Origin of the sequence: Pseudosulfitobacter pseudonitzschiae (assembly GCF_900129395.1) — a bacterium.
Lineage (GTDB): Bacteria > Pseudomonadota > Alphaproteobacteria > Rhodobacterales > Rhodobacteraceae > Pseudosulfitobacter > Pseudosulfitobacter pseudonitzschiae.
In genome coordinates, this window is the sequence record NZ_FQVP01000005.1 from 506,983 (window position 1) to 563,242 (window position 56,260).

A 56,260-nucleotide genomic window follows, 5' to 3' on the forward strand; every position below is an offset into this window, starting at 1 on the left:
TGAATGGCTGGGCGCGCTGCTGGCCACGACAGGTCTGGCGGTGGCATTGGGCGGCATTCCGGGGATGCGGCGCGCGGGCGCCTGATCTTCATCTTGCAAAAAATTTATAGGCAAAGGCGCCAGCGTCCCCCCAGATGTCAGGGCCGTGCGCGCGTCGCCGTGGCCCAATCGGGCCACCAGCCCAGTTTTTCGATCCCCCAGATCATCAGCAGCACCGCGATGATCCCGAACACCAGCTTCACCCGCGCCGACGACGGCGGGTTGCGTGCCCAGCGGGCCATGCGCACGAACCAGATCGGGTTCATGTAAAGCGCACCTTGCCGATGTAGCCCAGGTTGCGATTGCGTTGGGCAAAGTCGATGCCATAGCCCACGACAAATTCATCCGGGATTTCAAAGCCGGTCCAATCCGCTTTCATGTCGATCTCGCGGCGATCGGGCTTGTCCAGCAGGGCAATGGATTTCAGCCGTGCAGGTGCGCGCGACCGCAGCAGGTTGACCACGTGGTGCAGCGTGTGGCCTGTGTCCACGATATCTTCGACCACCAGCACGTCGCGGCCTTCGATGGCACCGCGCAGGTCCTTGAGGATGCGCACCTCGCGGCTGGATTCCATCGCGTCGCCGTAAGAGGAGGCTTCCAGGAAATCGACCTCGATGGGCAGGTCCAGTTCGCGCACAAGGTCCGCAATGAACACGAACGACCCGCGCAGCAGGCCCACGACGACCAGCTTGTCGGTGCCGTCGAATTCCGCCTGAATCTCGGCGCACAGCTCTTCGATCCGCGCGGCAATCATCTTGGCGGAAATCATCTGGTCGATCACATAAGGCCGGTCCGGCATGGCGTTCCCCTTGAACTCAGGTCTGTTTCGTAACACATGGGCCGGAACCCTTGCCATAACTCATAGCGTGATGCCGACACATTCCGAAACCCGTTTCCTGCCTTATACCGCCCAACAGATGTATGATCTGGTGGCCGATGTCGGCTCTTACCCGCAGTTCCTGCCGTGGTGCGCCGCCGCGCGCGTCAAATCGACCACCGATCAGGGCGATCATTCGGTGATGGAGGCCGATCTGGTCATCAGCTTCAAGGTGTTCCGCGAACGGTTCACCAGCCGCGTGGTGCTGTGGCCCGACGCGCACAAGATCGACACCGAATATCTGGATGGTCCGTTTCGCTACATGAAATCGAACTGGGCGTTCTCGGATGTCGAGGGCGGTTGTGACGTGTCGTTCTTTGTCGATTTCGAGTTTCGCAACCGCGTGTTGCAGGGCATCATCGGGGTCGTGTTCAACGAAGCAATGCAGCGGATCGTGCGCGCATTTGAACGGCGGGCGGCTGAACTCTACAGCTAGGCGGCCCTCCACAAGAGGAGATCGCCCGATGGCAACGACAGATATCACGGAACAACTGGTGACCTTTGCGGGCGTTGCACCTGATACGGCTGCGCGTGAGGTCATGGCGCTGTCGGTGCTGGACTGGGCCGCTTGCGGCATCGCAGGCGCCGCCGAGGGCAGTTTTGACGGCTTTGTCGCGGCTGCGCATGTTGCGGGCGACTGTACGCAGTTCGCAGGCGGGCAGGGCGCACCTGCGGCGGCGGCGCTGATCAACGGCACGCTCAGCCATGCGCTGGACTATGACGACACCCATTTCGCGCACATCGGCCATCCGTCGGTCGCGGTAGTGTCGGCAGCACTGGCCGCAGGACAGGCGGCAGGCGCGACGCTGGACAGCATCATCGACGCGGCACTGATCGGGGCCGAGGCGTCGGTGGCTGTCGGCATCTGGTTGGGGCGCGGGCACTATCAGGTGGGCTATCACCAGACGGCCACAGCCGGAGCGTTCGGGGCCACCGTTGCAGCCGGCCTTTTGCGGGGCCTGAGCGACGTGCAGATGCGTCACGCACTGGGTCTGTGCAGCACCATGGCCTCGGGGCTGAAATCGCAGTTCGGCACCATGGGCAAACCGCTGAACGCAGGGCTTGCCGCGCGCTGCGGCGTCGAGGCTGCGGACTGGGCAGCGGCGGGGATGACCTCCGCTGACGACGGTCTGGCGGGGCCGCTGGGCTTTGGCCCCACCCATCACGGGGCGGGCGATCCGGTGACGCTGGGCGCTGACTGGCGCATGACGCGGGTCAGTCACAAGTTTCACGCCTGTTGCCACGGCCTGCACGCCACGCTCGAGGCGCTGGCCGACACCGATCTGACACCCGACAGCACGGTCGAGATCACCACCCATCCGCGCTGGATGACCGTGTGCAACATCGAAACCCCGCGCACGGGGCTGGAATGCAAGTTCAGCTATGCCCAGGTGGCCGCCATGGCAGCACATGGTCTGGACACCGGCGAAATCGCGCAGTTCAGCGATGCCACCGCCGCACGCGCCGATCTGGCGCAATTCCGCACCCGCGTGCGCGTCGACACCGACGAAAGCCTGACGGAAATGCAGGCGCGGGTCTTTGTCGACGGGCAGGCGGCGTTTCACGATCTGGATGCGCCGATGGCGCTGACCGACCGGCAGGCCAGGATCATGAAAAAGGCGCACGCCCTTGTGGGGACGCGCGCCGATGATCTGTGGCAGGCCGTGCAGGGCAACGACCTTGCCGGTTTTGTGGGCGTGATTGCCGCCTAGCTGGTGATGTCGTAGGCGCGTTCGCCGTGGACCGCGAGGTCAAGACCGTTGGTCTCGGTTTCGGCATCCACCCGCAGGGGCGTGATCGCGCGCACCACAACGATCAGCACGATGGTCACGACGGTTGTGAACACGCCCACAATCGCCAGTGACCCCAGTTGCGCAGCCCACGTGCCTGCGCCGAACACCGCAATCATGATCGTGCCGAAGATACCGCCGACACCGTGCACGGCAAAGACATCCAGCGTGTCGTCGATGACGACCTTGTTGCGGATCAGGTTCACGGCCTCCTGGCACAGGATGCCCGCAACCGCGCCGATCACCAGCGCCTCGACCGGACCGACAAAGCCCGATGCAGGGGTGATCGACGCCAGCCCCGCAATGGTGCCGGTGACGATGCCCACCAGCGATGATTTGCCGAACTTCAACCGTTCCCACAGCGCCCATGTCAGCGATGCGGTGGCCGCCGAGATATGCGTGACCGTCAGCGCCATCGCGGCCCCGCCGTCTGCCGCCAGTTGCGACCCGCCATTGAAGCCGAACCAGCCGACCCACAGCATCGCCGCACCGATCATCACCAGGCCGGGGTTGTGCGGCGGGGTGGTGTGATTGCGCCGCTTGCCCAGAAACACCGCCAGAATCAGCGCCGCGATCCCCGCGGTTTCATGCACCACGATGCCGCCTGCAAAGTCGCGCACGCCGGTCTCGCCAAAGATGCCGCCGTCCGACAGGAACCCGCCGCCCCAGATCCAGTGCACGACCGGCGCATAGCACAGCAGCATCCACAGTGCCGAGAACAGCAGCACAAAGCCGAAGCCGATGCGCTCCACATACGACCCCACGATCAGCGCGGGGGTGATGATGGCAAATGTCATCTGGAAGGCGAAAAACAGCACTTCGGGCAGGGTGCCGGTCAGGCTGTCGGCGGTGACGTCCAGCAACAACAGCTTGTCCAGCCCGCCCCAGATGCCGCTGTCACCGCCGCCAAAGGCGATGGAATAGCCGACGACGAACCACAGCACGCTCATCAGGCAGGCGATGGCATAGACATGCATGAACACGCTCAGGACGTTGCGGGCGCGCACAAGGCCGCCGTAAAACAGGGCAAGCCCCGGCAAAGTCATGAACAGCACTAGGGCTGTTGCGGTGATGATCCAGGCTGTGTCAGCGGCGTTCATATGGGTCCCCTCCCGATTGGTTTCGGGCGAGGTGCCAAGACGCCGCGCAATGGGAAAGCAAGTTTTTGCGTCAGCGCGCTTAAAATCAGGGCGATTTTTGGATTGCGCGGTTTTAGGGCGGAAATCGGGGTGCGATGCCTTAAAAATATGCGGTGTGTGAATCCAGGGTTTCAGACCTTGGTCAGCGCACCCAACAGCAGGCCCAAGGCGTGATCGCGTGCCGCCGCACGGACCTGCGCGCGGCCCTGCGCCCCGAATTCCACCGTTTGCGTGGTCACACCATTGGCGTCGGCCAGCCCGAAACACACGCGTCCCTCGGGCTTGTGGTCCGACCCGCCGGGGCCTGCGATTCCGGTGATTGCCACGGCCATCTGTGCGTGGCTGTGGCGCAGCGCGCCTGCGGCCATTTCGGCGGCGGTTTCTTCGGATACCGCGCCGAACGCGTCCAGCGTCTCGGGCGACACGCCCAGCATCTCGACCTTGGCGGCGTTGGTATAGGTGACCATGCCACGGTCCACCACGGCAGAGGATCCGGGAATGTCGGTCAGCGCAGCCGCCACCATGCCGCCCGTGCAGCTTTCGGCAGTGGCGATCATCACGCCGCGCGCCTTGGCGGCTTCCAATACGCTGACGGGCAGGCTCATCGCATCAGCACCCCGTGCGCCAGACCGGCCAGCAGCACCACGCCGATGGCGGCAAACACACCGGCAATCACATCGTCAAGCATCACGCCCAACGGGTCGCCGCGCCGGTCGGCCCGGCCCACCAGCCACGGCTTCCAGATGTCGAACAGACGGAACAGGACGAACGCCGCGACCCAGCCCGGCCACAGGTCCAGCATCGACACACCGTTGTTGGTGGCACCAATCGACAGCGGCAGCAGGGCGATCCACTGGCCCACGACCTCGTCCGCGACAATCTCTGACGGGTCATGGTCGGCCTTGCCCTTTGTCATTACGCCGGTGGCCCACCATCCGGCGGCAAAGATCACCACGATGCCTGCCATCAACAGCGGCCAGCCGCCGATCACATGCAGCAGCCACGCCCACGGCAGCGCCACCAGCGACCCCCAGGTGCCCGAGGCGGGACGGATATAGCCGACACCCAGAACGGTGCCGATGGCGGTTGCGAGTTTTTGTGTCATGATTTCACCAATGTGCAGGTTGCCAGCGACGCGATACCTTCGCCACGCCCGGTAAAGCCCAGCCGTTCCGAGGTGGTCGCCTTGACCGAGATACGCGTGTGCTCAACCCCCGTGATCCGTGCCATTTCGCGGCGCATGGCGTCGCTGTGTGGGCCGATCTTGGGGAATTCGCAGATGATCGTGCAGTCAATATTGCCGATGGCAAAACCGTGCTCTTGCGCCAGTTTCACGGCATGGGTCAGGAAAATGTGGCTGGCGGCCCCCTTCCACTGCGGGTCCGAGGGCGGGAAATGCTGGCCGATGTCGCCCATTGCCAGCGCGCCATAGATCGCATCGGTGACGGCGTGCATCGCAACATCCGCATCCGAATGGCCCTTCAGCCCCTGATCGTGGTCGATACGCACGCCGCACAGCGTCACATGATCGCTGTCGTCAAAGGCATGTACGTCAAAGCCGTTACCCAGTCTGATGTCCATTGCGTCCTCTTAATATCCGTGCGGCGCGGTCAAAGTCGGCCGGATGGGTGATTTTCAGGTTGTCCTCGTCCCCCGCGACGATCGCCACGTCAAGCCCTGCGGCGCGGGCGACCTCGACGTCATCAGCGGCGTTGCTTGCATGGGCGGCGTGGGCTGCGGTGATCGCGGCGCGGTCGAACCCTTGTGGCGTTTGCGCACGGTACAGGCCGGTGCGGTCCTGCGTGCCGGTCACGCGGCCATCGGCACCTGTCCACAGCGCGTCGGTCACGGGCAGGGCGGGGGCGGCGCCGGGGCTGTGGTCCAGCGCGTCGATCACATCGCTGATGGTGCGCGCGGTGACGCAGGGGCGGGCGACGTCGTGGATCAGCACGTGGGTGACGGCAGGATCGGTCAGCGCAGCCAGACCCGCGCGGACTGACGCCGCGCGGTCCGCACCGCCGGTGGTCAGGGTCACGCCGTCAAAATCCGCGTCGCCCAGGTCATCCGCGTGCAGGACCAACACCACTCGGTCGATCCGGGGATGGCTCAGGAACGCCGTTACTGTATGGTCGATCACACGCTTGCCGCACAGCGGCTGCCATTGCTTTGCCACAGGTCCGCCCGCACGCAGGCCACGGCCCGCAGCGACAATGATCGCGGCACATGTCATGGGGGCGGGCGGGGATGTTCCTGTCATGCCTGATGTGTAGGGCCAATGGGGCAGGCTGGCAATTCGGCAGTTGATGTGCCCAAATATTAGGCACATGCTGCGGGATCAGGCGCAAAAACGCCATGCAGCATTGAGGCCAGCCTTCGGGCCGGCTACGTCGAAGTCACGCACAAGGATTAGGCACTTGCCCGAACACAACGACCCATTGACCATGATTGCACCGGTGATGCTGGCCCCGATGGCCGGAATCACCGACCTGCCGTATCGCAGCCTGGTGGCGCGATTTGGCGCGGGCATGGTGGTGTCTGAAATGGTTGCCAGCGTCGATATGCTGAACGCCCGTCCCGGCACCCGCGAAAAGGCCGAACTGGGGCTGGACCAGCAGGGCACCGCCGTCCAGCTTGCGGGCCGCGAGGCCGCGCCCATGGCTGAAGCCGCGCGGATGGTCGAGGGGCAGGGCGCTGCGGTGATCGACATCAACATGGGCTGCCCCGCCAAAAAGGTCACCCAAGGCTATTCCGGCTCGGCGCTGATGAAAACGCCGGACCACGCGCTGACCCTGATCGAGGCGGTGGTGAATGCGGTCAGCATTCCGGTGACGCTGAAAACGCGGCTGGGCTGGGATGATGATATGCTGAACGCCCCGCAGATCGCCGCACGGGCCGAGGCGGCGGGCATTCGCCAGATCGTCATTCACGGGCGCACCCGCTGTCAGTTCTACAAGGGCCGCGCCGATTGGGCGGCGATCCGGGGCGTCAAGGATGCCGTCAGCATTCCGGTGATCGCCAACGGCGACATCGTCGACGTGACCAGCGCGCGGCAGGCCCTGGAGCAATCCGGCGCTGACGGCGTGATGATCGGGCGCGGCGCGCAAGGGCGGCCCTGGCTGCTGGCCGAAGTGGCCCACGCGCTGTACGGCACGCCCGCGCCGCAAGTGCCCACGGGGGCGGACTTTGCCGACATGGTGATGGCGCATTACACCGAAATGCTGGCTTTTTACGGCGCGGTTCTGGGCCTGCGCGTCGCACGCAAACATCTGGGCTGGTACATGGACACGGCGGGCACCTCGCCCGACCTGCGCCGCGCTGTGCTGACCGCCAAGACCCCCGATGAGGCAATGCGCCTGTTGCCCGACGCGCTGTCGCCCTGGACCGGACAGGAGGCTGCATGAGCCCGGCCGCAGACATCTGGGCCTCGTTGCCCGTACCGGCGCTGTTGATCGACGCAGACGACCGTATTCTGGAAATAAACGCCGCCGCCGAGGGGTTCCTGAACGTATCGGCCAAGTCGGTGGTGGGCGTGCCGATCTGGGATCAGGTCAACGTGGATTCACCGCTGGAAGAGGCCTTTGCCCGCGCCCGCGCCCACGAGACGCCGCTGTTCGTCAACGATGTGGACGTGGGAGGCGGCCAGCGCGCGCCGCTGCAATGCGCACTACAGATTGCCCCGCTGCAAGGCGCGCCGGGGCAGATGATCATGCTGATCAGCCCGCGCGAGCTGGCCGGACGCATCACCCAGCACGACAGTGTGAAATCCGCCGCCAAATCCGCCATCGGCATGGCCGAGATGCTGGCCCACGAGATCAAGAACCCGCTGGCGGGCATCACCGGTGCCGCGCAACTGCTGAGCATGAGCCTGAGCAAGGACGACCTTGAACTGACCGACCTGATCGTCGAGGAAAGCCGCCGCATCGTGAAACTGCTGGAACAGGTCGAGCAATTCGGCAACCTGTCCCCACCCGATTTCCGCGAAGTGAACATTCACGACGTGCTGGACCGCGCCCGCCGCTCGGCCCTGCTGGGGTTCGGCGCGAACATGAAGATTATCGAGGATTACGACCCCTCGCTGCCAATGGCGCAGGGCGATCCCGACCAGTTGCTTCAAGTGGTGCTGAACCTGCTGAAAAACGCATCCGAAGCAGCGGGCAAGGACGGCGGCACGATCCGGCTGCACAGTTATTTTGAGCATTCGTTCCGCCTGCGCCGCGCCGATGGCACGGGCCGGTCGCTGCCCTTGCAGGTCGAGATCATCGACGATGGCCCCGGCCTGCCCGAGGCGATCAAGGCGGATGTGTTCGATCCCTTTGTGTCGGGACGCGAGAATGGCACCGGACTGGGGCTGGCGCTGGTCAGCAAGATCATTTCCGACCACGGCGGCTCGATCTCGGTGACGTCGGTGCCCGGGCGGACGGTGTTCCGCCTGTCGCTGGCGCGCGCACCCAAGCAAACAAACCCGAAAAAGGAAGTATAGAGCATGGACGGCACGGTTCTGGTTGCAGACGATGATCGCACAATTCGCACGGTGCTGACGCAGGCGCTGACGCGGGCAGGGTGCAAGGTACATGCCACGTCCTCGCTGACCACCCTCATGCGCTGGGTGGGCGAGGGCAAGGGCGATGTCGTCATTTCGGATGTGATGATGCCCGATGGCAATGGTTTGGAGATGCTGCCGAAAATCGCACAGGATCGGCCCGGCCTGCCGGTTATCGTGATCTCTGCGCAGAACACGATCATGACCGCGATTCAGGCCGCCGAGGCCGAAGCCTATGACTATCTGCCCAAACCGTTCGATTTGCCCGACCTGATGAAACGCACCGCGCGCGCGTTGGAAAGCAAACAAAAACGCCCCCGCACCCAGATGATCGAGGACGACCGCCCCGACGATCTGCCGCTGGTGGGGCGCACGCCGGTGATGCAGGCGCTGTACCGTGTCGTGGCACAGGTGATGAACACCGACCTGCCGGTTCTGATCTGGGGCGAAAGCGGCACGGGCAAGTCGTTGATTGCGCGCGCGATTCACGATTTTTCGGACCGTCGGTCGATGCCATTCGTGGCCGTGACCCCCGCCGATCTGCAAGACCTTGAAGGTCCGGCGCGCGTCATGGCCCGCGTACGGGGAGGTACGTTGCTGATCGACGAGATCGGCGACATTCCCGACGAAATCCAGGCGCGCATCGTGCGCATGACAGATGCCTCGGGCGATGACGTGCCGCGGTTCCTGGCCACCAGCCAGACCGACCTGGCCGCCGCGATGGAAAGCGGGCGTGTGCGCAAGGACCTGTACTACCGTCTCAGCGGCGCCACGCTGCATGTGCCGGCCCTGCGCGAACGTGTCGACGATATCCCCCTGCTGGCCCATCATTTCCTGGCGCGCGGTGAAAAATCGGGTGCCGCCCAGCGGACCCTGTCGGACGAGGCAGCAGAGGTTTTCCGCACCTATTCGTGGCCGGGCAACGTGCGCCAGCTGGAAAACACCGTGCGTCGTCTGGGCCTGACCAGCCGTCTGCCCGAGATCGCCGCCACAGAGGTCAAACAGGCCCTGGGCAGCCAGCCGGAAATGGAGCCGCTGCAAGCGGTGGGTGACACCGAGAAACTGGGCGCATCCGTCGCACGCCATCTGCAGCGCTATTTCGATCTGCACGGCGACATGTTGCCACCTGCGGGCCTGCACGGCAGGATCTTGCGCGAAGTCGAAGCGCCGTTGATCGAGATTGCCCTGTCCGCAACCGCTGGAAATCAGGCAAAAGCCGCCGAACTTCTCGGGATCAACCGAAATACCCTGCGCAAGAAGATCACCGACCTTGGAATACAGGTGACACGCGGTCGAAAGATGATGTAAAACTGCCACATCAAACCGTGGCCATCCGGACACTTTCGGATCAGGACCACGATATATGGCGGTAGGTGCTTGCGGGCACCGCATCAACAGGTGGGTGCAGGGTGGCAACCCGGACACGGCAATCACAATGGGCAACATTGGGGCGTTTGCGCCGCCAAAAGCGTGTGCGCAACGCTGCGACATTGGGATTGGTCATTCTGGGGCCTGCTCTGGCGCTGGCAACATTCCTGATTCTGGGGCCGCTGGATCAGGGCACGAACAACATGTCGCTGCGGCTGATTCTGCTGGCCGACTTTGTCTATATCCTGGTCGTCGCGGCTCTCGTCATGAGCCAGGTTGCCCGCCTGATCGCCGCGCGGCGGGCAAAATCCGCGGGGTCTCGCCTGCACCTGCGGCTGACCGGCGTATTTGCGCTGATGGCGCTGATCCCCACGGTGACGGTCGCGGTCTTTGCGGGGCTGACGGTGAACATCGGTCTTGAGGGATGGTTCTCGGACCGGGTCAGCAACGTCGTCGGCTCGTCGCTGGCAGCGGCCGAGGCTTACGAGGACGAGCAGCACGATGATCTGATCGAGGACGCCATTGCCCTGGCCGAATTCATCGACCGGGTGCGTCGCAACCAGCCCAGCCAAAGCGACATCGAAATCCTGGCCGATGGCCAGCGCCAGATTCAGCGGGGCCTGCGCGAGGCCTATCTGATCGACGGCACCGGCGAGATCCGCGCGCGTGGCGACCGGTCCTATCTTTTCGATTTCGAAAAACCCGAGGACAGCAAGTTCGAGCTGGCCCGCAAGGAAGGCGTGGCCATTATCGAGGACTGGCCCAACAACGAATTCCGCGCGCTGGTGCCGCTGACCAGTCTTGTGGACCGCTTTCTTTATGTCAGCCGCGATGTGGACGGCGAAATCCTGTCTTTGCTGGACGAAACGCAGGAAACCGTGCGCCTGTATCAACAGCTGGAAAACGAACGGGGGCGCGTCCTGTTCGAGTTCGGCCTTTTGTATCTGGGCTTCGCGGTGATCCTGATCCTGGCCGCGATCTGGCTGGGGCTGTGGTTTGCGGAACGGCTGTCAGGTCCGGTGGGCCGTTTGACCGGCGCCGCGCAACGTGTGGGCGCGGGTGACATGGACGTGCGCGTTCCCGAAGAAGAGGGCGACGACGAGATCGCGATGCTGGGGCGCTATTTCAACCAGATGACCCTGCAACTCAAAGGTCAGCGCGACACCTTGCTGGACAACACCCGCCAGATCGAGCGCCGCCGCCGCCTGTTCGATTCCGTGCTGAGTTCCGTGACCTCCGGCGTGGTCGGGCTGGACCCCGAGGGACGTGTGGCTTTCGTGAACAGATCGGCAGAACGGCTGCTGGACTGGCAAGACAACAATCAGGCGACTGCGATTTCCGTTGCGGTTCCAGAATTCGGACCACTTTTCAACACCTTGAAGTCCAATCTTCAAGAGGTAAGTCAAGGCGAGGTCAAGGTCAGCCGAAATGGTCACCTGGAAAACCTGCTGGTGCGTATGGCCACCCGGCGCACCGATGACGGGCGGCTCGAAGGCTATGTTGTGGCCTTTGACGACGTCACGGACCTGGTCAGCGCCCAGCGGATGGCTGCCTGGGGTGACGTGGCCCGCCGCATTGCACATGAAATCAAGAATCCGCTCACGCCGATCCAGCTGAGTGCCGAACGCATCAAGCGCAAGTTTTCCTCGCGGGTCGGCGATGAAAGCGACAGCCTTGAGCAGATGACAGACGTGATTGTACGTCAAACCAATGACTTGCGCCGTATTGTTGATGAGTTCTCCAAGTTTGCACGTATGCCCGAACCCGACCGGCAGAACCACGATCTGGTGCAGATCGTCCGCGACGCGGTGACCTTGCAAAGCGCAGGCCAGCCCAATGTGACCATCGACGCCAATCTGCCCGATGCGCGAATTCACACCGATCTGGATGCCACCATGATCGGGCAGGCGTTGACAAACCTGATTAAGAACGCGGGCGAAGCCATTGAAACTTTGATGGAAAAGAATCCATCTGATGCGCTTGATCCGCGCATTCAGGTCTCCCTTGAAACCCGGAACACCCGTGCCATCATCCGTATCGCGGACAACGGCATCGGTCTGCCGGAGGATCGCGCGCGGCTGTTCGAACCCTACGTGACGACACGGTCCAGTGGCACAGGGCTGGGCCTGCCGATCGTGAAAAAGATAATCGAGGAACACGGCGGCACGCTGGTTCTGGAGGACGCGCCCGTGTTCGAGGGCCAAACGCATTTCGGCGCGATGGCGGTCATTACGCTGCCGCTGACGCCGCAACCAAAAAAGAGTGAGGTTACATGAGTGATATTCTGATTGTGGATGACGAGCGGGATATCCGCGAGCTGATTTCCGATATTCTCAAGGACGAAGGTTTCGCAACGCGGCTTGCGGGCAATTCGGACGACGCGATGAGCGCGATCAACGCAGAGGCACCGGCGCTGATGATCCTGGACATCTGGCTGAAAGACAGCCGCATGGACGGGATCGACATCCTCAAGACGGTCAAGCGTGACAACCCGGATGTGCCGGTTGTGATCATCTCGGGGCACGGCAACATCGAGATTGCCGTCGCGGCGATCAAGCAGGGCGCTTACGACTTTATCGAAAAGCCGTTCAACATCGACCAGCTTCTGGTGGTGATCCGCCGCGCCATGGAAACCTCGCGCCTGCGCCGCGAAAACCAGAGCCTGCGCCGTCAGGACAGCAGCCCGACCCAGATGATCGGGTCCAGCGCCTCGTTCAAGGGGCTGATCTCGCAGCTGGATAAGGTCACCAAATCCAACGGTCGCGTGATGCTGACCGGACCCGCAGGGGCGGGCAAGGAGCTGGCCGCGCGGTATATCCATGCCCATTCCAACCGCGCCTCGGCACCTTTTGTGACCGTGAACTGTGCAGGTGTCGCGCCCGACCGTATGGAAGAGGTCCTGTTCGGGCGTGAAAACGCCGAACGCGGGGTCGAGCCCGGGCTGCTGGAGCAGGCCCACGGCGGGGTGATCTATTTCGACGAGGTCGCCGACATGCCGCTGGGGACACAGTCCAAGATCCTGCGGGTGCTGGTGGATCAACAGTTCACCCGCGTGGGTGGCAACGACAAGGTGCGGGTGGATCTGCGGGTGATTTCATCGACCAACCGCGATCTGGAAAAGGCCATTGCCGCCGAAACCTTCCGCCAGGAGTTGTTCCACCGCCTGAACGTGGTGCCCATCGCCGTGCCGTCGCTGGAGGACCGCCGCGAGGATATTCCGGTTCTGGCGGAACATTTCATTTCTGAATTCAACACCGTCCAAGGTCTGCCGAAACGCGACATCAGCGACGAGGCGCTGGCCCTGCTGCAAACGATGGTCTGGCCCGGCAACGTGCGCCAGCTCAAGAACCTGATTGAACGCGTGCTGATCCTGGGCGATGGCACCGGCCCGATCGAGGCGCGCGAATTGCCGGGCATCGACCAATCCCCGGACGGCGAAGAAGGCCGCGTCGTGCTGTCCGGTGCGCTTGCGACGTTGCCCCTGCGCGAGGCGCGCGAGGCGTTCGAGCGGGAATATCTGCTGACCCAGATCAACCGTTTTGGCGGCAACATCAGCCGCACCGCCAATTTTGTCGGCATGGAGCGGTCGGCGCTGCATCGCAAACTGAAAAGCCTGGGCGTGGTCACCTCGGCCAAGGCCGGTTCGCGCGTGGCGCATGTGGACGAGGCGGACGAAGACTAGGCTTCATCTTGCCGGATAAACTCCGGGGGAACGCCGCAGGCGTGGGGGCAGCGCCCCCGATACTCCGCGTGCAGAGGTCACCCCTGGTTGACGATCTGGAAGCTGCCGTCGGAATTGCGGATCGCGCAGGATTTCGGCGTCAGCCGGGGCAGGGTGGACGTGGAACCGACAGGGGCCGCCTGTTTCACACCTGCGGGACAGGCTGGAATGCTGGCAGGGCTATAGCCGCGGTCGGCCATGCACTGGTTTTCGACCCTTTTGCGCAGCGGGGCGTTCACATCGACCGTATAGACATCGCCCGGCAGGTAATATCCGCCCGTGGTGCTGCACGCACCGGAGGCGTTGCAGACACGGCGCGGCGGCACATATCTGGGCGGCGTGCGGCGCACCTGGTTGGCGACCGGCGCATCGCGCAATGCCACCACCTGGCAGGCGGTTGTGTCACGCTGGACCGTGGCGACGGGCGTGCCCGCTTTGTAATACAGCGTCAGCGGTGCGCAGGCAGGCAGCGCAAGCGTCAGGATCAGGGTGGCAAGTCGTGTTTTCATGTGGCAAGACTGACCCAAATCTTTAGGATTTACAATTGAATTGACCCGGTTTCGGCCATCTGTCATGCAGATGTTTCCGATCACTGTGGTTGCGGTTGCCAAAGGGGCAAGGAACGCATGAAGGTCATCATTTGCGGCGCGGGCCAGGTCGGCTGGCAGATCGCACGTCACCTTTCGAATGAACGCAACGATGTCACCGTGGTCGACAGTGACCCCGACCTGGTGCGCCGCGCCACCGATTCTCTGGATGTTCAGGGGGTTGCGGGCTATGCCAGCTATCCCAACATTCTGGACCGGGCCGGTGCGCGCGACGCCGACATGATCATCGCCGCCACCCATTCGGACGAGGTGAACATGGTCACCTGCCAAGTGGCGCATTCGGTCTTTGGCATCAACCGCAAGATCGCCCGCCTGCGGTCCCAATCCTATCTGGATGCGATCTATTCCGATCTCTACCGGCGCGATCACATGCCCATCGACGTGGTGATCAGCCCCGAACGCGAGGTCGCGGCCGCAGCCCTGCAACGGCTGCACACCACGGCCGCTTTTGACACCGAACGGTTCATGGACGGCAAGGCGCACCTTCTGGGCATCACCATCGAGGAAGAATGCCCGGTGGTGAACACGCCCCTGCGGCAGCTGACCGACCTGTTCTCGACCCTGCGTGCGGTGGTGGTCGGCGTGCGCCGCGACGGTACGCTGTTTACGCCCGAGGCCAAGGACCAGCTTTTCGTGGGCGACGATTGCTATGTCTTTGCCCATGTCGACGACGTGCCGCGCACGATGGAGATCTTTGGCAAGAAGCTGTCCAAACAGGAACGTATCGTCCTGGTGGGCGGCGGCAATGTCGGTCTGGCGGTGGCATCCGAGCTGGAGAAACGCACCAGCCGCGTGCGAGTGAAGATCGTCGAAAAGAATCGCAGGATCGCCGAACGCGCCGCCGAGGCGCTGGAACGTACGATCGTGCTGAACGGTGACGGTCTGGACGTGGCCCTGCTGCACGAGGCCGGCGTGTCGCGCGCCGATGCGATGCTGGCGGTGACGGATGATGACAAGACCAACATGCTGGCCGCCGTGCGCGCCAAGAGCGAAGGTTGTCCCTATGCCATCGCGCTGATCAACGATCCCACGCTGGTCCCGATGATGGGCCCCTTGGGGATCGACGCCTATATCAACCCGCGCGCCACCACGGTGTCCTCGATCCTGCGTCACATCCGCCACGGGCGCGTGCGCTCGGTCTATTCCATCGGGGACGCCGAGGCCGAGGTGATCGAGGCCGAAGTGCTGTCGACCTCGCCTCTGGCCGGTCGCAAGATCGGCGAGATCGAGTTTCCCGAAGGCGTGCTGGTCGGGGCCTTGCGCAAGGGCGGCGAAGTGATCCGCCCGCTGTCGTCCACCCGCATCGACGAAGGCGACACGATCGCGATTTTCAGCCTGGCCAAGGATGTCCCCGAGGTCGAACGGCTGATGCAAGTGTCCATCGACTTTTTCTAAGATGATACGCCCGCCCAACCTTCAGGATCGCGTGTTGCAGTTGCCGCTGTTCCTGCTGATGTTCGGCGCGGCATCGGTGTCGATGCTGGTGCCTGCGATTCACGGCGGGGTTATCCGCGAACTGGCCACGGCGCGGGCGTTTTTGTACTCGGCCACTTTGGGCATCGTGGTTTTCGGTCTGATCGCGCTGGCCCACGCAGGCCGCGCACCGCGTCACGGAACGCTTGGACCGTTGATGAGCCTCTTTTCCGCCTTTGCCTTTTTGCCGCTGTTTCTGGCCGTGCCCTTTCACGAAGGGTTGGGCACCACGTCGTTTCTGAACGCCTATATCGAGATGATCAGCTCGTTCACCACGACAGGGGCCACGTTGTTCGACACGCCGGGCCGGCTGAACGACAGCCTGCATTTGTGGCGCGCCCAGGTCGGCTGGATGGGCGGATTGCTGATGTGGATTGCTGCCAGCGCCATCCTTGCACCGCTGAACCTTGGCGGGTTCGAGGTAACTGCCCGCGCCGAGCCGGGCCGCTTTGACGAACGCAACATGCGCCATCACCACCCCGAAGGCCGCGCGCGGCTGGTCAAAGTGTCCAAGACGCTGGTGCCGATCTATATCGGGCTGACGTTGCTGTTGTGGGTTCTGCTGATCTTTGGTGGCGACCGGTCGCTGGTGGCGCTGTGCCACGCGATGTCGATCATGGCCACGTCCGGCATATCTCCGGTGGGCGGCATTTCCGGCTCGGAGGCGGGCATCAGCGGTGAGATGGTCATGGCGCTGTTCATGCTGTTCGCGTTGTCGCGTATGACCTTTTCGACGGACACGGTGACATCGGAAAGTGGCGGTTTGCGCCATGACCCCGAATTTCGCATCGGCATCGCCCTTGTCCTGGGCGTGCCGCTGATCCTGTTCCTGCGGCATTTCCTCGGCGCCATCGACATCGGCGAACAGAACCGCCTGATTGCGGCGGGTGTTGCGCTGTGGGGCAGCGTGTTCACGGTGCTGTCCTTTCTGACCACCACCGGCTTTGCGAGCGCCCATTGGGAAACCTCTCAGAACTGGTCGGGTCTGGCGACACCGGGCATGATCCTGATGGGGCTGGCCATGATTGGCGGCGGCGTGGCCACCACCGCGGGCGGGGTCAAGCTGTTGCGGGTCTTTGCGCTTTATCAGGCGGGCCTGCGCGAAATGGAAAAGCTGGTGCACCCGCATTCGGTCGGCGGCGGCACGTCGCTGGGCCGGCGCGTGCTCAAGGGCGGCGCCTTTATCGCCTGGATTTTCTTCATGCTGTTCGCAATCAGCCTGACCTTTGTCACGCTGGTGCTGGGCAGTCTGGGCGTGGATTTCGAGTCTTCGCTGACCATGGCGGTTGCGGCACTGTCGACAACGGGTCCGTTGCTGGACTGGGCAGGGGACGCACCGATCCGACTTCAGGAGCTGGGGACGGGGGCAAAGTCGGTTTTTGCCGCTGCGATGGTGCTGGGACGGCTTGAAACTTTGGCAATCATCGCCCTTTTGACCCCGGACCTGTGGCGCGGTTGACGCAGTGGTAGACAATGTCAATCGCGCTGTGTGGGGTGTCTCTGTTTTTGGGCTGGAAACTCGGGAACTTGGCCTTCATACTCGCCCGCAATGAGGGATGGCTTGGTCCGCAAGCCGACGACAAGAAAAAAGGTAAGAACCGACATGGCTTCGGACAGACAGAATTTGCAGGATGCCTTCCTGAACCACGTGCGCAAAACCAAGGTGCCCGTGACCATTTTCCTGATCAATGGTGTAAAGTTGCAAGGCGTCATCACATGGTTTGACAACTTCTGCGTGCTGCTGCGCCGCGATGGTCAATCGCAACTGGTGTACAAACACGCGATTTCGACAATCATGCCGAGCCAGCCGATCAGCTTGTATGAGGGCGAAGACGCCTCTTGAGCAAACCTCCGTTTCAGGTGGACGAAAGCGAAGGGCCCCGTTTCACGCGGGCCTTTGTGCTGCACCCAGACATAAAATCCGACCGAAACCGGCGCGGCGCTGAACTGGCGCTGGCCGAAGCCGTGTCTTTGGCCCACGCGTTGCGGCACCTTGAAGTGGTGGGCAGTCAGATCGTGCCGCTGCCCAAGGTGCACGCGGGCATGTTGTTCGGCAAAGGCAAGATCGAAGAGCTGCGCGCCCGGTTCGAGGCGGAAGAGATCGAGCTGGTACTGGTTGATGGCCCCGTCACGCCTGTGCAACAGCGCAACCTTGAAAAGGCATGGGGGGTCAAGCTGTTGGACCGCACCGGCCTGATCCTCGAAATTTTCAGCGACCGCGCCGCCACCCGAGAGGGCGTGTTGCAGGTCGAAATGGCGGCCCTGAACTATCAACGCACCCGCCTTGTGCGCGCCTGGACCCACCTGGAGCGCCAGCGTGGCGGGTTGGGCTTTGTCGGTGGTCCGGGTGAGACCCAGATCGAGGCGGACCGCCGTGCGATCGACCTGCAACTGGTGCGCCTGCGTCGCCAGTTGGACAAGGTGGTGAAAACCCGCACCCTGCACCGCGCCGCGCGGGCCAAGGTGCCGTTCCCGATCGTGGCGCTTGTGGGCTATACCAACGCGGGCAAATCGACGCTGTTCAACCGTCTGACCGGTGCGAACGTGATGGCCGAAGATATGCTCTTTGCCACGCTCGACCCGACCATGCGCCGCGTGGAACTGGACAACGGTCCCGAGATCATCCTGTCGGACACGGTGGGTTTCATCTCGGACCTGCCCACGGAACTGGTCGCCGCCTTCCGCGCCACGCTCGAAGAGGTTCTGGCCGCCGACATCATCTGCCACGTGCGCGACATCTCGCACCCCGAGACCGAGGATCAGGCTGCCGACGTGCGCGAGATCCTGACCACGCTGGGGGTGGGCAACGAACGCCCGATGTTCGAGATCTGGAACAAGATCGACCTGCTTGCGCAAGCCGAGGCAGAGGCCGCCCAGGCCCGCGCCGCGCGCGATCAGGACATCATCGCGATTTCGGCGCTGCATGGCACTGGCGTGGAAAGTTTCATGTCGATCATTTCCGAAGCGCTTCAGGGCCGTGTCAGCGAAGAGGTTCTGCGCCTGAGCTTTGCCCAAGGCAAGAAACGCGCCTGGCTCTTCTCCGAAGGCGTGGCCGTGGACGAAGTGCAGGACGAAGACGGGTTTGCCGTCACCGTCCGCTGGACCCCGAAACAGCGCGCACAGTTCGAACAGGTCTGATCCCGCTTTCTTTTGGCTTTAAATATCCCGGGGGCGCGGGGGCAGTGCCCCCGCTTATTTTCGTAACGGGCAACGCCCCCGTGCAACCCGTCAAACCTCGATTGCGCGCCACATGCCGCTGTCCAGACCCTCAAGCGTCCAATCGCCAATGCTGACACGCACCAGCCGCAGGGTGGGCAGGCCCACATGGGCGGTCATCCGGCGCACCTGGCGGTTGCGGCCTTCGGTCAGGGTCAGCTCGATCCAGCCATCGGGCACGGTCTTGCGCACGCGGATGGGGGGCGTGCGCGGCCACAACCCTGCGGGTTCGTCGATCAGCCGCGCCTGGGCGGGCAGGGTCGGGCCGTCTTTCAGGGTCAGACCGGCCCGCAACTGCGCCATATGCGCCTCGGTGGGGGTGCCTTCGACCTGCACCCAGTAGGTCTTGGGCTTCTTGAACTTCGGGTGCGCGATGCGCGCTTGCAGGGCGCCGTCCGAGGTCAGCACCATCAGCCCCTCGCTGTCCCGGTCCAGCCGTCCGGCGGGATAGACGCCAGGCACGTCGATGTAGTCGGACAGGGTGGGGCGTGTCGTCGGGCTGCCCCGGTCGGTGAACTGCGGCAGCACGCCAAAGGGTTTGTTGAACAGGATGGTTGTCATTGCGTGGCCGGTTCCAGTTTGGTGATGCCTACCGACGCCGCCCGCGCCAGCCCCTGATCCAGTGACATCGGGATATACTCGCCGCGCCGCCACAGTTGCGCCATGTCGTCGTAATGCCGTGACAGGAAATGGCCCGACTGGCCGGTGGATTCGATAAAGACCGAACTGTCGGGATCGGCAAAGTCATAGACCCCGCGGTAACCGGCCCCGTGCACGTTCTCAAAGGCATTCGCGCCCGCACCGCCCCGCGTCAGCCCGCGCTGCAGGGTATTGTCGCCGCCCGAGGTGCTTTGACGGATGTTCACGAAATAGCGCAGCACCGGCACATCGCCCAGCACCGGGTGGTCCTGGATGGCCTGGTGTGCATCGCCCCAGCGCAGGGACTCCAGTTGCGTGCCATAGGTCTCGCCGATCCAGATCAGCGCATCGTCCAGCGCCATGCGGGCCATGTCGGGGCAGGTCTCGACCGGCGCGCTTTGGCGCACGTCGCACCAGACAGAGGCCCCGTCCACGTCGCGGAAGGCACGTTCGATGAACAGCGGCTCGACATGGGTCAGCTCGTTTGCCAGCGGGCCGATGTCGTCGCGCAGCATGCGGTCCTGCAGCGCACGCAGCCACGCGGCATAGATCAGCGGCTCGGGCAGGTGTTCGTTCATCTCGCCGTTCCAGTCCGCCAGTAGGGTCAGCGCGCGCTGGCGCTGGCGTTCGGCAGTGCCGTCGGGGGCGGCCTCGCCGGTGAACCACAGTTCGGCCCCGATCAGCGGCAGCAGCGTACGTGCGGTGGCGCTGACCGTATCCAGTTGCGCCTCGATAAAGCTGTCGCGGGTGTGGACCTGTCGCGCCTGCATCAGCCGCTGCCAGCGTTGCACCCGCTGTGTGTCGCCCCAGCGATAGCTGACGTGGTTGGGAAAGGGGCGTTCGACCGTCTTGTTGTTGGTGTTGCCCAGAATGCCACCCAGGGGCGCGACGAAACCGGGGTTCGAGGCAAAGGACATCACCCCCTGCCAACGGTTCTCAGGCAGGTAGCCAAACGACGGCATCCGCCCCTTGGACTGGTGGTTGGGATCGCGGCGCGGCACGGCGCCGACGGTTTTCATGGCGATGGTGTCCAGATCGGCCAGTGTCAGGTTCTGTGCGGGCGCCACGAACAACTCGGAAGCATTGATCGCCTGGGCCACATCCTGCGACGACATCAGCCCGATGGCCCCGCTCAGCGAGGTGTCATTGGGCGACAGCGCGGTCCAGCTCAGGGCCGCCACATGACCCGGCGGCGTCACCGCCCCGATGTTCTTGAACCGGCCGGGCAGCACGGGGCCGTTGTCGGTCCAGCGCAGGGTCAGCGTGATCGGGTCCGCGTCCTTGATGGTGATGATGGACTTGCGGGTCTCGAACTCTTTCCAGCCGTCGGGGGTGCGGTACTGTGTGGGATTGTCGGGGTTCAGCTCTTCGATGAACAGATCCTGATCGTCGACATAGGCGGTTGTCAGCCCCCAGCCCAGGCTGTCGGACCGACCTGTCAGCACTGCGGGTATTCCGGGTATCGTCGCCCCGATCACACCGCCCGCCGCCAGATCGAGATGGGCCAGATACCAGATGCCGGGCGCGCTGAACCCCAGGTGCGGATCATTGGCCAGCAGGGTCCCGCCCGAGGCCGAGCGCGAGGGCGCGGCGGCCCAGGCGTTGGACGCGCCGGCAAAGGCTTCGGGCCCAAAGGGGGACAGCGGGTTGATGGTCTGCGGCTCCACGGCGGCATAGCGCGGCACGTCCGGCACAAGCGCGGCATATTCAGGCAATGCCGCCACACCAGAGCCGGGAGCATCGGGCAGGATATCCACCAGCCGGTCCGGATCGGGCAGGGCGAGCGACATGCGGGCGCGCATGACTTCGGCGTCCAGCTGGCCCGACAATTGCAAGGCCATCAGCTTGCCAACCGCGATGCTGTCAGCCGGTTGCCATGGGGCCAGTGCCATGGGAAATATGAAGAATTCCGGCGCACCACGCCCCAACGCCTCTTGGTTGATCTGGGCGATGCGGGCATTGACGCCTGCGGAATAGGCCTCAAGCGCGGTCAGCGTCTGCGGCGATTGCGCGGCGACCGATTGCACGGCCAGACGGTAAATATCCAGACGCCGGATAAAGCTGTCGGTTTCGACGGTCTTGACGCCGAACACCTCGGACAGCCGTCCCTGTGCCGTGCGGCGCAGCATCATCATCTGCCACAGGCGGTCCTGCGCATGGACAAACCCCAGCGCAAAGAACGCATCGGCATCCGACTGTGCAAGGATGTGGGGCACGTTGGCATTGTCACGCACGATTTCCGCCGGGGCGCCGATGCCTTCGACCTGCAGCGTCGCGTCATATTTGGGCAGTGACCGCGAGGCGAGATAATAGATCATCCCCACGCCCAGCACGGCCAGCACGATCAGCCCGGCGGTCAGACGGACCAGCCACTGAAATACGACAGCCATAGACGCACTCTCACTTTGCTTGCACAGTTGACCCGATGTGCCTGACTGTTAGGAAAGGCGCAAGCGATAGGCAATACCGACGTAAAAGGAAGAACGAATGGCAAAGCTGGCATTTCTGGGGTTGGGCGTCATGGGCGCGCCGATGGCGGGGCACCTGCAAAAGGCGGGTCACGACGTAACCGTCTATAACCGCACCACCTCCAAGGCGCAGGACTGGGTCGAGGATCACGGCGGCAAGATGGCCAAAACGTCGTTCGAAGCAGCCAAAGGTGCCGAATTCGTGATGTCCTGTGTGGGCAATGACGACGACCTGCGGTCGGTCTGCCTGGGCGACGATGGCGCGTTCAAGGGGATGACCAGCGGCGCGATCTTTGTCGATCACACCACCGTTTCGGCGCAGGTGACCGCCGAGCTTTATGCCGCCGCCGATGCGGCGCAGATCAGCTTTGTCGATGCGCCGGTGTCGGGCGGACAGGCAGGGGCCGAGAACGGTGTGCTGTCGATCATGTGTGGCGGTGACCAGGGTGCCTTTGACCGCGCGCTGCCGATCATGGAAGTATACGCCAAGACGTGCCGCCGCCTGGGTGAAAGCGGCGCGGGGCAGAAGACCAAGATGTGCAACCAGATTGCCATTGCCGGTCTGGTCCAGGGCCTGTCAGAGGCGCTGCATTTCGCCGAAAAAGCGGGCCTTGACGGGCGCGCGGTGGTCGAAGTGATCAGCCAGGGGGCCGCCGGATCGTGGCAGATGTCCAACCGCTATGAAACCATGCTGGACGACAAGTTCGACCACGGCTTTGCGGTGGACTGGATGCGCAAGGATCTGGGCATCTGCCTGGATACCGCAAATGAAAACGGCGCGTCGCTGCCGGTGACGGCGCTGGTCGATCAGTTCTACAAGGACGTGCAAAAGCTGGGCGGCGGACGTTGGGACACATCCAGCCTGATCAAGCGCCTGCGCGCGATGGGCTGAACTGTCTCGGCCTTGGCGTTGCTGCCAGGGCCGATTTGACCGGCGTGTTTAACCAACCGGAAACTTTGCACAGCTAGGCTTGGGGCACACATCCTATTTTGAGGTTGCCCCTTGTCCAACGACCATCCCACCCGCGAGACCGACCGTTTCAAATCAGAAGACCTGTTTTTCTCGCGGACTGATCTGCGCGGGGTGATTCAGGCCGCGAACAGCGTTTTTGTCCATGTTTCGGGCTATGAATGGTCCGCTCTGGACGGGGCGCCACACAAGATCGTGCGCCATCCCGATATGCCGGCGGGTGTGTTTCACCTGATGTGGCAGGAACTTGCGGCGGGACGGCCCTTTGCCGGCTACGTCAAGAACCTTGCGACCGATCACACGCATTACTGGGTCTTTGCCGTGGTTTTGCCGCTGGACGATGGCTACCTGTCGATGCGGCTGAAACCTGGCAGTGAAATATTCGCGCAGATCCACGACCTTTATGCCGCCCTGCGGACCGAAGAACAGGCAGGCCGCGCCACGCCCGAACAGTCAGCGGACCTGTTGCTGCAAAAATTGCGGGAAATGGGCCATGCTGATTACCCATCGTTTATGAGCACGGCACTGGCCGCAGAGATCGCCGCGCGGGGCGCGGGGTTGCAGCGGCGGGTGGATCACTGTCTTCAGTCCATGTGCGAACTGGCCGAGGCGGTGGAAAAAATGCACCGCTACGGCGATATGGTCGATACGATTTTCCACAGCACGGCATTGATTCCCAACAACCTGAGTATTCAGGCCCGCAGCCTGGAAGGGGCAAACGGACCGATCAGCGTGATTTCGAACAATCACCAGCTCATGGCGCAGTCGTTGGGGGATATCCTGCGGCGTTTCCGAACGGCGGTGGAAGACGGTGTTTCCCATACGGTGATGGCGCGGTTCAACGCCGCTGTCAGGCTTCTGACACAGGAAATGGCCGCACAGTTTAGCAACAATCCGCCAGTGGCCGGACTGGACAGCGATGCCGAAGCCAAACGGCTGGCCGCACTCAGCACCGAATGCCAGATCCGCGAAAATGCCTCGGTGTCAAAGGTGATGGGCGCGGCTGCGGTCTATCGTGGCATGTCGACGGACATGCGTCGGGTGATGTCGGGGCTGGAGATGAGCCGGGTCATGTGCAAGATCGAACAGTCGAAATACGCCAAGAACGTGGACGGGCTGAACGAGATCGTGGGGCGTCTGCACCGCGCGGAACGCCAGCTGAGCGAGGTGATCGACGCCATCGAAACCAGCGTCGGCGCGATCGAGGACCGGACCAACCGGCTGATGCCGGGCCAGGCCGCCTGACCGACACGGCAAAACACCCGCCGGAAGCGGGTGTTTGGTACGCGTTCATAGGCTTGGCAGAATTTGCGCGTCAGGGAATGATGCGCGAGTATTTGGTGCCTTCCAGCGTCGCGCCGAGGCGCAGGCCGGCGCGGCCAAACACGGCGGCCACAACAGGAGCCAGCACGGTGGTGGTATCGGCGTTCAGGCTGTCGCCCTGATCCGAAATGACGTATTCCAGATCCGCACCTGCGGCCCAACCGGGTGAACGGCGGAAATCGGTCAGCGCCTGTTCGGTCATGAAGAACAGAACATGCGCATATTGCTGCGCACCGATTTGCAGGCCGCCCGAAGCTTTGGTCACGGAATAATAATCCACCGTCACGTCGTTGACCCGCAGTGCGCCGCGCCCGTAGGCGCCGCCCAGTCCAAGGCCAGCTTCGGTCACGAGCGGCATGACCAGCATGCCGTTCGCCTTTTGCGCGAGCGATTGGGTGTTGGGATACAGTCGGTACATTTCGGCCAGTGTCGCATCGACGCGCGCGTCGATCATGGCAGAGCCACGCCCGCCGACGCCATTGCCGCAAGCCGCAAGGGCCGCCGTGGAGGAAAGTGCACCCAGGGCAAAGGCCCGACGTGAAAGGGAGGAATGGGTCATTGAGAACCGCCTGTGATTGTTGCTCTGCTGCCGGTTGTCCGGTCTTGGCCGAAACTATAGGCGCAAGTTTGCCACCTGTCACCCACGAAGGCGTCCATGGGCGGGGGTATGCCAGTCTTTTGACGTATGCGCGCGGATGCGGGGGCGCTGCCCCCTGCGCCCCCCGGAGTTTACTTGGTAAGATGAAGGGATCTAACCCTTGGCCAGCAACCGCGCGGCGGCGGGTGCGAAATAGGTCAGAATGCCGTCACAGCCCGCGCGTTTAAAGGCGGTCAGGCTTTCCATCATCGCTTTCTCGCCGTCGATCCAGCCGTTTTGCGCCGCGGCCTGGATCATCGAGAATTCGCCCGAGACCTGATAGGCAAAGGTCGGCGCGCCAAAGGTGTCGCGGGCGCGGCGGCAGATGTCCAGGTAGGGCATGCCGGGCTTGACCATGACCATATCCGCCCCTTCGGCCAGATCACGCTCGATCAGCCGCATGGCCTCATCCGCGTTGCCGGGGTCCATCTGATAGGTTTTCTTGTCGCCGGTCAGCGCCGCCGATGCGCCCACCGCATCGCGGAAGGGGCCGTAAAAGGCGCTAGCGTATTTGGCGGCATAGCTGAGGATCATCACATTGTGATGGCCTGCGGCCTCGAATGCGGTGCGCATCGCGCCGATGCGTCCGTCCATCATGTCGGATGGCCCGATGATATCGGCACCCGCATCGGCCTGCGCCAGCGCCATCTTGACCAGGGCTGCAACCGAGCGGTCGTTGACGATCTCGCCATTCTCGACAAAGCCGTCGTGGCCGTTGATGTTATAGGTGTCCAGCGCCACATCGGTCATGATCGCAATGTCCGGCACGGCATCCTTGATCGCCCGGATGGCGCGGTTGACGTTATTCTCGGGGTCCCATGCGCCGGTGCAATCCTCGGTGCGGTCCTCGATGCCGGTATAGGGAAACAGGCAGATCGCCTTGATCCCCAGGTCGGCAGCCTCGCGCGCGGCCTCGACCACCTTGTCGACCGAACGGCGATAGACACCGGGCATGGACGGCACGGGTTCCATGACCCCTTCGCCCGAGCGCACGAAGACCGGCCAGATGAAATCATCCACCGACAGCGTGTTCTGGCGCACCAATGCGCGGATTTGCGGCGTGGCGCGGGTGCGGCGCAGGCGGGTGGCGGGGTAGGGAGCAAGCGTTGGGCGCATGGTATAGCCTTTTTCAAAGTCATTCTTGGGTGCCATGTAAAATTGCACCGTGCAAGGGTAGGAATTGGCGCATTGCAGCGGTAAGAGGGACAAACCCCACGCAAAAGGCATTGGCGTTGAACTGGCATCAAACGATTTTCGAACTGATCGACATGCGGTCATTCTCCAACCTCTGGTTCTGGATTGTCCTTGCGGTCATGTGGTCCACGGCCAGCCACTGGGTGCTGGGGGTGCCCTTCGACATGGTGGCGCGCGCGCGCAAGACGGGCGGGCAGATCGAGCAGGATCTCGAAGACCTGGTGCGCATCAACGTGAACAGGTTCTTGTATATCGCGCGGCTGTCGGGGCTGTGGTTGCTGGGCATGGTCTGTTTCGTGCTGACGACGCTGGTGCTGCTGGGCTGGGTCTATGATATCGAATTTGCGCAGGCCGTGTTCCTGCTGGCCTTTCCCATGTCCCTGGTCGGGGCCTTGAACCTGTCCACCGCGCGGTTGATCGAACGTGACGAACTCAGCGGTGAAGGTCTGCGCCGGCGCCTGACCCGCCACCGCACTTACACGCAGGCGATCGGCATGTTGTCGATCTTTGTCACCGCGATGTGGGGCATGTACCAGAATCTGGCCATCGGGGCGTTGGGCAGTTGACAGCGCACCGCTCTGCCCCACATGAAACCCGCCTATGACTGATCCTGCACATATCACCGTATCCGGCGCGCCCGAAGGGTTCGACGCCACCCGCATATTGGCCGAACTGGACCGGGGTGTGCCCGTGTGCCACGTGGCACGCGATGACAAGCGGTTGGTCGCGATGCGCGATGCGCTGCGGTTCTTTGCGCCGGATGTGCCGGTCGTGGTGTTTCCTGCCTGGGACTGTCTGCCCTATGACCGCGTGTCGCCGAACGCCGACATCTCGGCACAGCGCATGGCGACGCTGGCGGCACTTGCCCATGGGATGCCGGACAAGTTTGTCCTGCTGACCACGCTGAACGCCGTCACGCAAAAGCTGCCTGCGCGGTCGGTGCTGCGCGAGGCCGCGTTCGCGGCGCGGGTCGGTGACCGGATTGACGATGCCGCGTTGCGCGGGTTCCTGGTGCGCATGGGGTTCGTGCAGTCGCCCACGGTGACGGAACCCGGCGATTACGCGGTGCGCGGCGGGATCATCGACATTTATCCGCCCGGCGATCTGGGGCCGGTGCGGCTGGACCTGTTCGGCGATGTCCTGGACGGCGCGCGCCGGTTTGATCCGGCGACCCAGCGGACCACGGAAAAGCTGGACGTGATCGAACTCGCCCCGGTGTCCGAGGTGATATTGGACGAGGCGGCCGTCACGCGGTTTCGCCAGAACTACCGGCTGGAATTCGGTGCTGCCGGCACCGACGATCCGCTGTACGAGGCGATCAGCGCAGGCCGCAAGCATCAGGGCGCTGAACACTGGCTGTCGTTCTTTCACGACCATCTGGAAACGCTGTTTGATTACCTGCCCAATGCCGCGATCACGCTGGACGATCAGGTGACGCCAACGCGGCTGGCGCGCTGGGACACGATTGCCGACCAATACGAGACCCGCAGGCTGGCCATGCTGAACCGGTCCAAGATGGATACGGTCTATAAACCGGCACCGCCGCAAGGGCTGTACCTGGACGATGCCGCGTGGGAGGCCGCGGTAAAAGGACGCCGCGTGGTGCAGTTCCGGGCGCTGGCGCAATCCACCGGCCTGGGCGTGGTGGATGCAGGCGGGCGCATCGGGCGCAATTTCTCGCCCGAGCGGCAACAGGAAAGTATCAGCCTTTTCGGTGCTTTGGCGGCACATATTAAGGCAAAGCTTGCAGATGGTCCCGTGGTGGTCGCCAGCTATTCCGCCGGCGCGCGTGAACGGCTGAGCGGGCTGATCGAGGACGAGGGGCTGGCCGAGACCATCCCGATCACCGACGCCACGCGCATTGGCAAACGCGGGCTGCATCTGGTGGTTTGGGCGCTGGAACACGGGTTCGAAGGGCCGGTGGGCGACAAGCATCTGACGGTGATTTCGGAACAGGACGTGCTGGGCGACCGGCTGATCCGCCAGCCCAAGCGCAAGCGCCGTGCCGACAATTTCCTGACCGAGGCCACCAGCCTGACGCCCGGCGATCTGATCGTGCATGTGGATCACGGCATTGGCCGCTATCACGGCATGGAGGTGATCACCGCCGCCGGGGCCGCACACGAATGCCTGCTGCTGGAATATGCCGAGAATTCAAAGCTGTATCTGCCGGTCGAGAACATCGAACTGCTGTCGAAATACGGTCATGACGAGGGACTGCTGGACCGTCTGGGCGGCGGCGCGTGGCAGTCGAAAAAGGCCAAGCTGAAAGAGCGCATTCGCGAGATGGCTGACAAGCTGATCCGCATTGCTGCCGAACGCGCCCTGCGCCGTGCGCCGGTGCTGGAGCCACCGCCGGGCATGTGGGACGCGTTCAGCGCGCGGTTCCCTTACGAGGAAACGGACGACCAGCTCAAGGCCATCGGCGACGTGATCCAGGATCTGACCAGCGGTGCGCCGATGGACCGGCTGGTGGTGGGCGACGTCGGCTTTGGCAAGACCGAGGTGGCGATGCGCGCGGCCTTTGTCGCGGCGATGGCGGGCGTGCAGGTGGCGGTGATTGCGCCCACGACCCTGCTGGCGCGGCAGCATTACAAAAGCTTCTCGGAACGCTTCCGCGGCTTCCCCATCGAGGTGCGCACGCTCAGCCGGTTCGTCAGCGCCAAAGAGGCATCCGACACCCGCGAGGCGATGTCGCGCGGCACGGCGGATATCGTGATCGGCACCCATGCGCTGTTGGCCAAGAACACGCGGTTCAAGGACCTGGGCCTGCTGATTATTGATGAAGAACAACACTTTGGCGTCGGCCACAAGGAACGGCTGAAGCAGATGCGCTCGGACGTGCATGTGTTGACGCTGACCGCCACACCGATTCCGCGCACGCTGCAACTGTCGCTGACGGGGGTGCGCGATCTGTCGATCATCGGCACGCCACCTGTCGACCGTCTGGCGATCCGCACCTATGTCAGCGAATTTGACACGGTGACCATCCGCGAGGCCCTGCTGCGCGAACATTATCGCGGCGGGCAGTCGTTCTATGTGGTGCCGCGCCTGTCGGACCTGCCGGAAATCGAAGAGTTCCTGAAGGCGCAACTGCCCGAGCTGACCTATGTCGTCGCACATGGCCAGATGGCGGCGGGCGAGCTGGATGACCGGATGAATACCTTTTACGACGGCAAGTTCGACATTCTTCTGGCCACCACGATTGTCGAATCCGGGCTGGATATTCCCACCGCCAACACGATGGTGGTGCACCGCGCCGATATGTTCGGGCTGGCGCAGCTCTATCAAATTCGCGGACGGGTGGGGCGGTCGAAAACCCGCGCCTATGCGTACCTCACGACCAAACCGCGCGCCAAGCTGACGGCGGTGGCCGAGAAACGCCTGCGGGTGTTGGGCAGCCTTGATACGTTGGGCGCGGGGTTCACGCTGGCCAGCCAGGATCTGGATATTCGCGGTGCGGGCAACCTGCTGGGCGAGGAACAGTCGGGCCAGATGCGCGATGTGGGGTTCGAGTTGTACCAGTCGATGCTGGAAGAGGCGATTGCCAAGATCAAGGCGGGCGAGCTGGAAGGTCTGAGCGAGGCCGACGAGCAATGGGCGCCACAGATCAACCTGGGCGTTCCTGTACTTATTCCCGAGGATTATGTACCGGATCTGGACGTGCGTCTGGGTCTCTATCGCCGTCTCAGCGGTCTGAGCACCAAGGTCGAGCTGGAAGGCTTTGCTGCCGAGTTGATCGACCGGTTCGGCACGCTCCCGCGTGAGGTCAACACCCTGATGCTGGTCGTGCGCATCAAAGCAATGTGCAAACGCGCGGGCATCTCCAAGCTGGACGGCGGGCCGAAAGGGGCCGTGATCCAGTTCCACAACGACAAGTTCGCGTCGCCCGAGGGGCTGGTGACCTTTATTCAGGACCAGCGCGGGCTGGCCAAGGTCAAGGACAACAAGATCGTGGTGCGCCGCGACTGGAAGTCGGACGCGGACAAGATCAAGGGTGCCTTTGCCATTGCCCGTGATCTGGCGGAAAAGGTTGTGGGCGAGAAGAAAAAGGCCAAGGCCAAAGCCTAGACCCGCGCCTGAACCCGTTCGATCCGGCCCATCCACAGCATCAGCACAAACCCCACGGCCACGAACAGCAGCGCGGCAATCGCCAGTGGCTGTGCCGTGCCGTCGTAGAACAGGGCAACGGGCGATGCGATGGCGGCGGCGGCCAGCGTGGAAAACGCACCGATCACCGATGCGGCCATGCCCGCGATATGGCCCATCGGGTCCATTGCGATGGCGTTCAGGTTGCCGATGGCAAAGCTGGCGGTGCAGAACAGCGACAACTGCCACAGCAGGAACAGGTAGAACTCGCCCGGCAGATGCGCGGTGGTCAACACCAGCATCGCCCCCGCCAGCACGACTTGGGTGGCCAGCGCCCAGGTCACCAGACGGCGCATCCCCAGCCGCACCACCACCAGCGCATTGGTCAGGCTGGCCAGCCCCGACACCAGCGCCACCAGTCCAAACCAGAACGGAAAGCTGTCGCCGCGCCCGTAGACATCGGCATAGATCGGCTGGATCAGCATCAGCGTGCTGAACAGCATCGCCACGATCAGGGTTTGCACGATGATCGACAGGCGCACGGTGGGGTGGCGGAACATCTCGATCACCGCGTCGCGCATCAGGTGCAGGCGCAGCGGACGGCGCGCTTCGCGGGGCAGGGTTTCCGGCAGCCGCAGGCCCAGCCAGCCGACGGAAACGACCGAGAACACCACGAAAGCCCCGAAAATGCCGCGCCATCCGGTAAAGCCCATGATCACGGCCCCAATGGCGGGGGCAAAGGCGGGCACCAGCGTAAAGATCATCATCACGATGGACATGATCCGCGCCATGCCACGCCCTTCGTAAAGGTCGCGGATGATCGCCAGCGCCACGACGCGCGGACCCGCGGCCCCCAGCCCCTGAAAGAACCGCGCGATCAGCACTGGCACAAAGCTGTCTTCGTACCAGCCCACCGCGGCGGAGACGATGTAGAGGGCCGCACCGGCATAGACCACGGGCTTGCGCCCCAACGCGTCGGACAGGGGGCCGGTGAAGAACGTGCCCAGCCCCATGCCCATCAGGAACACGGTCAGGATCAGCGCCGCCTGAGCGGCATCGCCACCTGTCAGGTCGTCGGCGATTTGCGGCAGGGCGGGCAGCATCGCATCGATGGAAAAGGCGATTGTCGCGAACATCATGCCCATCAGCGCGATGAATTCGACGCGGCCGATGGTTGGGGATTCTTGTGTGGTCATGGGCGGTTGGCTCCTGAAGTGGCGCGCAACGGCGTCATACACGCAGGGGTTTAACCCAGTGTTTTCAGGATCACAATGCCGGGCAAAGGCCCGTGACGGGACGTGTCAGGCGGCGCTGACCCGTTGCTGTATGCGTTCTTTCAACTCGGTTGTGGACACATCCTGGGTGCGCGGCAGGTAAATCACCCGCGTGAGATCGCCCAGATCGTCGAAATGGCCGGCCCAGTCATCGCCCATGGCAAAGATCGACACGTTGTAATTCACGATATCCGATCGCTTTTGCGCCCAGCTGTCTTCGGGGATCACCCGGGCGACATAGCGGCAGGCTTCCAGTATCTCGCGGCGCTGGCCATAGGGCATCACGCAGCGCTTGCCTTTGACCGCGTTGAATGCATCGGTGGAACAGCCAACGATCAACTCGTCACCCAGTTGCGACAGGCGCTGCAACAGGCGCACGTGGCCGTGGTGAAACAGGTCAAACGTGCCATAGGTCAGGACGGTGGTCACAGGACGGATCATTTGGCCAGCCTTTCAAGGAAGGGGGCAAAGCGGTCGTTCGCAGCGGCCCATGGGAATTTGAACAGCGGGTCGGGCGTGTCCCAACCTGCGCCATAGTTCAGCGTCAGCATCTTTTCGGGCACGGCGGGCAGGGCATTGCCGGTCACCGCACATTTGCGCAGCGGCAGCACGTCTTCCAGCGCCAGTTCGCCGTGGGTGTGCGGATAGACAAAGACCTTGCCGCCTTGCACCCATGCGGGGAACAGGTCGATCTGGGTCTGGCCCGCTGGGGTCAGTTTGTAGATCGCGGCCTGATTGTGGTTGTCCTCGTCAAACAAGGCCAATTCTTGCAGGCGGCCCTTGAGGTCGCGCCATTCCTGCGCGGCCTCCTCCTCGGTGCCTGCTTTCAGGATCACGGCAAGGTCGATGTCGTCGTCATGTGCGATCAGCTTTTCGTCGCGGACCACGCCCAGCAGGGTGCCCGAGTTCAGGAACACCTCGTAGCCTTCGTCGCGCAGCGCGCCGAGGTGGCTTTCGACCTGTGCCCAGACACTGTCGTGGTCCAGATCGGCAAAGGTCTGGCGGTCATAGCCGTGGTTGGTCAGCGTTTCGGGGTAAAGATAACTGCGCAGACGGGCGTCAAATGCCTCGAAGGCGTCCAGTTGCCCGGCCTTTTCGCGCCTGTCGCGCAGCTTGTTCAGCCAGCCGAACACGCGGGCCGGGCGGATGCGGCCAATGACGGCCAGCATGATCACGCCCTCGAGCCACTCGATGGACAGCGGGCGGCGCTTCAGTTCGTTCAATTCGATGTAATAGGACCAATGGTCCAGACCTGTGGATTTTGTTGCAATCTCGGCCAGTGCGATCATCCGGATTTCGGATATGCGCAGGCTGCGCGCCTCCGAGGGCGATACCTGTTGTTCTGCCATGTCACCCGCTCAATAGGTTATTTTTATTATTAGAAATGGGGGCTTTTGCCCCTCATTGTTGACAGGTTACGGCAGGTTGAGCGGTTTTGCTACAATTTTGTTAAGATTAAGGCAGGCAACAGGGCTTAGCTGTTGCTTTCTTGCTCGTTCAGCTCCGCGATAACTTTTGACCACAGGTCGGGGGGCTGTGCGCCGGGAACCGCATGTTTGCCTGCAACGATGAATGTGGGGACCGACGTGATGCCCATCTTGCGGCTGTGCGCGTCGCGGTCGATGATCTGCTGTTGGTCCGCGTCGGTGTCCAGCAAACGGCGGATGACGGCAGCGTCCAGTTCGATCCCGTCGGCAATATCGGCCAGCGTGTCGGTGTCGCCAATGTCGCGGCCTTCGACGAAATAGGCCTTGAACAGGGCAGACACTGCGGCAGTCTGGCGGCCTTCGATGCCGGCCCAGTGGATCAGCCGGTGGGCGTTCAGGGTGTTGGGCGTGCGCTTCATCGCTTCAAAGTCGATTTTCAGGCCGGCCTTTTGCGCGTGTTCGACCACCGGCGCATAGGCTTTGACCGCACCTTCCTTGCCGCCGAACTTGGCTTCGAGATAGGCGCGGCGGTCCATGCCTTCGGCGGGCATGTCGGGGTTCAGCTGAAAGGGATGCCATTCGATGACAAAGGGATGATCCGGGTTCTGTTCCAGCGCACGGTCCAGGTAGGATTTGCCGATATAGCACCACGGGCAGATCGGATCGGACATGATATCAAGCTTGATCGTGGTTGCGGGCATCGGGGTCACCTTGGTTGTTTGGGGTCACATAGCGGGGTTTTTGGGTGGATGCACCCCCGCTTACGTGGCTGTGATCTGGCCTGCGTCAAAGGCCGCGCGCAACTGGCGGCGCAGGATCTTGTTGTTGGCGCCCGTGGGCAGGGCGTCGACATGGACAAAGAGGCGCGGACGTTTGTATTGCGCCAGACGCGGTTCGGCCCAGGCTTTCAGTTCGGTTTCGTCCAGTGCTGCGGGGCCGGTGTAAAAGGCGGCGATCACGCGAGTGTCGGCCTTGACCAGCACGTCGGTGGCGGCGACAGCGGTGATGCCGTCGTGCGACAACAGCGCCTGTTCCACCTCGATGGGTGACACGCGGTAGCCGCCTGCGTTCATCATATCGTCGGCGCGGCCCAGATAGGTGACCTGATAATCGGCGTCCATCTGCGCCTCGTCTCCGGTCAGGAACCAGTCACCTGCGAATTTCTGCGCGGTTTCGTCCGGCGCGCCGATATATTCCAGCATCAGGCCCGGGTCGCTGCGGTGGACGGCGATGATGCCCGGCTGGCCGATGGGTTGTGGCGTGCCGGTGTCGTCGACGATGGCGATATGGCGGCCCGGTTGCGGCCGGCCGGACGCGCCGTGGGTGGCCGGGTTGGTCGGGCTGGCAGAGATGAAGGTGGAGCATTCGGACATGCCGTAAGCCTCGTAGACCGGCGTCCCGGTGGCCGCGGTCCATGCGTCGCGGATGCGGTCGGGCAGTTTTTCCCCCGCGCTCAGCCCGTGGCGCAGGGCGGGCAGGGGCAGGGTATCGCGCCCTTTCAGCATCTGGCGGTAGACACCGGGGGCGGCGGCAAAGATGGTGGCGCGGTGGCGGGCCAGCAGGTCGGGCAACTCGGCGGCGGGTGTGCCCGGTGCCGGGATCAGCGCGGTCGCGCCAAGCGTCCAGGGGTCCATGAGTCCAGTTCCCAGCGTATAGGTCCAGTTGAACGCCCCCGCGTGGCACAGGCGGTCATTGGCGCGCAGCCCGTACCAGCCCTGGTGCATCATGCCGCGCGCCCAGATCGCGCGGTGGGCATGGGCCACGGCGCGGGGTTTGCCGGATGTGCCAGAGGTGTAGATCACATAGGCCATCCGGTCGGGATCGCCCATCGCCGCATCTGCCGGTGCCAGCCCGCGCATCGCTTGCAGCGCGTCCAGCGGGATACAGCGGGCATCATCAGGACAGGCGACCGCCGGATCGCGCAGGATCGCGGCAACCGGCAGCTCGCTCAAGATGGCCGCGACCTCGGGCTCGGTCAGCGCCGCCGAGGTCGGGATCGGCACCAGACCGGCCCAGATGGCCCCCAGGTAGGCAATCGGGAAATCCACGGTATTGCCCAGCCGCATCAGGACCATCTGTCCGGCCTGTGCATGCTGCAACAGCCCCGTTGCCGTGCCGCGCACGGCGTCGATCAGCGCGGCATAGGTCCAGTCGTCGGAACGATCCGACTGCAGGATGCTCAGCGCCAGGTGATCCGGTCGCGCGGCACCTGCGCGCAGGACGTGATCGGCCATGTTGAACGGGGCGGGGCAGCGGGGGTGCACCCCTTGGGCAAAGATGGACAGCATGGCAAATCGGTAGCCCGCCCGCAGCGCCGTTGCAAGGCGTTGGGGCGCAGCTTATAGAAATGGCCATGACCGGAAAAAGCCCCAGATCGCTGATAGAAATCGCCCGCACCAGCGGCGAGGAGATGCATGCGCAGCCTCTCGACCTGGGGGCGCGGGTGCGTGATCTGCGCAAGGCGCGCGACTGGACGCTGGAACAGGCGGCGAAACAGGCGGGCATTGCCCGGTCAACCCTGTCCAAGATCGAGAACGGTCAGATGTCGCCCACCTATGACGCGCTGAAAAAGCTGGCCGTTGGCTTGCAGATTTCTGTGCCGCAGCTGTTCACCCCGCCACAGGCCGAACGGGTGAACGGGCGCATGTCTGTGACCAAGCAGGGGCAGGGCAACCATCAGGCCACGGCCACCTATGAGCACGAATTGCTGGCCGAAACGCTGGTGAAAAAGCAGATGCTGCCCTATCGCGCGCGGGTCCGGGCGCGCAGCATGGACGAATTCGACGGCTGGGTGCGCCATGACGGCGAAGAGTTTTTATACGTGTTGACGGGCGTGATCACCCTCTACACCGAGTTCTACGAACCGATCGAGATGCGGCGCGGCGACAGTGCCTATTACGATGCCACCATGGGCCACAACGTCGTCAGCACCAGCCCCGAGGATGCGATGATCCTTTGGGTGACCTCGCTGACCTGAGCCTAGTCGCGGAACAGCCGCGTCAGGATCAGATGCGCCAGCGGCACCGTGATCAGCTGCACCACGATAAAGGCCGCGATGTGGCCGGGGTAGATGCCCGCAAACGTGTCGGAAAACCCGCGTGCGATGGTCACCGCGGGGTTGGCAAAGCTGGTGGATGCGGTGAACCAATAGGCCCCCGTGATGTAGAAGGCGACCAGCGCAGGCACTGCCTCGGGGCGTGATTTCAGGCCGCCGAAGATCACGAACAACAGGCCAAAGGTCGCCATCGCCTCGGAGCACCATTGCGCGATGCCGGTGCGGTGCATGGTGGTCGAAGCCTGCAGGATCGGCTGGTCGAACATCGCATGTGTCGCCCAGACGCCGACAATCCCGCCCGCGACCTGAACCAGAACATAGCCCAGGGCGGGGCGCGTGGTGATCTCGCCGCGCAGCCAGAAGGCCAGCGTCACAGCGGGGTTGAAATGCGCGCCCGAGATTGGCCCCAGCGTGGTGATGATCACGTAAAGCATACAGCCCGTGGCCACCGCATTGGCCAATAGCGCAATGGCGGTGTTTCCGTCCGCCAGCGTCTGTCCCATGATGCCAGAGCCGACGACACCCACCAGCAACAGGGCGGTGCCCAGACCTTCGGCGACATATTTGCGGATCATTGCAGGGTGCCGATCCGTTTCAGAAGCGCGCTCAGCTCGCCCACATCCATCGTTTCAAAAGGATGATCCAGCAGCGCCTGCGTGCGCCGGTTCAGGATTTCGAACGCGGTCTGGAAGGCTGCTTCCTGTTCTGCGTCCGGCGCGGCGGCGGGGTCTTCGACGCCCCAATGCGCGCGCACGGGAGCGCCGGGCCACATCGGGCATGTTTCAGCGGCGGCAGAGCCACAGACGGTGATCACCAGATCCATGATCGGCGCATCCTCGGCGGCAAATTCGTCCCAGCTTTTGGATCGCGCGCCTGAGGTGTCGATTTCCATCGCGTCCAGAAGTTTCAGCGATTGGGGATGAACCTGGCCTGTCGGGTGTGACCCCGCCGAAAAGGCACGCACGCGGCCAATGCCCGCGTCATTCAGGATATGTTCCAACAGGATCGACCGGGCCGAGTTGCCGGTGCACAGGACAAGGATATTCATGACGCTGCCGTTAATGGACCTTTGTAACAGATCTATGACATCAGTCCTCCCACCACCACACTTCGGGCATGTAATTCGGCCCGTCGCCATAGATCGGGATCACATCAGGGTGCTTCATTTCCTTGATATGGGCAATGCGACCTTCGGCATATTGCCAGAAGGGGATGACATAGGCCCCCGCCGTCAGCACCCGGTCCAGCGCGCGGGTGGCGGCGATGAACTGGTCCTGTCCTTCGGCCTCGAGCATCGCGTCGATCATCGCATCCACCGCCGGGCTGTGAATGCCGGGCAGGTTGCGCGACCCTTCGGCGGTGGCGGCTTCGCTGCCCCAGTAATACCGCTGCTCGTTGCCCGGTGACAGCGACAGGGCACGACGGAAAAAGGTCATGTCGAAATCAAAGCTGTTGGTGCGCGCCAAAAATTGCGCGTCGTCCACGGTTTCGATGCGCGCGGTGATGCCCAGACGCTTTAGCGCGCCGATGTAGATATCGGCGATGGCGATATTCTCGGTGCTGCCCTTGGGCAGAAGGATGTCGAATGTGAACGGCGTGCCGTCCGGTCCGCGCAATGTGCCCCCCTCGGCGGAAAAGCCAGCCTCTTGCAGCAGCTTGGTCGCGGCGCGCAGGCCCTGACGGTTGCGCGCGCTGCCGTCCGAAACGGGTAGGGCATATCCCTCAAGCGTGTCCGGGGGCAGATCGTCGGCGTAGGGTTCCAGCAAGGCCGCCACTTCCGGCGCGGCGGGACCGTCCTGCATCGACAGCACCGAGTTCGAGAAATACGAGGTGATGCGCGGCTGGACACCACCCGTGAGCGTGTCGTTGATGTATTCGAAGTTGAACGCATGGATCAGCGCCGAGCGCACGCGCCAGTCGTCAAAGGGCGCGCGGCGGGTGTTCATCGCCAGCCCGGTCATGCCTGACGGCTTGCCGTGGGGGATCTCGGTCTGGACCACGTCACCGTTGATCGCACGGGGGAAATTATACTGTGATGTCCAGCTTTCAGAGTTGAATTCACGGATCGCGGAAATCTCGCCGGCCTTGAACCCTTCGAGCAGCACGGTGCTGTCGCCGTAGAAATCGATGCGGATCTTGTCAAAATTGTTGGTGCCGCGCCGCACCGGGATATCCGCGCCCCAGTAGTCCGGGTTGCGGGTGAGTTGCACGTACCGTCCGCCCTCAAAGCCGGTCACCACATAAGGGCCGCTGCCCAGCGGCACGTCGGCCAGCGGGGCGTTGGCGAAATCGCGGCCTTCCCACTGCGCCTTGCTGAGGATCGGGCGCATACCGGCCAGCAGGGCCAGTTCACGATTGCCCGGCTCGAAGGTCATCTTGACCGCGCGCGGCCCGTCCTGGGTGATCGAGGTGATCTGTGCCCACAGCCCGTGGTAGCGGGGGTGCCCTTCGGTGCCCAGGATCTCGTAGCTCCAGATCACGTCCTCAACCGTAACGGGTGTGCCGTCCGAGAATGCCGCCTCGGGCCGCAGTACGAATCGAACTTCGGTCCGGTCGTCGGACACTTCGACCGATTCGGCGAGCAGACCGTACAAAGTGAAGGGTTCGTCCAGACTGCGCCCCATCAAACTTTCGTGCGTGAAGGTGGAAAGTTGCCAGGGCGCGTTGCCTTTGCGCACGAAGGGATTGAGGGAATCAAAGCCGCCCGTGTTGCCCAGCACGATGGACCCGCCGCGCGGGGCGTCGGGGTTCACATAAGGGAGTGACACAAAATCGGGTGGCAGGGCGGGATCGCCATACATAGCTATGCCATGCACCGGCTCGGATGCTGCGGTGCCCGCACCGAGAATCAGCGCCGCGATGGCGACATTTCGAAGACCCGCGTGGAAAATATTGACGCCCATTTTGGCAACAATTCCCTTCTGCCCTTGTTTTGCTAGACCCAGCGGTATCTGGGCTTTCAGGTGATTTCAAACTTTTAGCTTGGCCCTCGGCCTTAGATTGCTTATAAAGACCTCACTGCTCGATAGGTTTCTTGCCTGTATGAAACCTGCCTCAATAACTTAACGCCAGCTTCGTGCTGGCGTTTTTTTTGCCTGACGCTTGCGGGTGCCTTGCGGAACCACACCGCGCGCTTTGCCGTTCCTTTTGCAGATGCAGCATGGCAAGGTTGCCATAGCACGCAAAACTCCAAGGAGCATTCACATGGCCATCACACACGACCTGTCCGGCAAAACCGCCGTCATCACCGGATCGAACTCGGGGATCGGGTTGGGCATTGCCAAGGAAATGGGCAAGGCGGGGGCGAATCTGGTTCTCAACAGCTTTACCGATTCTGACGAAGATCACGATCTGGCCGCTGAACTGTCCCGCAGCCTTGGCGTCGATGTGAAATACATTCAGGCCGATATGTCCAAGGCCGAGGATTGTCGCCGTCTGGTTGTGGCCGCAGGCGGTTGCGACATTCTGGTGAACAACGCGGGCATCCAGCATGTCGCGGCGATCCAGGACTTTCCCATCGACAAATGGAACGCGATCATCGCGATCAACCTCAGCTCGGCCTTTCACACCAGCGCCGTGGCGGTCACGGGGATGCGCGAACGGGGGTGGGGGCGGATCATCAACATCGCATCGGCCCATGGTCTGACCGCGTCGCCCTATAAATCGGCCTATGTCGCGGCCAAGCACGGGATCGTCGGGCTGACGAAAACCGTGGCGCTGGAAACCGCGACCGATCCGATCACCGCGAATGCGATTTGTCCGGGCTATGTGCTGACCCCCATCGTCGAGAACCAGATTCCCGACACGATGAAGGAATATAACATGACCCGCGAAGAGGTGATCCAGAACGTCATGCTGACGCGCCAGCCCAGCAAGGAATTTGCCACCACCGAACAGTTGGGCGGCACGGCTGTGTTCCTGTGTTCGGATGCGGCGGCGCAGATCACCGGCACCACGATCAGCGTCGATGGTGGATGGACGGCCCTTTAACGCGGGTCCGCCGATTTCATCTTGCCCGCGGCTCCGCCCGTTCGCGGGCGAAACGCTCCCCCGGAGCGTTTCCGGGAAACCCGCTCACACTCCCGCCGGAGGCTCCCAAAGTCTGCGGCGGACCGAAAGGCCCTGATATGACACGCAAACGGATCAACCTGGCCCTGCAAGGTGGCGGCGCGCACGGCGCGTTCACCTGGGGTGCGCTGGACCGCATTCTGGAAGACGACCGGATCGAAATTGCAGCCATTTCCGGCACCTCTGCCGGGGCGCTGAACGGGGCCGCGTTGAAATCCGGTATGGTCACCGGCGGCGCCGAAGGCGCGCGCGCCGCGCTGGATGCACTGTGGCACGAGGTTGCAGGGCTGCAAGGGATCGAAGCGGAAAGCTGGATGGCCCCGCTGGGGGTGCGCAGTGTCAGTCAGGCGATGGAGATGAACCCGTTCTACCTGATGGGCGAGGCGATCAGCCACGGGTTGTCGCCTTATGCCATGGGGCCGTTCTATACCAACCCGCTGACCTCGATCGTCAATGCGTTCAACTATGACAAGGTGTGCGCCGACGACGGACCTGTGTTCTTTGTCAACGCCACCCGTGTGCGCAATGGCAAGCTGCGGGTGTTCAAGGGCGACGAGGTGAATGCCGACGTGATCATGGCCTCGGCCTGTCTGCCGACGCTGTTTCAGGCGGTCGAGTTGTTCGACAGCCAGACAGGCCGGACCGAAGCGTTCTGGGACGGTGGCTATACCGGCAATCCCGCGTTGTTCCCGTTCTTCGAGCGGCGGCTGCCGCGGGACATCGTGGTGATCAACATTAACCCGCTGGAACGCGAGGACGTGCCTTATACGCCGCAACAGATCCAGAACCGGATCAACGAGATCAGTTTCAACTCGTCGCTGCTGCGCGAGATGCGGGCGATTGCGTTGGTGCAGCGCCTGCTGGACGATGGCACCATTCCCGAGGAGCGTATGGCACGGGTGCATATGCACATGATTGCCGACGATGACCTGATGAACGATCTGTCGGTGGCCACAAAGACCGTGCCGAACGGCTATGTTCTGGGCAAGCTCAAGCAGGCAGGGCGCGCGGCTGCGGACCTTTTCCTGTCACAGCATTTCGACGATCTGAACCAGCGGTCCAGCATCGACATGCGCGCGATGTACAGCTGAGCGGTTATTCCGGCGGCAGGCTGGGGTCCTTGGCGTTGGGATAGACCAGCCCCGCCGAGATCACCAGTTTCGCGGCGTCTTCAACGCTCATCTCCAACTCCATCACCTCTTCGGGGGGGACGAACAGCAAAAATCCCGAGGTCGGGTTCGGCGTGGTCGGCAAGAACACGGACATCAGCCCGTTCTGGTTGCCCGCGCGGTTCCTGATTTCGCCCTTGGCGGTGGTCGATACAAAGCCGATGGCCCAGATGCCGCGCCGGGGATATTCGACCAGACAGGCCTTTTCAAAACTGCGTTCGGACTGGGCAAAGACGGTTTCGGAAATCTGTTTGATGCCCGAATAGATCGACCGCACAACCGGTGTGCGTTCCACCAGGCTTTCGCCGAAACGCAGGACCGAGCGGCCGATCAGCCCCTTGGCCATCCAGCCGACGATGATGGTGAACACCAGAAAGATGATCACGCCGATGCCGCGCACGTTGATCTGCGAATCGCGTGCCAGCCCAAAGAAATCCTGGATCATCCGGTCGGGGTGATAGGCACGCGGGACAAAGGGCAACACCATGCCGTCGATCCAGCCGACAACGGTCCAGATCAGCCAGATGGTCAGGCCGACAGGCGCGATCACCACAAGTCCGGTCAGGAAAGACGCCCGCAAACGCCCGAGCAGGCTGCCCTTGCGGCGTGGTTCCTCGTCAAAAGGTGTGTTCATCAGGTTCCCGGAAAAAGGTGGATTTTACAATCCTGCGGCAGTCCCCTTGAAAATAGGGATTTTGCCGCCGCCTTCAACACCGGTTGATGATTTGAATCAATGTCTTTCAGGTCAGTTTGGTCATTTCGACCGCAATCTGTGCAGCCAGCCGTGCATTATTGCGCACAAGTGCAATATTGGCGGTCAGCGAGCGGCCTTCGGTCAGCTCGAAGATGCGCTGCAACAGGAAGGGTGTGACCGCCTTGGCGCTGATGCCTTGGGCGTCTGCTTCGGCCTGGGCCTGTGCGATGATGGGGGCCAGCACCTCGGGCGCGATCTCGTCGCTTTGCGGGATCGGGTTGGCGACCAGTTGTCCGCCCGGCAGGGCGAGGCGGGCGCGCATCTTGTGGGCGGCGGCAATCTCGGCGGCGCTGTCCATGCGCAGGGGCGCGTCAAAGCCTGCGCTGCGGGACCAGAAGGCGGGCAGGGCGTCCTGACCATAGGCGATGACGGGGACGCCTTGGGTTTCCAGAACTTCCAGCGTTTTAGGGATGTCCAGGATCGCCTTTGGGCCGGCCGCCACGACGGTGACGGCGGTCTGTGCCAGTTCCAACAGGTCGGCGGACACATCAAAGGTCTGGTCCGCGCCCATGTGCACACCGCCGATGCCACCCGTGGCAAAGACGCTGATGTTGGCCAGACGGGCCGCGATCATGGTGGCGGCGACGGTGGTGGCGCCGGTGCGGCCCTGGGCCATGCACACGGCCATGTCGGCGCGGCTGATCTTGTCCACATCCCTAGCCTGCGCCAATGCTTCCAGTTGCTTGTCGGTCAGACCCACATGCAGCCGCCCCGCGATCACTGCCATCGTGGCGGGCGTGGCACCGGCGGCGCGCACGTCTTCCTCGACCTGGCGCGCGACCTCAAGGTTTTGCGGATAGGGCATGCCGTGGGTGATGATCGTGCTTTCCAGCGCGACAACGGGCGATCCGCTGGCCTGTGCGTTGGCGACTTCGGAGGAGCGGGCGTAGGAATGGGTCAATTGGGAGTGTCTCCTGAGACATAGATGGCGGCCGCTTCCAATGCTTGCGCAAGGGCCGCGTGGCGGTCTGCGCCACGGGCTTCGGCGGCGATATGGGCGGCCATGAAGGTGTCGCCGGCGCCGGTCACGCGGGTGACCAGCACTTGCGGCGGTGTGGCATGGATGACGCCGCCCGTGGCATCGCCTTCGGCGGCATCATCGCCGCCGTTGGTGACCAGAACGCGGGCGGCACCCCGGTCCAGCAAGGCGGCGGCGGCGTCGGGGGCCGTGGCAAAGGTGGTTTGACACAGCAGGCCCGCCTCTTCGCAGTTCACATAAAGCGTGCCGCGGCGGTTGTTCAGGAACGGCGTCAGCCGCTCGGCCTTGCCGGGCGAGGCAGGGGCCACGCGCAGATCGGCCTGTGCCAGCGCGTCGCCGGTGGCGATCTCGGCCAGCAGGTCCAGCGTCAGGTTGCCGTCCAGTGCGACCAGCCCGGCATAGGGCGCGGGCAGGGTGCCGTCGGTCAGCGGGCGCAGGATCTTGGCGCCTGCGGCCTCAAGCGAATGGGCGTCGGCGATGGCTGCGATCAGCCCGTTCGCCCCTTCGACCGCCATGTAGCGATCCGTCGGCAGATCGTCCGAGCGATAGATCGTGTCGGTGATCATGCCGCGCGCGGCGCAGGCGGCCATCAGCTCGTCCCCCTCGGCGTCGCGGCCAATCGCGGTCAGCAGCGCGGGCGTCAGGCCAAACCGCGCCAGCGTCATCGCGATGTTCATCGCCACGCCACCAGGCAGGCGGGTGATCCGCCCCGGTACGTCCGACCCCTGTCGCATGACCGAGGCCGAGCGCCCGATCACGTCCCACAGGACCGATCCGATACAAAGGATGTCAGCTGTCTTTTTCATCCGCGCTTCATGGCGGGAAGCGGTCTGTGATGCAAGCGTTTCGGCGCTACTCGGGCACCTTGAACGTAAGCGCGGCCCACAGCGTTTCCCACACCGCATCCTTGTCCCCCGCATAGGGGCGCAGCACGACCGCATCCAGCAGGTATTCGCTGCCCGGTGTGACGGGAATGCGGGCCACGCCCTGATCGTCGGTGCGGGTGGTGGTTACTGTCACCTCGCCCTTTGGATCGCGGTGGAAAATCTCGACCTGCGCATCGACGCGCGGTTGGGCCTGATACAGGACCTGCACCTGCATCGTGCCGTCAAAGGCCGCGGAATAGGGGTTGGTCAGGGCGACGAATTCGGTCTCCATGCCGGTGACCACATCCGCACCTTCACCGTTGCCAACGCCCACCAGCGACTTGATGTAACGGGTATAAATCTCGCGGAAGCCTTCCTGGGGCCAGCCTGCGGCGATGTGGTCGGCCTCGGCGGTCTTGAAATCCTTGTGCTCGGCGAAAGCCATGAATTTCTGCCATTCGCTGTATTTCAGCGAGGATGCGGTGGATTGATAGACCAGCACCAACAGCCCGTCGACGGCAGGGGCCTGTGTGGCAAGCGCGGGAATATTGCCCAGCCGCCCCTCGACCGGCACGGATGTTTCTCCCATGATCATGTCAAAGCGCACGATGTTGTTTTTGAAATAGGCCAGCGTCGATCCAATGAATTTCTCACCGTTTTTCAGGTCAGCTTTCAGGTCGCCGCCGCTTTCGACTTGATACTGTTGCGGTTCCAGCCAAGACTCATGGGCAAGGACCGCACCGGCCCCCGCAAAGGGGGCGAGGAACATGGCGGCGAGAAACACGAACCGGGACAGACGCATGATAAACCCTTTTGTTAAGTTAACGAGAAAGCTGCGCCGTATTGCAGCGATGTCAACCCTGTGGCTGTTGACGGTCGCGTCGGCGGCACATGCCCACGAGATCCTGCCAACCATTGCGGACCTGAGCGACGAGGGCGGAACCGTCACGATCCAGATGCGCGCCAACGTCGAGGCGTTTCTGGCCGGTATCGACATGGACACGGTCAGTGACACGGACGAGGCGGCGCAGGCAGAGGATTACGACGCGTTGCGCGCGCGCCCGGTCGAAGAGATCCGGGAGCAAATGACAGGGCTGGTCCAAAAATGGAACGCGCTGCCGATGCTGCGGGCGGATGGCGCAGCGGTGCCGCTGGTCTTGCAAGGGTTCGAAGTGGCCGAGGCACCCGATCCGCAAGCCCCGCGCCAGTCGTTGCTGACGCTGGTGGGGCAATTGCCGTCGGGTGCGACCGAGGTGGTGGTGGCCTGGCCCAAGGGGCAGGGGTCGCTGGTGTTGCGACAGCAGGGCGTTGACGATCCCTTCACCGGTTACGTGGAAAGCGGCGCGGACAGCGGTGCGATTGCCCTGTCAGGTGGCGGTGCGCTGACCGGTTGGGGCACTTTTGCGGGCTATATCCCCGTGGGCTTTGATCACATTCTGCCGCAGGGGCTGGACCATATCCTGTTTGTGCTGGGGCTGTTCCTGCTGAGCACGGCATGGCGGCCTTTGCTGCTGCAGATCAGCGCCTTTACCGTGGCCCACACGGTCACGCTGGCCCTGGGGGCGCTGGGTATCGTCAGCATTCCCGGCAGCATTGTCGAGCCGTTGATTGCCGCCAGCATCGTATATGTCGCGATTGAAAACATTTTCTGGCGCAAGCTGTCGCCCTGGCGGCCCTTCGTGATCTTCGGCTTTGGCCTGTTGCACGGGCTGGGCTTTGCGTCGGTGCTGGGCGAATTTGGCCTGCCTGCGGATCAGTTCATTCCGGCGCTGCTGGGGTTCAACGTAGGCGTCGAGGTGGGGCAGCTGACCGTTGTGGCGCTGGCTGCGATCATCGTGTCGTTGTCGGTCGCTGCGGCCCGTGCGGTCGAGCTGGACGGGGACGAGATCTTTGTGCAGGAACAAAGCGTGATGTTCCGCGCCATTTCGATCACGGGATCACTGGTGATCGCGCTGATCGGCGCGTGGTGGGTGGTCGAGCGGGTGTTTTTGTAACACCCGCCACCTGCCGATATTACATATCGGCCAACAGGGCCGTCAGGGCGGCTGCAGGGTCGTCCTGCCCCCAGATTTCCGCACCGATGCCGAAAAAGTCGGTGTAGGGAGCAAGGGCCGCGATTTGTGCGCGGTCCAGGTTCCCCTCGGCTATGACAGGGATTTCGATGACTTCGGACCACCACTGGAACAGCTCGGCCTCGGCAAAGCTGTCGTCGTCGGCGTCATGGCCCTGCACCGGGCCGAAAGCGATGTAATCCGCACCCGCTTCGCCCGCCGACAGCCCGTCGTGGCGCGATCCACCACAGAACGCACCGACAATGGCATCGGGGCCCAGCACCTTGCGGGCTGCGCGCACCGATCCGGGGAGGGTCAGGTGCACCCCGTCCAGACCCAGCCGTTCAGCCAGCGGCACGTTGTCGGTGATCACCAGTGCGACATCACGCGCGTCGGTCACCGCGCGCAGCGCATCGGCGGCGCGGGACAGGCGGTCTTCGTCGCGGGTGTCCAGCGCCAGCCGCACACAGGCGATGGCATGGGCGTCCAGCACCCGCGCCAGCGTGTCGGGGAACTGTGTCAGCTCCAGTTCGGGCGGGCTGATGAGGTAAAGTTGCGGCTGCTGCTCGGTCTCGGCCATGATCGTCTGATCCTTTGTCGTCACTGGCAGGGCAGATAGCGGATCGCGCGGCGAAAGGAAACAAGTGCTTGCAGGTGTCCGGGGGCTTTTCCACAGGCGCGGGGCTGTGTATGGGGGCGGCATGAGCGATATTCCTTTTTTTGTCTTGGTGCGCCCGCAGATGGGCGAAAACATCGGGTCCGCCGCGCGGGCGATGTGGAACTTTGGTCTGGACCGGATGCGCATTGTCGCGCCCCGCGATGGCTGGCCGAACCAATCGGCGGTGGCGCTGGCCTCGGGGGCGGGGCGGTTGCTGGACGAGGCGCAGCTGTCGCCGGATCTGCCGGATGCGCTTGGCGATTGCACATATGTCTATGCCACCACCGCACGGGCGCGCGATCTGACCAAACCCGTGTTCTCGCCCGAAGAGGCGATGCGCGACGCGGCTGCGCGGATTGCACAGGGCCAGAAGGTCGCCGTGATGTTCGGCCCGGAACGCGCAGGGCTCGAGAATGAGGACATTGCGCGGGCCAATGCGATTGTCTCGGTGCCGGTGAACCCGAAATTCGCCTCGCTCAACCTGGCGCAATGCGTGCTGTTGGTGGGATACGAGTGGATGCGTGCCAGCGGCGAGGTTGTGCACCGCAGCGACGAGATGGCCGGCACCGACTGGGCGCAGGGCGTCGAGGTCGAGCATCTGGCCGTGCATTACGAGGAGGCGCTGGACACGGCGGGCTTTTTCTTTCCGGAACACAAATCGGCCAGCATGCGCTCCAACCTGCGCAATATGTGGAGCCGGATGCCGCTGACCCGCGCCGATGTGCAGATGTTGCACGGGGTGATGCGGCAGATGGTCCGATGGGCGCAAAAGCGGCCATGATGGTTCTGGACCATCGTGCGGCGCGGCCCTAGGTTGCGCGACAAAGACGAGGACCAGACCATGAGCGGCAAACGTAGTATTTTCGAAGAGGTCGCAAGCCCCGAGGCGGCGGCACAGAAAGCCCCCGCCACCGGCGTGATCGACCGGGGACGGCGCGGCGCGCGGCGGGGCATTCGCATCTGGCTGATGATCCTGTTCGCGCTGGTCTTTGTGATGATCGCGGTGGGCGGGCTGACGCGGTTGACCGACAGCGGTTTGTCGATCACCGAATGGAAGCCGCTGACCGGTGCATTGCCGCCGCTGACACAGGCGCATTGGGAAGCGGAATTTGCCAAATACCAGGCGATTGACCAGTTCCGCATCATGAACCAGTGGATGGACCTGTCGGATTTCAAGGCGATTTACTGGTGGGAATGGGGCCATCGCCAGCTGGGGCGTGTGATCGGGCTGGTCTGGGCCTTGGGCTTTGTCTATTTCACCCTGCGCCGTCAGGTGCCCGTGGGCTGGACCGCCAAGCTTTGGCTGGTGGGTCTGCTGGGCGGTGCGCAGGGCGCGATCGGCTGGTGGATGGTGTCCAGCGGTGTCACCCAAGGCGAAGGGGCCACCAGCGTTGCCAGCTACCGATTGGCCACCCATCTGGGGCTGGCGTTCATTATCCTGGGGGTGCTGGCGTGGTATATATTACAGTTGGGGCGCACCGAGCGTGATCTGATGCAGGCCCGCCGCAGCAAGGAGGCCAAGCTGTTCGGCCTGTCCACCGGATTGCTGCACTTTGCCTTCCTGCAAATCCTGATCGGCGCGTTGGTGGCCGGTATCGATGCGGGCCGCAGCTATACCGACTGGCCGATGATGGGCGGGCAATGGTTCCCGCCGAATGCATTCCCGGTTGAACCCTGGTGGCGCAACATCTTTGAAAGCCCCGGGCTGGTGCAGTTCATTCACCGCATCACCGGCTATCTGCTGGCGGCCTTTGGCGTCGTCGTCTGGCTGCGCGGACGGCGCAGCGCGCACCGGCGCACGCGGTTTGCGTTCAACGCTGTTTTTGCGGCGCTGGCTTTGCAGATTGCCCTTGGCATCAACACCGTGCTGTATGGCGCGGCATGGCAGGTGGCGATCCTGCACCAAGCTCTGGCTGTGGTCCTGTGGGTGTTGATCCTGCGGGCGCGGTTCCTCACTGCTTATCCGATCCAATCCTCAATCCGTGAAGGCTGATAATCCATGACCCCCTATGACGCACTGATGGCATACGACCGCGACACACAGGCTTTGGCCCAGGTGGCGGGGCGTCTGGGGTGGGATCAGGAAACCATGATGCCACGCGGTGCCGCCGACCAGCGCGGCGAGGAAATGGCCGCGATGGAATCCGTGCTGCACGCGCGCCGCACCGCGCCGCAGGTGAGTGAGTGGCTGGACGGGATCGACGACAGCACGCTGGACGCTGTGGGGCAGGCACAGATGCGCCACATCCGCCGCAGCCACGCCCGTGCCACCAAGGTGCCCGCTGCTTTGGCCAGCAAACTGGCGCGGCTGACATCGGTGGCCCAGGGCAAATGGGCCGAGGCACGCGGCGCGGATGATTTCGCGGCCTTTGCACCGGTGTTGCAAGAGGTCGTGGCGCTGAAACGCGAAGAAGGTGCCGCGCTGGCGGCGGGTGGCGATCTGTATGACGCGATGCTGCAAGACTATGAGCCCGGCACCACCGGCGCCGAGCTGGAGGCGATGTTTTCGGCCATGCGCCCGGTTCTGGCCGATCTGCGTGCCGCCGTGCTGGCGGCGGAAAAACCCGTCAGCCTGACAGGCACATTTGACGAAGCCGCGCAAATGAAGCTGAGCCGCCATCTGGCGCGCACCTTTGGCTATGACATGCAGCGGGGACGCGTCGACAAGGCGGTGCATCCGTTCAGCTCGGGCAGCGGCAACGACGTGCGGATCACCACACGCACCAATCCCGTCGATCCGTTCAACTGTTTTTATTCCACCATCCACGAGGTGGGACACGCCGCATATGAACAGAACATCGACCAGGCCTATCTGCTGACTCCGCTGGGGCAGGGTGTGTCGATGGGCGTGCACGAAAGCCAAAGCCGCATTTATGAAAACCAGATCGGTCGCAGCCGTGCCTTTACCGGTTGGCTGTTCGGCCAGATGAAGGACACCTTTGGCGATTTCGGCATTGCCGACGCGGATGCGTTCTATGCCTGTGTGAACAGCGTCAACAACGGTTACATCCGCACCGAGGCGGACGAATTGCAGTACAACCTGCATGTCCTGCTGCGCTTTGACCTGGAACGCGCGTTGATGTCGGGTGATCTGGCGGTTGCGGATCTCGAGGCGGCATGGAACGACCGGTTCAAAGCCGACTTTGGCTATGCCGTCGACAAGGCCAGCAACGGCGTGCTGCAAGACGTGCATTGGTCTGTCGGGCTGTTCGGTTATTTCCCGACCTATTCGCTGGGCAACGTCTATGCAGGTTGCCTGCACCAGACGCTGCGCACTGCGGTGCCGGATCTGGATGACCATCTGGCGCAGGGCAATACAGAACCCGCCACCAGCTGGTTGCGCGACAATGTACAGGTGAACGGCGGCCTGTATGAGCCACGCGTCACGATCACGATGGCCAGTGGGATGGAGCCGAGCGAGGCGCCATTGCTTGACTATCTTCGGGACAAGTTTTCGACCATCTACAAGCTGTGAGGTCGTTGATAAAATTACGCTATTCTTGACTTCGACGGTTTGGCATTGCACTTGGGGCGTGCTGTCGGATGACGAATAACAGTGCGTTCAGGATGTTCGGTTTTCCAATATTTAGGCAGTTTCCTCCATTATTTGGGCAAGCTGCCGCTGAAAGCAAAAAAATTTAGGAACAATAGTAGGCTATCCCGCATTTAGCTGCTAAGAGAGACGTAAGATTTAATGGTTTCGCATGGAGGCACCACATGAAGAAGATTTTTACAGGCGCAGGCGTCCTTGCCTTGATGGCAAGCACAGCAATGGCACAGGGCGTTGTCCGTCAGGTTGCCGTTGAAGGTTCCACAGGCAACCCGAATTATCCGGTTGCTGTCAAAGGGTCCAACGGGGTTGATTATGCCTGCGAGGCAAACCTCTACCTTGAGAATGGCGTTCAAAAACGTCTGTGCGTCCGCGCGGATGTTCCCGCCGGTTCGACACTGGTCGCTGGTGATCTGGGTGCCGTGGGCGCAGGCCTTGGCGCACTTGCCGTCGTGGCCCTGCTGGCCGGTGACGACAACGAATCGACCACCACATCGACACCGTAATAGGTTATTGCTGATGCGGGTTTCGCATCGCGCTGAGATATTTGACGGCGGCCCTGACACGGGCCGCCGTTTTACGTTTGTCAGGATGAATTCAGCGGCCGGTCCGATATCCTTCCGGGCCTAGATCAACGCCATCCGCTCTGATCTTTCGGGATCGGGGAAGGGGCGGTAAAGGCCGAATTCGGCTTGGGCCACATGGTCGTGCACCGCCCGGTGCAGGGCCGCCACATCCTCGTCCTGGGCGCCGGACACACGGAAAGCCTGATCCAGTTGCGCCAGATCGCGCACCTCGATCTCAAGCAGAAAGTCGCGGTGACCGTCCGAGGCCAGGTTCAGCTTGCGACGCAGCAAGCGCCAGTTTTCGATTGCACCTGCACGCTGCAAATGCGCCATCCAGTCATCCAGCGCCTTGGAAAAGCTGAGCGCCTTGGCGTCGTGTTTCAGGTCGATCAGGCAGTGATAGAGATTCATTCCGGTCCCCTTGGGCAAACGTCGGGGGAAACTTTGACCAAGGGGTGTTTCCACTTGGTTAAGCGATGGCCATTCTGCGCATTTAAACGGAAAACGGCGGCCCTTTCGGGGGCCGCCGCATTCCTGTTCATCGTGTCGTTGAGATTATTCCGCGTCTGGAGTGTCTGCCTCGGGGGTGTTTCCGCCTTCGACATCGACATCGGTGTCACCCTGATCGGCGATCCAGGCCACGCTGACCACTTCCTCGTTCTTGCCGGTGTTGAACACCCGCACACCGCCCGCGCTGCGCGACCGGAAGCTGATGCCGTCAACCGGCACGCGGATCGATTGACCCTTGGAGGTGGCCAGCATGATCTGGTCGTCCATCTCGACCGGGAAAGAGGCCACGATCTGACCGCCGCGCATCGCCTTGTCCATCGCGGTGACGCCCAGACCGCCGCGCCCGCGCACGGGGTAATCGTGGCTTGAGCTCAGCTTGCCCGCACCATTTGCGGTGATGGTCAGGATCAGGTTTTCAGCCGCCGACATCTCGACATAGCGTTCGTTCGAGAAGTTCGGATCGGCGGGCGCTTCTTCCTCGTCGGTTTCCTCGTCGGCCAGACCGGCCATCGCACGGCGCATTTTCAGATAGGCGGTGCGTTCTTCTGATGTTGCGTCAAAATGGCGGATGATCGACATCGACACGACCGTGTCATTCGCCCCCAGCTTGATGCCCCGCACCCCGACCGAGGCGCGGCTGTTGAACACCCGCACATCCGTCGCAGGGAAGCGGATCGCGCGGCCCGAGTTGGTGACCAGCATCACGTCGTCGTCGTTCGACGCGATACGCGCGTTGATCAGCGTGGTGCCTTCATGTTCGCCTTCGAACTTCATTGCGATCTTGCCGTTGCGCATGACGTTGGTGAAATCCGACAGCTTGTTGCGGCGCACGGTGCCGGCCGACGTGGCAAAGACCACCTGAAGGTCGTCCCAGTCCTTTTCGTCGCGGTCCACGGGCATGATGGCGGCCACCGACACGCCGACCGGGATCGGCAGGATGTTGACGATCGCCTTGCCCTTGGAGGTCCGGCCACCTTGGGGCAGGCGCCATGTCTTCAGCTTGTAGGACATGCCGTCGGTGGTGAAGAACAGCAGTTGCGTGTGGGTGTTGGCCACGAAGAGGGTGGTGATCACGTCCTCTTCCTTGGTCTGCATCCCGGACACGCCTTTGCCGCCCCGCTTTTGGGCGCGGAAATCGGCCAGCGGGGTGCGTTTGATGTAGCCGCCCGAGGTGACGGTCACGACCATCTCTTCGCGTTCGATCAGGTCTTCGTCGTCCATGTCGCCGGACCAGTCGACAATCTCGGTGCGGCGCGGCACGGCGAACAGCTCGCGCACCTCGCGCAGTTCGTCCGCGATGATGCCCATGATGCGGTCGCGGCTGCCCAGAATCTCAAGGTATTCCTTGATCTTGCCGGCCAGCTCTTCCAACTCGTCGGTGACTTCCTTGACGCCGATCTGGGTCAGGCGCTGCAACCGCAGTTCCAGAATGGCGCGGGCCTGGGTTTCGGACAGGTTATAGGTGCCGTCGTCGTTGGCGGTGTGGGTCGGATCGTCGATCAGCGCGATGTAATCCAGGATCGACGCCGCAGGCCAGCGGCGCGTCATCAGCTTTTCGCGCGCCTCGGCAGCATCAGCCGAGGATCGGATGGTGGCGACGATTTCGTCGATGTTGGTGACCGCCACGGCCAGACCACACAGGATATGGCTGCGCTCACGCGCTTTGCGCAGCAGATAGGCGGTGCGGCGCGCCACGACATCCTCGCGGAAGTCGATAAAGCAGGTCAGGAACCGGCGCAGGGTCAATTGCTCGGGTCGGCCGCCGTTCAGCGCCAGCATGTTACAGCCGAAATAGACCTGCATGGGGGTAAAGCGGAACAACTGGTTCAGCACCACCTCGGCGGTGGCGTCACGTTTCAGCTCGACCACGACACGCACGCCGTTGCGGTCGGATTCGTCCTGTACGTGCGCGATGCCTTCGATCCGCTTTTCACGTGCGGCCTCGGCGATGCGTTCGATCATCGTGGCCTTGTTCACCTGATAGGGGATCTCGTCGATGATGATGGCAAAGCGGTCCTTGCGGATTTCCTCGACCCGGGTCTTGGCGCGGATCACGACGCTGCCGCGGCCCTCAAGATAGGCTTTGCGCGCGCCCGAGCGGCCCAGCATGGTGCCGCCGGTGGGAAAGTCGGGGCCGGGGACATAGTCGATCAGTTGTTCCGAGGTCAGGTCGGGGTCTTCGATCAAGGCCAGCGTGGCGTCCACGACCTCGCCCAGGTTGTGCGGCGGGATGTTTGTGGCCATGCCGACGGCAATACCGCCCGCGCCGTTGACCAGCATGTTGGGGAAACGCGCAGGCAGAACGGTGGGTTCTTTTTGCTTGCCGTCATAGTTGTCCTGGAAATCGACGGTTTCCTTGTCGATGTCGGCCAGCAGATAGGCGGCGGGCTTGTCCATGCGCACTTCGGTATAGCGCATCGCGGCGGCGTTATCGCCGTCCATCGAGCCAAAGTTGCCCTGACCGTCCAGCAGCGGCAGCGACATCGAGAAATCCTGTGCCATCCGCACCAGCGCGTCATAGATCGCACTGTCGCCGTGCGGGTGATACTGGCCCATCACGTCGCCCACGGGACGGGCGGACTTGCGATAGGATTTGTCGTGCGTGTTGCCGGTTTCGTGCATCGCAAACAGGATGCGCCGGTGCACCGGTTTCAGCCCGTCGCGCAGATCGGGGATCGCGCGGCTGACGATGACCGACATGGCATAATCCAGATAGGATGTGCGCATCTCGTGTTCGATGGTGACCGAAGGTCCCGAGTATACGGGACGCTCTGGCGGCATTTCATCATTGTTCTCAGGTGTTTCTGGCGTGTCGTTCACTTGGCTGCCCGTCTTTTTCTGAGTGTCTATATGTTGTGAGAAACCTTATCAGATGCCGCATATAAGGTGCAATGGCAGGTGTCTCTGCGGCTTTGGCAGCACAGCGTTGAGAGTGCCAACATACTGTTTTTATTGAAAAGTAATCTGGCTGTGGCAGGATGAAAGAAAAGCAGCATGAAAGGTGCGCAAAATGCAGGTCTCTGAAACGGAAATGATGCTTCGCGGGTATGGTCTGACCACGGCCGAATTTTTCTATCGGATGCCAGATTACCAGCACGTGTTGAACAGCTACACCTGGCAGGATTACGATACCGCGCCCGATCACCCGCGGCTGTTCGAATTCGTCGAATTCTGGCAGCGCGAGATCGAGGGCCCGCTGCATTCGGTGCGGTTCACGCACCGCAAGCTGATTGCGCCGGGTGAGTGGCGCAATCAGGTCGGCGAGTTCATCATTCACTGAGGGGCCGCAGCCCCGAAGGGATCAGAATCCGATGTGTTCCTTAAAGCCGTCGACCGCACTGGTCCAACGGGTCAGGATACGCTCGAACGTATAGCGCGACATGCCGTCGACACCTGCAACCGCGTGTTCGATCACGGCATAGCCCTGACTGTTCTGATAGGACTTGCCGATAAAGAAATCGCGGTTCCAGTCGTGAAGGGTTTGCATCGACGTGTTGCCCGAAGTGTCAAAGCTGGCGCGAAACTGGATGTCGCGGCAGTTGCGGCCATCGGTGCAGTCGTAAAAGTTGATGTCCATCTTTGTGCCGTCGATCTCGGTCTTGATCTGCGGATCGCCGTAGCTGTCGGTCACGAGCTCTGTCGGATAACCGGATTCGCTCAGCATGTTGATCAGGGTGTCGGGGTTCGACGCGCTGATGGATTGTGCAAAGGTGATCTGCGCCGACGCGATGAAAAGGGCGGTGGCGGTGCTGGCAATAAGTTTGTTCATATCCGGTGTCCTTGTGATCAGGACACCAGTTTTGCCAGAGCATTGCCCCATGTCAAATGAAGTTACCCGTCATGCCGAGCAGCTTGCACCGCCCAGAACGCAGAACTTCGCGCAATGCGGGTGGTTCAGGGCGACGGGGGCTTCGGCCTGTTGCAATGTGGTGCCCAGTTCGAATTCGGGCGCATAGGGCAGCAGGGTGCAGGCCAGCACCGCAGGGCGGTCAGCACCCTTGCGTTTGACCACCATGCGCGACGACGAACACATGACCGCATCGGGGGATTTGTCCAGAATGCCCCAGCAGGCGGTGGTGATTTCGGGCACCTCGACCTGTTCGTCCATTTCCGGGAAAAGAACTGTCATGCCAGGGTTTTGCGCGTCGATGTTAAAGCCATGCCGCGCGAAGAAGTCGGCATATCCCGCCCGCGCGGCCGCCTCGTCCTCTTCAAAGATCGACCGGCCCGCAACCGCCATGCGAAAGCCGTTGTCGCGCAGCCACTCCATGCCTTTCAGTGTCTTGTCAAAGCTGCCCTTGCCGCGTTCGGCGTCGTGCAGTGCGGCGCGGTGATGATCGACAGAGATGCGCAGGGTCAGCTTGCCAGGGTATTCGGCATTCAGCCGCAACAGCCCGTTCTGCATGGTCTTGCGCATCATGGGGCGCATCGCGTTGGTCAGGATCAACACGTCATAGCCGCGCTCCAGCGCGGCCTGCGCCATGTCGATCATCTGCGGGTTCATGAACGGCTCGCCACCGGTAAAGGCGATCTCGGTCACCGGCCATGCGCGTTCGGTCAACTGGTCCAGATAATCGCGGACCTCGTCGGCGGTGATATAGACCAGGGCGTCATTCGTGGGGCTGCTTTCGATATAGCAGTTCACGCATTCGATGTTGCACAGGGTGCCGGTGTTGAACCACAGCGTTTCGGGGTGGGTCAGGGCGACGGTCGCGCGTTGCTCGCCCTTGGCGGTGCGCGCAGGGTCCTGGAATTTGCCCGCGTTGCCGCGTGTCTGTGCTTCTGAAAGGTCTTTCATCTTCGCGGCGCCTCCGGTCTTTGCCTGTCTTTCATTTGTGGTAGGGTACCCGCAAAGGCAAGAACTGCCGACCCCCTTGGCCTGACACTATTGTGATCCGGGGCGGTTTGAGGCATGTTTGCGCTAACAATTGATGAAACAAGGGCCTACAGCATGGTTTCGCGCGTCATTCCGGTCGATCCTTTTGATCTTGTCATATTCGGGGGGACCGGCGATCTGGCCCGCCGCAAGATCCTGCCGGGCCTGTTCCGGCGGTTCTGTTCGGGGCAAATGCCTGATACCGCACGTGTGATCGGTGCCGCACGCTCCGAGATGACTTCGGACGAGTACCGCGCCTTTGTTGCGGATGCGATTCGCGAATTCGGCGGCGGCAAGTCCTGCGAGAACGGCACGCTGGAGGCGTTTCAGGCGCGGCTGGAGTATGTCACGGTCGATGCCAAGGGC

General features: G+C 62.9%; 53 protein-coding genes and 1 pseudogene (2 of these 54 running past the window's edge). 26 read left to right on the forward strand and 28 right to left on the reverse strand.

The genetic code is table 11. The features are described 5' to 3' along the window. Window positions 1-85: the 3' end of a DMT family transporter gene (locus BUC08_RS17080; protein ID WP_073194303.1), read on the forward strand. The gene continues 839 nt to the left of window position 1, outside the view; 85 of the gene's 924 nt are visible here — the last part of the coding sequence; its start codon lies beyond the left edge, outside the window; its stop codon occupies window positions 83-85. Between the two features lie 52 nt (window positions 86-137). On the opposite strand, the gene BUC08_RS24830 is transcribed toward BUC08_RS17080, so the two are convergent. After that, entirely contained in the window at window positions 138-305 is a 168-nt protein-coding gene (locus BUC08_RS24830) for a hypothetical protein (protein ID WP_037928767.1), read from the reverse strand. After that, entirely contained in the window at window positions 302-838 is a 537-nt protein-coding gene (gene hpt, locus BUC08_RS17085; RefSeq protein WP_037928766.1) for a hypoxanthine phosphoribosyltransferase, read from the reverse strand. The genes BUC08_RS24830 and hpt overlap by 4 nt, the downstream gene beginning before the upstream one ends. 70 nt (window positions 839-908) lie before the next feature. Between hpt and BUC08_RS17090 the strand changes: the two genes are divergently transcribed. Both BUC08_RS17090 and BUC08_RS17095 read left to right on the forward strand, forming a co-directional pair. Then, the gene (locus BUC08_RS17090; RefSeq protein ID WP_037928764.1) at window positions 909-1,352 is read left to right on the forward strand and encodes a type II toxin-antitoxin system RatA family toxin; all 444 of its coding nucleotides are present in this window, start codon (window positions 909-911) and stop codon (window positions 1,350-1,352) included. A gap of 28 nt (window positions 1,353-1,380) precedes the next feature. Beyond that, window positions 1,381-2,628, forward strand: a complete 1,248-nt coding sequence (locus BUC08_RS17095; protein WP_037928761.1) for an MmgE/PrpD family protein — start codon at window positions 1,381-1,383, stop codon at window positions 2,626-2,628. Here the strand turns inward: BUC08_RS17095 and BUC08_RS17100 are convergent. From BUC08_RS17100 to BUC08_RS25005, 4 genes and pseudogenes are all read right to left on the reverse strand, one after another. Further along, on the reverse strand, window positions 2,625-3,806 hold the full coding sequence (locus BUC08_RS17100) for an ammonium transporter (protein ID WP_037928759.1): 1,182 nt from the start codon (window positions 3,804-3,806) through the stop codon (window positions 2,625-2,627). The genes BUC08_RS17095 and BUC08_RS17100 overlap by 4 nt on opposite strands. A gap of 170 nt (window positions 3,807-3,976) precedes the next feature. Then, window positions 3,977-4,450 (reverse strand): CinA family protein, encoded by a 474-nt coding sequence (locus tag BUC08_RS17105; RefSeq protein ID WP_037928757.1) that lies wholly within the window; start codon window positions 4,448-4,450, stop codon window positions 3,977-3,979. Next, complete coding sequence (locus tag BUC08_RS17110; protein ID WP_037928755.1) at window positions 4,447-4,950, reverse strand: phosphatidylglycerophosphatase A family protein; 504 nt, start codon at window positions 4,948-4,950, stop codon at window positions 4,447-4,449. Before BUC08_RS17110 ends, BUC08_RS17105 begins: the two co-directional genes overlap by 4 nt. Continuing rightward, window positions 4,947-6,075 (reverse strand): annotated as a pseudogene (locus tag BUC08_RS25005) (bifunctional 2-C-methyl-D-erythritol 4-phosphate cytidylyltransferase/2-C-methyl-D-erythritol 2,4-cyclodiphosphate synthase). The gene BUC08_RS17110 and the pseudogene BUC08_RS25005 overlap by 4 nt, the downstream one beginning before the upstream one ends. A 211-nt stretch (window positions 6,076-6,286) precedes the next feature. Between BUC08_RS25005 and dusB the strand changes: the two are divergent. The 5 genes from dusB (at window position 6,287) to ntrX (ending at window position 13,435) form a co-directional block, all read left to right on the forward strand. Then, window positions 6,287-7,246 (forward strand): tRNA dihydrouridine synthase DusB, encoded by a 960-nt coding sequence (gene dusB / locus BUC08_RS17125; RefSeq protein WP_037928946.1) that lies wholly within the window; start codon window positions 6,287-6,289, stop codon window positions 7,244-7,246. Next, window positions 7,243-8,325, forward strand: coding sequence for a two-component system sensor histidine kinase NtrB (locus tag BUC08_RS17130; RefSeq protein ID WP_037928747.1), 1,083 nt, complete (start codon window positions 7,243-7,245; stop codon window positions 8,323-8,325). Before dusB ends, BUC08_RS17130 begins: the two co-directional genes overlap by 4 nt. Before the next feature lie 3 nt (window positions 8,326-8,328). Next, entirely contained in the window at window positions 8,329-9,693 is a 1,365-nt protein-coding gene (locus tag BUC08_RS17135) for a sigma-54-dependent Fis family transcriptional regulator (RefSeq protein WP_037928744.1), read from the forward strand. A gap of 101 nt (window positions 9,694-9,794) precedes the next feature. Continuing rightward, window positions 9,795-12,029, forward strand: coding sequence for a sensor histidine kinase NtrY-like (locus tag BUC08_RS17140; protein WP_037928741.1), 2,235 nt, complete (start codon window positions 9,795-9,797; stop codon window positions 12,027-12,029). Further along, window positions 12,026-13,435, forward strand: a complete 1,410-nt coding sequence (gene ntrX / locus BUC08_RS17145; protein ID WP_037928737.1) for a nitrogen assimilation response regulator NtrX — start codon at window positions 12,026-12,028, stop codon at window positions 13,433-13,435. The genes BUC08_RS17140 and ntrX overlap by 4 nt, the downstream gene beginning before the upstream one ends. A gap of 77 nt (window positions 13,436-13,512) precedes the next feature. On the opposite strand, the gene BUC08_RS17150 is transcribed toward ntrX, so the two are convergent. Continuing rightward, the gene (locus BUC08_RS17150; protein ID WP_037928734.1) at window positions 13,513-13,983 is read right to left on the reverse strand and encodes a hypothetical protein; all 471 of its coding nucleotides are present in this window, start codon (window positions 13,981-13,983) and stop codon (window positions 13,513-13,515) included. Between the two features lie 117 nt (window positions 13,984-14,100). Between BUC08_RS17150 and trkA the strand changes: the two genes are divergently transcribed. The 4 genes from trkA (at window position 14,101) to hflX (ending at window position 18,693) form a co-directional block, all read left to right on the forward strand. Further along, window positions 14,101-15,477 (forward strand): Trk system potassium transporter TrkA, encoded by a 1,377-nt coding sequence (gene trkA, locus BUC08_RS17155; protein ID WP_037928731.1) that lies wholly within the window; start codon window positions 14,101-14,103, stop codon window positions 15,475-15,477. A 1-nt stretch (window position 15,478) separates the two neighbouring features. Further along, on the forward strand, window positions 15,479-17,014 hold the full coding sequence (locus tag BUC08_RS17160; RefSeq protein ID WP_037928728.1) for a TrkH family potassium uptake protein: 1,536 nt from the start codon (window positions 15,479-15,481) through the stop codon (window positions 17,012-17,014). A 144-nt stretch (window positions 17,015-17,158) separates the two neighbouring features. Continuing rightward, on the forward strand, window positions 17,159-17,398 hold the full coding sequence (gene hfq, locus BUC08_RS17165) for an RNA chaperone Hfq (RefSeq protein WP_007119530.1): 240 nt from the start codon (window positions 17,159-17,161) through the stop codon (window positions 17,396-17,398). Then, window positions 17,395-18,693: a GTPase HflX gene (gene hflX, locus BUC08_RS17170; RefSeq protein ID WP_037928725.1), complete on the forward strand. Its 1,299-nt coding sequence runs from the start codon at window positions 17,395-17,397 to the stop codon at window positions 18,691-18,693. The genes hfq and hflX overlap by 4 nt, the downstream gene beginning before the upstream one ends. Window positions 18,694-18,783: 90 nt before the next feature. On the opposite strand, the gene BUC08_RS17175 is transcribed toward hflX, so the two are convergent. Next, the gene (locus tag BUC08_RS17175; protein WP_037928722.1) at window positions 18,784-19,332 is read right to left on the reverse strand and encodes an rRNA large subunit pseudouridine synthase E; all 549 of its coding nucleotides are present in this window, start codon (window positions 19,330-19,332) and stop codon (window positions 18,784-18,786) included. Next, entirely contained in the window at window positions 19,329-21,800 is a 2,472-nt protein-coding gene (locus BUC08_RS17180) for a penicillin acylase family protein (protein WP_037928720.1), read from the reverse strand. The genes BUC08_RS17175 and BUC08_RS17180 overlap by 4 nt, the downstream gene beginning before the upstream one ends. 97 nt (window positions 21,801-21,897) lie before the next feature. Between BUC08_RS17180 and BUC08_RS17185 the strand changes: the two genes are divergently transcribed. Both BUC08_RS17185 and BUC08_RS17190 read left to right on the forward strand, forming a co-directional pair. After that, window positions 21,898-22,770: an NAD(P)-dependent oxidoreductase gene (locus BUC08_RS17185; protein ID WP_037928717.1), complete on the forward strand. Its 873-nt coding sequence runs from the start codon at window positions 21,898-21,900 to the stop codon at window positions 22,768-22,770. A 111-nt stretch (window positions 22,771-22,881) separates the two neighbouring features. Then, window positions 22,882-24,093 carry a PAS domain-containing protein gene (locus BUC08_RS17190; protein WP_051694571.1) on the forward strand — a complete coding sequence of 404 codons (1,212 nt, stop codon included), beginning with the start codon at window positions 22,882-22,884 and terminating at the stop codon, window positions 24,091-24,093. A 70-nt stretch (window positions 24,094-24,163) separates the two neighbouring features. Here the strand turns inward: BUC08_RS17190 and BUC08_RS17195 are convergent, their stop codons facing one another. Then, entirely contained in the window at window positions 24,164-24,730 is a 567-nt protein-coding gene (locus BUC08_RS17195; RefSeq protein WP_037928712.1) for a lipid-binding SYLF domain-containing protein, read from the reverse strand. A 192-nt stretch (window positions 24,731-24,922) separates the two neighbouring features. After that, complete coding sequence (hemB, locus tag BUC08_RS17200; RefSeq protein ID WP_037928941.1) at window positions 24,923-25,924, reverse strand: porphobilinogen synthase; 1,002 nt, start codon at window positions 25,922-25,924, stop codon at window positions 24,923-24,925. Window positions 25,925-26,040: 116 nt separating this feature from the next. Between hemB and BUC08_RS17205 the strand changes: the two genes are divergently transcribed. Both BUC08_RS17205 and mfd read left to right on the forward strand, forming a co-directional pair. After that, window positions 26,041-26,568: a hypothetical protein gene (locus BUC08_RS17205; protein ID WP_037928711.1), complete on the forward strand. Its 528-nt coding sequence runs from the start codon at window positions 26,041-26,043 to the stop codon at window positions 26,566-26,568. 34 nt (window positions 26,569-26,602) lie between these two features. Further along, on the forward strand, window positions 26,603-30,073 hold the full coding sequence (gene mfd, locus BUC08_RS17210) for a transcription-repair coupling factor (RefSeq protein ID WP_037928708.1): 3,471 nt from the start codon (window positions 26,603-26,605) through the stop codon (window positions 30,071-30,073). Here the strand turns inward: mfd and BUC08_RS17215 are convergent. From BUC08_RS17215 to BUC08_RS17235, 5 genes are all read right to left on the reverse strand, one after another. After that, entirely contained in the window at window positions 30,070-31,287 is a 1,218-nt protein-coding gene (locus BUC08_RS17215) for a multidrug effflux MFS transporter (RefSeq protein WP_037928704.1), read from the reverse strand. The two genes, mfd and BUC08_RS17215, sit on opposite strands and share 4 nt — an antisense overlap. 105 nt (window positions 31,288-31,392) lie before the next feature. Next, window positions 31,393-31,806, reverse strand: coding sequence for an adenylyltransferase/cytidyltransferase family protein (locus BUC08_RS17220; RefSeq protein ID WP_051694570.1), 414 nt, complete (start codon window positions 31,804-31,806; stop codon window positions 31,393-31,395). Next, window positions 31,803-32,714 (reverse strand): LicD family protein, encoded by a 912-nt coding sequence (locus BUC08_RS17225; protein ID WP_037928701.1) that lies wholly within the window; start codon window positions 32,712-32,714, stop codon window positions 31,803-31,805. The genes BUC08_RS17220 and BUC08_RS17225 overlap by 4 nt, the downstream gene beginning before the upstream one ends. 125 nt (window positions 32,715-32,839) lie before the next feature. Further along, window positions 32,840-33,493, reverse strand: coding sequence for a DsbA family oxidoreductase (locus BUC08_RS17230; RefSeq protein WP_037928697.1), 654 nt, complete (start codon window positions 33,491-33,493; stop codon window positions 32,840-32,842). A 60-nt stretch (window positions 33,494-33,553) separates the two neighbouring features. Beyond that, the gene (locus tag BUC08_RS17235) at window positions 33,554-35,080 is read right to left on the reverse strand and encodes a class I adenylate-forming enzyme family protein (RefSeq protein WP_037928694.1); all 1,527 of its coding nucleotides are present in this window, start codon (window positions 35,078-35,080) and stop codon (window positions 33,554-33,556) included. A 65-nt stretch (window positions 35,081-35,145) separates the two neighbouring features. Between BUC08_RS17235 and BUC08_RS17240 the strand changes: the two genes are divergently transcribed. Continuing rightward, window positions 35,146-35,769 carry a helix-turn-helix domain-containing protein gene (locus BUC08_RS17240; protein WP_037928932.1) on the forward strand — a complete coding sequence of 208 codons (624 nt, stop codon included), beginning with the start codon at window positions 35,146-35,148 and terminating at the stop codon, window positions 35,767-35,769. A gap of 2 nt (window positions 35,770-35,771) precedes the next feature. Here the strand turns inward: BUC08_RS17240 and BUC08_RS17245 are convergent, their stop codons facing one another. From BUC08_RS17245 to BUC08_RS17255, 3 genes are read right to left on the reverse strand one after another with little or no spacing between them, the layout of a single operon-like run. Continuing rightward, the gene (locus BUC08_RS17245) at window positions 35,772-36,422 is read right to left on the reverse strand and encodes an aquaporin (RefSeq protein ID WP_037928693.1); all 651 of its coding nucleotides are present in this window, start codon (window positions 36,420-36,422) and stop codon (window positions 35,772-35,774) included. Further along, entirely contained in the window at window positions 36,419-36,895 is a 477-nt protein-coding gene (locus tag BUC08_RS17250) for an arsenate reductase ArsC (protein WP_037928691.1), read from the reverse strand. Before BUC08_RS17250 ends, BUC08_RS17245 begins: the two co-directional genes overlap by 4 nt. A gap of 40 nt (window positions 36,896-36,935) precedes the next feature. After that, window positions 36,936-38,750, reverse strand: a complete 1,815-nt coding sequence (locus tag BUC08_RS17255; RefSeq protein WP_397467036.1) for an extracellular solute-binding protein — start codon at window positions 38,748-38,750, stop codon at window positions 36,936-36,938. 301 nt (window positions 38,751-39,051) lie between these two features. Here BUC08_RS17255 and BUC08_RS17260 point away from each other — a divergent pair, with 301 nt between their 5' ends. Next, complete coding sequence (locus BUC08_RS17260; RefSeq protein ID WP_037928685.1) at window positions 39,052-39,837, forward strand: 3-hydroxybutyrate dehydrogenase; 786 nt, start codon at window positions 39,052-39,054, stop codon at window positions 39,835-39,837. Window positions 39,838-39,974: 137 nt separating this feature from the next. Then, the gene (locus tag BUC08_RS17265; RefSeq protein WP_037928681.1) at window positions 39,975-41,006 is read left to right on the forward strand and encodes a patatin-like phospholipase family protein; all 1,032 of its coding nucleotides are present in this window, start codon (window positions 39,975-39,977) and stop codon (window positions 41,004-41,006) included. A gap of 4 nt (window positions 41,007-41,010) precedes the next feature. Here BUC08_RS17265 and BUC08_RS17270 read toward each other — a convergent pair whose 3' ends face one another. The 4 genes from BUC08_RS17270 to BUC08_RS17285 form a co-directional block, all read right to left on the reverse strand. After that, the gene (locus BUC08_RS17270; RefSeq protein WP_037928678.1) at window positions 41,011-41,718 is read right to left on the reverse strand and encodes a DUF502 domain-containing protein; all 708 of its coding nucleotides are present in this window, start codon (window positions 41,716-41,718) and stop codon (window positions 41,011-41,013) included. A gap of 106 nt (window positions 41,719-41,824) precedes the next feature. Further along, on the reverse strand, window positions 41,825-42,739 hold the full coding sequence (locus BUC08_RS17275; protein WP_037928676.1) for a pseudouridine-5'-phosphate glycosidase: 915 nt from the start codon (window positions 42,737-42,739) through the stop codon (window positions 41,825-41,827). Then, on the reverse strand, window positions 42,736-43,623 hold the full coding sequence (locus tag BUC08_RS17280; protein WP_037928671.1) for a PfkB family carbohydrate kinase: 888 nt from the start codon (window positions 43,621-43,623) through the stop codon (window positions 42,736-42,738). Before BUC08_RS17280 ends, BUC08_RS17275 begins: the two co-directional genes overlap by 4 nt. A 46-nt stretch (window positions 43,624-43,669) precedes the next feature. Continuing rightward, window positions 43,670-44,485 (reverse strand): DUF4198 domain-containing protein, encoded by an 816-nt coding sequence (locus tag BUC08_RS17285; protein ID WP_037928668.1) that lies wholly within the window; start codon window positions 44,483-44,485, stop codon window positions 43,670-43,672. Here BUC08_RS17285 and BUC08_RS17290 point away from each other — a divergent pair. Continuing rightward, the gene (locus BUC08_RS17290; RefSeq protein ID WP_037928666.1) at window positions 44,484-45,677 is read left to right on the forward strand and encodes a HupE/UreJ family protein; all 1,194 of its coding nucleotides are present in this window, start codon (window positions 44,484-44,486) and stop codon (window positions 45,675-45,677) included. The two genes, BUC08_RS17285 and BUC08_RS17290, sit on opposite strands and share 2 nt — an antisense overlap. 19 nt (window positions 45,678-45,696) lie before the next feature. Here BUC08_RS17290 and BUC08_RS17295 read toward each other — a convergent pair whose 3' ends face one another. Then, the gene (locus tag BUC08_RS17295; protein WP_037928663.1) at window positions 45,697-46,314 is read right to left on the reverse strand and encodes a thiamine phosphate synthase; all 618 of its coding nucleotides are present in this window, start codon (window positions 46,312-46,314) and stop codon (window positions 45,697-45,699) included. 121 nt (window positions 46,315-46,435) lie between these two features. On the opposite strand from BUC08_RS17295, the gene BUC08_RS17300 reads away from it, so the two are divergent. The 4 genes from BUC08_RS17300 (at window position 46,436) to BUC08_RS17315 (ending at window position 50,448) form a co-directional block, all read left to right on the forward strand. Continuing rightward, on the forward strand, window positions 46,436-47,173 hold the full coding sequence (locus tag BUC08_RS17300) for an RNA methyltransferase (protein WP_037928660.1): 738 nt from the start codon (window positions 46,436-46,438) through the stop codon (window positions 47,171-47,173). Window positions 47,174-47,233: 60 nt separating this feature from the next. After that, window positions 47,234-48,385, forward strand: coding sequence for a heme A synthase (gene ctaA, locus BUC08_RS17305; RefSeq protein WP_037928930.1), 1,152 nt, complete (start codon window positions 47,234-47,236; stop codon window positions 48,383-48,385). Between the two features lie 6 nt (window positions 48,386-48,391). Continuing rightward, entirely contained in the window at window positions 48,392-49,867 is a 1,476-nt protein-coding gene (locus tag BUC08_RS17310) for a carboxypeptidase M32 (RefSeq protein ID WP_037928657.1), read from the forward strand. Between the two features lie 242 nt (window positions 49,868-50,109). Continuing rightward, window positions 50,110-50,448, forward strand: a complete 339-nt coding sequence (locus BUC08_RS17315) for a hypothetical protein (protein ID WP_037928655.1) — start codon at window positions 50,110-50,112, stop codon at window positions 50,446-50,448. A gap of 120 nt (window positions 50,449-50,568) precedes the next feature. On the opposite strand, the gene BUC08_RS17320 is transcribed toward BUC08_RS17315, so the two are convergent. Next, window positions 50,569-50,919, reverse strand: coding sequence for a DUF6614 family protein (locus BUC08_RS17320; protein ID WP_037928652.1), 351 nt, complete (start codon window positions 50,917-50,919; stop codon window positions 50,569-50,571). Window positions 50,920-51,063: 144 nt separating this feature from the next. Further along, a complete protein-coding gene (gyrA, locus tag BUC08_RS17325) occupies window positions 51,064-53,799 on the reverse strand; it encodes a DNA gyrase subunit A (RefSeq protein WP_224769893.1) in 2,736 nt (911 codons plus the stop codon). 229 nt (window positions 53,800-54,028) lie between these two features. Here gyrA and BUC08_RS17330 point away from each other — a divergent pair, with 229 nt between their 5' ends. Then, window positions 54,029-54,298: an usg protein gene (locus tag BUC08_RS17330; RefSeq protein WP_028957416.1), complete on the forward strand. Its 270-nt coding sequence runs from the start codon at window positions 54,029-54,031 to the stop codon at window positions 54,296-54,298. A gap of 21 nt (window positions 54,299-54,319) precedes the next feature. On the opposite strand, the gene BUC08_RS17335 is transcribed toward BUC08_RS17330, so the two are convergent. Further along, window positions 54,320-54,787 carry a YbjN domain-containing protein gene (locus BUC08_RS17335; protein WP_051694568.1) on the reverse strand — a complete coding sequence of 156 codons (468 nt, stop codon included), beginning with the start codon at window positions 54,785-54,787 and terminating at the stop codon, window positions 54,320-54,322. Window positions 54,788-54,856: 69 nt separating this feature from the next. After that, complete coding sequence (locus BUC08_RS17340; RefSeq protein WP_037928649.1) at window positions 54,857-55,816, reverse strand: radical SAM protein; 960 nt, start codon at window positions 55,814-55,816, stop codon at window positions 54,857-54,859. Between the two features lie 153 nt (window positions 55,817-55,969). Here BUC08_RS17340 and zwf point away from each other — a divergent pair, with 153 nt between their 5' ends. Then, a protein-coding gene (gene zwf, locus BUC08_RS17345; RefSeq protein ID WP_037928647.1) for a glucose-6-phosphate dehydrogenase crosses the window boundary here: on the forward strand, window positions 55,970-56,260 show its 5' end (the start). Its footprint extends 1,164 nt past the window's final position; only the first 291 of its 1,455 coding nucleotides appear in the window; its start codon is at window positions 55,970-55,972; the stop codon falls past the right edge of the window.

What these genes read in the sequence shown, in the direction of transcription:
- BUC08_RS24830 (WP_037928767.1), bottom strand. Translation starts at nt 305, where the DNA reads ATGAACCCGATCTGGTTCGTGCGCATGGCCCGCTGGGCACGCAACCCG.
- hpt (WP_037928766.1), bottom strand. Translation starts at nt 838, where the DNA reads ATGCCGGACCGGCCTTATGTGATCGACCAGATGATTTCCGCCAAGATG.
- BUC08_RS17090 (WP_037928764.1), top strand. Translation starts at nt 909, where the DNA reads ATGCCGACACATTCCGAAACCCGTTTCCTGCCTTATACCGCCCAACAG.
- BUC08_RS17095 (WP_037928761.1), top strand. Translation starts at nt 1,381, where the DNA reads ATGGCAACGACAGATATCACGGAACAACTGGTGACCTTTGCGGGCGTT.
- BUC08_RS17100 (WP_037928759.1), bottom strand. Translation starts at nt 3,806, where the DNA reads ATGAACGCCGCTGACACAGCCTGGATCATCACCGCAACAGCCCTAGTG.
- BUC08_RS17105 (WP_037928757.1), bottom strand. Translation starts at nt 4,450, where the DNA reads ATGAGCCTGCCCGTCAGCGTATTGGAAGCCGCCAAGGCGCGCGGCGTG.
- BUC08_RS17110 (WP_037928755.1), bottom strand. Translation starts at nt 4,950, where the DNA reads ATGACACAAAAACTCGCAACCGCCATCGGCACCGTTCTGGGTGTCGGC.
- dusB (WP_037928946.1), top strand. Translation starts at nt 6,287, where the DNA reads ATGATTGCACCGGTGATGCTGGCCCCGATGGCCGGAATCACCGACCTG.
- BUC08_RS17130 (WP_037928747.1), top strand. Translation starts at nt 7,243, where the DNA reads ATGAGCCCGGCCGCAGACATCTGGGCCTCGTTGCCCGTACCGGCGCTG.
- BUC08_RS17135 (WP_037928744.1), top strand. Translation starts at nt 8,329, where the DNA reads ATGGACGGCACGGTTCTGGTTGCAGACGATGATCGCACAATTCGCACG.
- ntrX (WP_037928737.1), top strand. Translation starts at nt 12,026, where the DNA reads ATGAGTGATATTCTGATTGTGGATGACGAGCGGGATATCCGCGAGCTG.
- BUC08_RS17150 (WP_037928734.1), bottom strand. Translation starts at nt 13,983, where the DNA reads ATGAAAACACGACTTGCCACCCTGATCCTGACGCTTGCGCTGCCTGCC.
- trkA (WP_037928731.1), top strand. Translation starts at nt 14,101, where the DNA reads ATGAAGGTCATCATTTGCGGCGCGGGCCAGGTCGGCTGGCAGATCGCA.
- BUC08_RS17160 (WP_037928728.1), top strand. Translation starts at nt 15,479, where the DNA reads ATGATACGCCCGCCCAACCTTCAGGATCGCGTGTTGCAGTTGCCGCTG.
- hfq (WP_007119530.1), top strand. Translation starts at nt 17,159, where the DNA reads ATGGCTTCGGACAGACAGAATTTGCAGGATGCCTTCCTGAACCACGTG.
- BUC08_RS17175 (WP_037928722.1), bottom strand. Translation starts at nt 19,332, where the DNA reads ATGACAACCATCCTGTTCAACAAACCCTTTGGCGTGCTGCCGCAGTTC.
- BUC08_RS17180 (WP_037928720.1), bottom strand. Translation starts at nt 21,800, where the DNA reads ATGGCTGTCGTATTTCAGTGGCTGGTCCGTCTGACCGCCGGGCTGATC.
- BUC08_RS17185 (WP_037928717.1), top strand. Translation starts at nt 21,898, where the DNA reads ATGGCAAAGCTGGCATTTCTGGGGTTGGGCGTCATGGGCGCGCCGATG.
- BUC08_RS17195 (WP_037928712.1), bottom strand. Translation starts at nt 24,730, where the DNA reads ATGACCCATTCCTCCCTTTCACGTCGGGCCTTTGCCCTGGGTGCACTT.
- hemB (WP_037928941.1), bottom strand. Translation starts at nt 25,924, where the DNA reads ATGCGCCCAACGCTTGCTCCCTACCCCGCCACCCGCCTGCGCCGCACC.
- mfd (WP_037928708.1), top strand. Translation starts at nt 26,603, where the DNA reads ATGACTGATCCTGCACATATCACCGTATCCGGCGCGCCCGAAGGGTTC.
- BUC08_RS17215 (WP_037928704.1), bottom strand. Translation starts at nt 31,287, where the DNA reads ATGACCACACAAGAATCCCCAACCATCGGCCGCGTCGAATTCATCGCG.
- BUC08_RS17220 (WP_051694570.1), bottom strand. Translation starts at nt 31,806, where the DNA reads ATGATCCGTCCTGTGACCACCGTCCTGACCTATGGCACGTTTGACCTG.
- BUC08_RS17225 (WP_037928701.1), bottom strand. Translation starts at nt 32,714, where the DNA reads ATGGCAGAACAACAGGTATCGCCCTCGGAGGCGCGCAGCCTGCGCATA.
- BUC08_RS17230 (WP_037928697.1), bottom strand. Translation starts at nt 33,493, where the DNA reads ATGCCCGCAACCACGATCAAGCTTGATATCATGTCCGATCCGATCTGC.
- BUC08_RS17235 (WP_037928694.1), bottom strand. Translation starts at nt 35,080, where the DNA reads ATGCTGTCCATCTTTGCCCAAGGGGTGCACCCCCGCTGCCCCGCCCCG.
- BUC08_RS17240 (WP_037928932.1), top strand. Translation starts at nt 35,146, where the DNA reads ATGACCGGAAAAAGCCCCAGATCGCTGATAGAAATCGCCCGCACCAGC.
- BUC08_RS17245 (WP_037928693.1), bottom strand. Translation starts at nt 36,422, where the DNA reads ATGATCCGCAAATATGTCGCCGAAGGTCTGGGCACCGCCCTGTTGCTG.
- BUC08_RS17250 (WP_037928691.1), bottom strand. Translation starts at nt 36,895, where the DNA reads ATGAATATCCTTGTCCTGTGCACCGGCAACTCGGCCCGGTCGATCCTG.
- BUC08_RS17255 (WP_397467036.1), bottom strand. Translation starts at nt 38,750, where the DNA reads ATGGGCGTCAATATTTTCCACGCGGGTCTTCGAAATGTCGCCATCGCG.
- BUC08_RS17260 (WP_037928685.1), top strand. Translation starts at nt 39,052, where the DNA reads ATGGCCATCACACACGACCTGTCCGGCAAAACCGCCGTCATCACCGGA.
- BUC08_RS17265 (WP_037928681.1), top strand. Translation starts at nt 39,975, where the DNA reads ATGACACGCAAACGGATCAACCTGGCCCTGCAAGGTGGCGGCGCGCAC.
- BUC08_RS17270 (WP_037928678.1), bottom strand. Translation starts at nt 41,718, where the DNA reads ATGAACACACCTTTTGACGAGGAACCACGCCGCAAGGGCAGCCTGCTC.
- BUC08_RS17280 (WP_037928671.1), bottom strand. Translation starts at nt 43,623, where the DNA reads ATGAAAAAGACAGCTGACATCCTTTGTATCGGATCGGTCCTGTGGGAC.
- BUC08_RS17290 (WP_037928666.1), top strand. Translation starts at nt 44,484, where the DNA reads ATGATAAACCCTTTTGTTAAGTTAACGAGAAAGCTGCGCCGTATTGCA.
- BUC08_RS17285 (WP_037928668.1), bottom strand. Translation starts at nt 44,485, where the DNA reads ATGCGTCTGTCCCGGTTCGTGTTTCTCGCCGCCATGTTCCTCGCCCCC.
- BUC08_RS17295 (WP_037928663.1), bottom strand. Translation starts at nt 46,314, where the DNA reads ATGGCCGAGACCGAGCAGCAGCCGCAACTTTACCTCATCAGCCCGCCC.
- BUC08_RS17300 (WP_037928660.1), top strand. Translation starts at nt 46,436, where the DNA reads ATGAGCGATATTCCTTTTTTTGTCTTGGTGCGCCCGCAGATGGGCGAA.
- ctaA (WP_037928930.1), top strand. Translation starts at nt 47,234, where the DNA reads ATGAGCGGCAAACGTAGTATTTTCGAAGAGGTCGCAAGCCCCGAGGCG.
- BUC08_RS17310 (WP_037928657.1), top strand. Translation starts at nt 48,392, where the DNA reads ATGACCCCCTATGACGCACTGATGGCATACGACCGCGACACACAGGCT.
- BUC08_RS17315 (WP_037928655.1), top strand. Translation starts at nt 50,110, where the DNA reads ATGAAGAAGATTTTTACAGGCGCAGGCGTCCTTGCCTTGATGGCAAGC.
- BUC08_RS17320 (WP_037928652.1), bottom strand. Translation starts at nt 50,919, where the DNA reads ATGAATCTCTATCACTGCCTGATCGACCTGAAACACGACGCCAAGGCG.
- gyrA (WP_224769893.1), bottom strand. Translation starts at nt 53,799, where the DNA reads ATGCCGCCAGAGCGTCCCGTATACTCGGGACCTTCGGTCACCATCGAA.
- BUC08_RS17330 (WP_028957416.1), top strand. Translation starts at nt 54,029, where the DNA reads ATGCAGGTCTCTGAAACGGAAATGATGCTTCGCGGGTATGGTCTGACC.
- BUC08_RS17335 (WP_051694568.1), bottom strand. Translation starts at nt 54,787, where the DNA reads ATGAACAAACTTATTGCCAGCACCGCCACCGCCCTTTTCATCGCGTCG.
- BUC08_RS17340 (WP_037928649.1), bottom strand. Translation starts at nt 55,816, where the DNA reads ATGAAAGACCTTTCAGAAGCACAGACACGCGGCAACGCGGGCAAATTC.